This window comes from Rhizobium sp. SRI_017 (genome assembly GCF_057586295.1).
In genome coordinates this window covers 57,672-115,342 of the sequence record NZ_JBYCZP010000018.1, presented here as the reverse complement: position 1 = coordinate 115,342, position 57,671 = coordinate 57,672, and the positions used below count along the sequence as shown (strand labels likewise).

At 62.7% G+C, this 57,671-nt stretch carries 47 protein-coding genes (1 of these 47 only partly in view); 13 read left to right on the top strand and 34 right to left on the bottom strand.

The genetic code is table 11. The annotated features are described in order from the left end of the window. On the bottom strand, window positions 1-662 hold the 5' portion of the coding sequence (locus AC2YI2_RS28970; RefSeq protein ID WP_487390007.1) for a BMP family protein. It extends 325 nt beyond the left edge of the window; 662 of the gene's 987 nt are visible here — the first part of the coding sequence; its start codon is at window positions 660-662; the stop codon falls past the left edge of the window. Window positions 663-1,025: 363 nt separating this feature from the next. Here AC2YI2_RS28970 and AC2YI2_RS28965 point away from each other — a divergent pair, with 363 nt between their 5' ends. Then, window positions 1,026-2,033 carry an alpha/beta hydrolase gene (locus AC2YI2_RS28965; RefSeq protein WP_487390006.1) on the top strand — a complete coding sequence of 336 codons (1,008 nt, stop codon included), beginning with the start codon at window positions 1,026-1,028 and terminating at the stop codon, window positions 2,031-2,033. Here AC2YI2_RS28965 and AC2YI2_RS28960 read toward each other — a convergent pair. The 16 genes from AC2YI2_RS28960 to AC2YI2_RS28885 all read right to left on the bottom strand — a co-directional run bounded on the left by AC2YI2_RS28960 (window position 1,975) and on the right by AC2YI2_RS28885 (window position 19,387). Further along, window positions 1,975-2,814 (bottom strand): alkaline phosphatase family protein, encoded by an 840-nt coding sequence (locus AC2YI2_RS28960; RefSeq protein ID WP_487390005.1) that lies wholly within the window; start codon window positions 2,812-2,814, stop codon window positions 1,975-1,977. The two genes, AC2YI2_RS28965 and AC2YI2_RS28960, sit on opposite strands and share 59 nt — an antisense overlap. Before the next feature lie 247 nt (window positions 2,815-3,061). Then, entirely contained in the window at window positions 3,062-4,699 is a 1,638-nt protein-coding gene (locus AC2YI2_RS28955) for an ABC transporter ATP-binding protein (protein ID WP_487390004.1), read from the bottom strand. Beyond that, complete coding sequence (locus tag AC2YI2_RS28950; RefSeq protein ID WP_487390003.1) at window positions 4,692-5,516, bottom strand: ABC transporter permease; 825 nt, start codon at window positions 5,514-5,516, stop codon at window positions 4,692-4,694. Before AC2YI2_RS28950 ends, AC2YI2_RS28955 begins: the two co-directional genes overlap by 8 nt. Window positions 5,517-5,526: 10 nt before the next feature. Further along, entirely contained in the window at window positions 5,527-6,486 is a 960-nt protein-coding gene (locus AC2YI2_RS28945; RefSeq protein WP_487390002.1) for an ABC transporter permease, read from the bottom strand. Window positions 6,487-6,502: 16 nt separating this feature from the next. Next, on the bottom strand, window positions 6,503-8,089 hold the full coding sequence (locus AC2YI2_RS28940; protein WP_487390001.1) for an ABC transporter substrate-binding protein: 1,587 nt from the start codon (window positions 8,087-8,089) through the stop codon (window positions 6,503-6,505). A 170-nt stretch (window positions 8,090-8,259) separates the two neighbouring features. Further along, a complete protein-coding gene (locus tag AC2YI2_RS28935) occupies window positions 8,260-9,507 on the bottom strand; it encodes an ABC transporter permease (protein WP_487390000.1) in 1,248 nt (415 codons plus the stop codon). Continuing rightward, entirely contained in the window at window positions 9,504-10,193 is a 690-nt protein-coding gene (locus tag AC2YI2_RS28930) for an ABC transporter ATP-binding protein (RefSeq protein WP_487389999.1), read from the bottom strand. Before AC2YI2_RS28930 ends, AC2YI2_RS28935 begins: the two co-directional genes overlap by 4 nt. Before the next feature lie 5 nt (window positions 10,194-10,198). After that, window positions 10,199-10,669 (bottom strand): hypothetical protein, encoded by a 471-nt coding sequence (locus AC2YI2_RS28925; protein ID WP_487389998.1) that lies wholly within the window; start codon window positions 10,667-10,669, stop codon window positions 10,199-10,201. Between the two features lie 78 nt (window positions 10,670-10,747). After that, window positions 10,748-12,505, bottom strand: coding sequence for an alkaline phosphatase (locus tag AC2YI2_RS28920; RefSeq protein ID WP_487389997.1), 1,758 nt, complete (start codon window positions 12,503-12,505; stop codon window positions 10,748-10,750). 225 nt (window positions 12,506-12,730) lie between these two features. Next, on the bottom strand, window positions 12,731-14,011 hold the full coding sequence (locus AC2YI2_RS28915) for a TRAP transporter large permease (protein WP_487389996.1): 1,281 nt from the start codon (window positions 14,009-14,011) through the stop codon (window positions 12,731-12,733). Next, window positions 14,011-14,532: a TRAP transporter small permease gene (locus AC2YI2_RS28910; RefSeq protein WP_487389995.1), complete on the bottom strand. Its 522-nt coding sequence runs from the start codon at window positions 14,530-14,532 to the stop codon at window positions 14,011-14,013. Before AC2YI2_RS28910 ends, AC2YI2_RS28915 begins: the two co-directional genes overlap by 1 nt. Window positions 14,533-14,614: 82 nt before the next feature. Then, on the bottom strand, window positions 14,615-15,589 hold the full coding sequence (locus AC2YI2_RS28905; RefSeq protein ID WP_487389994.1) for a TRAP transporter substrate-binding protein: 975 nt from the start codon (window positions 15,587-15,589) through the stop codon (window positions 14,615-14,617). Window positions 15,590-15,644: 55 nt separating this feature from the next. Then, complete coding sequence (locus AC2YI2_RS28900; protein ID WP_487389993.1) at window positions 15,645-16,523, bottom strand: amidohydrolase family protein; 879 nt, start codon at window positions 16,521-16,523, stop codon at window positions 15,645-15,647. A 1-nt stretch (window position 16,524) separates the two neighbouring features. Continuing rightward, window positions 16,525-17,661: a mandelate racemase/muconate lactonizing enzyme family protein gene (locus AC2YI2_RS28895; protein ID WP_487389992.1), complete on the bottom strand. Its 1,137-nt coding sequence runs from the start codon at window positions 17,659-17,661 to the stop codon at window positions 16,525-16,527. A 1-nt stretch (window position 17,662) separates the two neighbouring features. After that, window positions 17,663-18,568, bottom strand: a complete 906-nt coding sequence (kdgD, locus tag AC2YI2_RS28890) for a 5-dehydro-4-deoxyglucarate dehydratase (protein WP_487389991.1) — start codon at window positions 18,566-18,568, stop codon at window positions 17,663-17,665. Between the two features lie 75 nt (window positions 18,569-18,643). Beyond that, the gene (locus AC2YI2_RS28885; protein ID WP_487390028.1) at window positions 18,644-19,387 is read right to left on the bottom strand and encodes a FadR/GntR family transcriptional regulator; all 744 of its coding nucleotides are present in this window, start codon (window positions 19,385-19,387) and stop codon (window positions 18,644-18,646) included. Window positions 19,388-19,532: 145 nt separating this feature from the next. Here AC2YI2_RS28885 and AC2YI2_RS28880 point away from each other — a divergent pair, with 145 nt between their 5' ends. Next, window positions 19,533-20,333, top strand: a complete 801-nt coding sequence (locus tag AC2YI2_RS28880; protein ID WP_487389990.1) for an NAD-dependent epimerase/dehydratase family protein — start codon at window positions 19,533-19,535, stop codon at window positions 20,331-20,333. A 6-nt stretch (window positions 20,334-20,339) separates the two neighbouring features. Here the strand turns inward: AC2YI2_RS28880 and AC2YI2_RS28875 are convergent, their stop codons facing one another. From AC2YI2_RS28875 to AC2YI2_RS28835, 9 genes are all read right to left on the bottom strand, one after another. Next, window positions 20,340-22,019, bottom strand: coding sequence for a response regulator (locus AC2YI2_RS28875; protein WP_487389989.1), 1,680 nt, complete (start codon window positions 22,017-22,019; stop codon window positions 20,340-20,342). Window positions 22,020-22,028: 9 nt separating this feature from the next. Further along, on the bottom strand, window positions 22,029-28,259 hold the full coding sequence (locus AC2YI2_RS28870; RefSeq protein WP_487389988.1) for a HAMP domain-containing protein: 6,231 nt from the start codon (window positions 28,257-28,259) through the stop codon (window positions 22,029-22,031). A gap of 335 nt (window positions 28,260-28,594) precedes the next feature. Beyond that, the gene (locus tag AC2YI2_RS28865; RefSeq protein ID WP_487389987.1) at window positions 28,595-28,792 is read right to left on the bottom strand and encodes a DUF2934 domain-containing protein; all 198 of its coding nucleotides are present in this window, start codon (window positions 28,790-28,792) and stop codon (window positions 28,595-28,597) included. A gap of 149 nt (window positions 28,793-28,941) precedes the next feature. Next, entirely contained in the window at window positions 28,942-29,172 is a 231-nt protein-coding gene (locus AC2YI2_RS28860; protein WP_487389986.1) for a hypothetical protein, read from the bottom strand. A 133-nt stretch (window positions 29,173-29,305) separates the two neighbouring features. After that, entirely contained in the window at window positions 29,306-31,993 is a 2,688-nt protein-coding gene (locus AC2YI2_RS28855; protein WP_487389985.1) for a bifunctional diguanylate cyclase/phosphodiesterase, read from the bottom strand. Between the two features lie 140 nt (window positions 31,994-32,133). Then, on the bottom strand, window positions 32,134-32,469 hold the full coding sequence (locus AC2YI2_RS28850; RefSeq protein ID WP_487389984.1) for an SH3 domain-containing protein: 336 nt from the start codon (window positions 32,467-32,469) through the stop codon (window positions 32,134-32,136). A 933-nt stretch (window positions 32,470-33,402) separates the two neighbouring features. Then, a complete protein-coding gene (locus tag AC2YI2_RS28845) occupies window positions 33,403-34,200 on the bottom strand; it encodes a TIGR02186 family protein (protein ID WP_487389983.1) in 798 nt (265 codons plus the stop codon). Then, window positions 34,197-35,123: a sulfite exporter TauE/SafE family protein gene (locus AC2YI2_RS28840; protein WP_487389982.1), complete on the bottom strand. Its 927-nt coding sequence runs from the start codon at window positions 35,121-35,123 to the stop codon at window positions 34,197-34,199. The genes AC2YI2_RS28845 and AC2YI2_RS28840 overlap by 4 nt, the downstream gene beginning before the upstream one ends. A 220-nt stretch (window positions 35,124-35,343) precedes the next feature. After that, entirely contained in the window at window positions 35,344-39,153 is a 3,810-nt protein-coding gene (locus AC2YI2_RS28835; RefSeq protein WP_487389981.1) for a peptidoglycan-binding protein, read from the bottom strand. A 480-nt stretch (window positions 39,154-39,633) separates the two neighbouring features. Here AC2YI2_RS28835 and AC2YI2_RS28830 point away from each other — a divergent pair, with 480 nt between their 5' ends. From AC2YI2_RS28830 to AC2YI2_RS28805, 6 genes are all read left to right on the top strand, one after another. Beyond that, window positions 39,634-41,427: an acyl-CoA dehydrogenase C-terminal domain-containing protein gene (locus AC2YI2_RS28830; protein WP_487389980.1), complete on the top strand. Its 1,794-nt coding sequence runs from the start codon at window positions 39,634-39,636 to the stop codon at window positions 41,425-41,427. 229 nt (window positions 41,428-41,656) lie between these two features. After that, complete coding sequence (locus AC2YI2_RS28825) at window positions 41,657-42,028, top strand: endonuclease domain-containing protein (RefSeq protein WP_487389979.1); 372 nt, start codon at window positions 41,657-41,659, stop codon at window positions 42,026-42,028. A 249-nt stretch (window positions 42,029-42,277) separates the two neighbouring features. After that, a complete protein-coding gene (locus AC2YI2_RS28820; RefSeq protein WP_487389978.1) occupies window positions 42,278-43,486 on the top strand; it encodes an acetyl-CoA C-acetyltransferase in 1,209 nt (402 codons plus the stop codon). A 62-nt stretch (window positions 43,487-43,548) separates the two neighbouring features. Further along, complete coding sequence (locus AC2YI2_RS28815) at window positions 43,549-43,683, top strand: hypothetical protein (protein WP_487389977.1); 135 nt, start codon at window positions 43,549-43,551, stop codon at window positions 43,681-43,683. Between the two features lie 33 nt (window positions 43,684-43,716). Beyond that, window positions 43,717-45,930 carry an FAD-dependent oxidoreductase gene (locus tag AC2YI2_RS28810; protein ID WP_487389976.1) on the top strand — a complete coding sequence of 738 codons (2,214 nt, stop codon included), beginning with the start codon at window positions 43,717-43,719 and terminating at the stop codon, window positions 45,928-45,930. Beyond that, entirely contained in the window at window positions 45,927-46,340 is a 414-nt protein-coding gene (locus AC2YI2_RS28805) for a hypothetical protein (protein ID WP_487389975.1), read from the top strand. Before AC2YI2_RS28810 ends, AC2YI2_RS28805 begins: the two co-directional genes overlap by 4 nt. Window positions 46,341-46,403: 63 nt before the next feature. On the opposite strand, the gene AC2YI2_RS28800 is transcribed toward AC2YI2_RS28805, so the two are convergent. Beyond that, window positions 46,404-47,384, bottom strand: coding sequence for an MBL fold metallo-hydrolase (locus AC2YI2_RS28800; RefSeq protein WP_487389974.1), 981 nt, complete (start codon window positions 47,382-47,384; stop codon window positions 46,404-46,406). A 428-nt stretch (window positions 47,385-47,812) separates the two neighbouring features. Between AC2YI2_RS28800 and AC2YI2_RS28795 the strand changes: the two genes are divergently transcribed. Next, entirely contained in the window at window positions 47,813-48,142 is a 330-nt protein-coding gene (locus tag AC2YI2_RS28795; RefSeq protein WP_487389973.1) for a hypothetical protein, read from the top strand. A gap of 3 nt (window positions 48,143-48,145) precedes the next feature. Here AC2YI2_RS28795 and AC2YI2_RS28790 read toward each other — a convergent pair whose 3' ends face one another. Both AC2YI2_RS28790 and AC2YI2_RS28785 read right to left on the bottom strand, forming a co-directional pair. Then, the gene (locus AC2YI2_RS28790; protein ID WP_487389972.1) at window positions 48,146-48,769 is read right to left on the bottom strand and encodes a class I SAM-dependent methyltransferase; all 624 of its coding nucleotides are present in this window, start codon (window positions 48,767-48,769) and stop codon (window positions 48,146-48,148) included. 17 nt (window positions 48,770-48,786) lie between these two features. Further along, window positions 48,787-48,978, bottom strand: a complete 192-nt coding sequence (locus tag AC2YI2_RS28785) for a hypothetical protein (RefSeq protein WP_487389971.1) — start codon at window positions 48,976-48,978, stop codon at window positions 48,787-48,789. A 140-nt stretch (window positions 48,979-49,118) separates the two neighbouring features. Here AC2YI2_RS28785 and AC2YI2_RS28780 point away from each other — a divergent pair, with 140 nt between their 5' ends. Beyond that, window positions 49,119-49,982: an alpha/beta fold hydrolase gene (locus AC2YI2_RS28780; protein ID WP_487389970.1), complete on the top strand. Its 864-nt coding sequence runs from the start codon at window positions 49,119-49,121 to the stop codon at window positions 49,980-49,982. 77 nt (window positions 49,983-50,059) lie between these two features. On the opposite strand, the gene AC2YI2_RS28775 is transcribed toward AC2YI2_RS28780, so the two are convergent. After that, window positions 50,060-50,566, bottom strand: coding sequence for a winged helix-turn-helix transcriptional regulator (locus tag AC2YI2_RS28775; protein WP_487389969.1), 507 nt, complete (start codon window positions 50,564-50,566; stop codon window positions 50,060-50,062). A gap of 93 nt (window positions 50,567-50,659) precedes the next feature. On the opposite strand from AC2YI2_RS28775, the gene AC2YI2_RS28770 reads away from it, so the two are divergent. Next, a complete protein-coding gene (locus AC2YI2_RS28770; protein ID WP_487389968.1) occupies window positions 50,660-51,214 on the top strand; it encodes a dihydrofolate reductase family protein in 555 nt (184 codons plus the stop codon). Window positions 51,215-51,220: 6 nt separating this feature from the next. On the opposite strand, the gene pdeM is transcribed toward AC2YI2_RS28770, so the two are convergent. Continuing rightward, the gene (gene pdeM, locus AC2YI2_RS28765; protein WP_487389967.1) at window positions 51,221-51,946 is read right to left on the bottom strand and encodes a ligase-associated DNA damage response endonuclease PdeM; all 726 of its coding nucleotides are present in this window, start codon (window positions 51,944-51,946) and stop codon (window positions 51,221-51,223) included. Between the two features lie 214 nt (window positions 51,947-52,160). Further along, window positions 52,161-54,680: a ligase-associated DNA damage response DEXH box helicase gene (locus tag AC2YI2_RS28760; RefSeq protein WP_487389966.1), complete on the bottom strand. Its 2,520-nt coding sequence runs from the start codon at window positions 54,678-54,680 to the stop codon at window positions 52,161-52,163. Window positions 54,681-54,819: 139 nt separating this feature from the next. Here AC2YI2_RS28760 and AC2YI2_RS28755 point away from each other — a divergent pair, with 139 nt between their 5' ends. After that, window positions 54,820-55,317, top strand: a complete 498-nt coding sequence (locus tag AC2YI2_RS28755) for an RrF2 family transcriptional regulator (RefSeq protein ID WP_487389965.1) — start codon at window positions 54,820-54,822, stop codon at window positions 55,315-55,317. A 27-nt stretch (window positions 55,318-55,344) separates the two neighbouring features. Then, window positions 55,345-55,806, top strand: a complete 462-nt coding sequence (locus AC2YI2_RS28750; protein WP_487389964.1) for a carboxymuconolactone decarboxylase family protein — start codon at window positions 55,345-55,347, stop codon at window positions 55,804-55,806. Window positions 55,807-55,809: 3 nt separating this feature from the next. Here AC2YI2_RS28750 and AC2YI2_RS28745 read toward each other — a convergent pair whose 3' ends face one another. Together AC2YI2_RS28745 and AC2YI2_RS28740 are read right to left on the bottom strand one after the other, a co-directional pair. After that, a complete protein-coding gene (locus AC2YI2_RS28745) occupies window positions 55,810-56,430 on the bottom strand; it encodes a YitT family protein (RefSeq protein WP_487389963.1) in 621 nt (206 codons plus the stop codon). A gap of 309 nt (window positions 56,431-56,739) precedes the next feature. Next, window positions 56,740-57,666, bottom strand: a complete 927-nt coding sequence (locus tag AC2YI2_RS28740; protein ID WP_487389962.1) for a methyltransferase — start codon at window positions 57,664-57,666, stop codon at window positions 56,740-56,742. Window positions 57,667-57,671 lie beyond the last annotated feature (5 nt).

The following is a 57,671-nucleotide window of genomic DNA, read 5'->3' as shown; positions in this document are numbered from 1 at the left end:
ATGCGTTCGCCGAACAGGATGTCCGCGCCGCCATCGATCTGGGCGAGGCCCGCTTCACGTGCCTTTGGCGGATCGAAGAAGGTGCCGATGAAGGACACGAGATGCTTGGCATCGGGATTGACCGCCTTCACGCCCGCGGCGAAGGCATTGATCAGCATGTTGACTTCAGGAATCGGGATCGCACCGACGGAGCCGACGACATTCGACTTGGTCATCTTGCCCGCCAGCATGCCGGCGAGATAGGCGCCGTCATGGTTCCAGGTGCCGAAGACACCGAAATTGGCGCCCTCCTCGTTGCCGCTCGACCCGAGCACGAAGGACGTGTCCGGATAATCGGCCGCGACCTGGCGTGCTTCCTTCTCGACGGCATAGGATTCGCCGATGATCAGCTTGTTGCCCTGCTCGGCATATTCGCGCATCGCGCGGGGATAGTCGGTGCCGGAGACACCTTCGGAGAACACGTACTCGATGACGCCTTCCTTGGCCGCGGCCTGCAGTGCGGCATGGAGACAGGAATTCCAGGCATTCTCGACCGGCGAGGCATGGATGCCGGCGACCTTGAGCGGGGTCGTGGCACGGGCCATCGGAGCGAGCGTGGAGACGCCGAGCGCGATGCCCGACGCGATGACGGCACGGCGGGAGATCAGTATGTCTTTGGTCATGATTGTTCCCCTTTTTTTACCATTTGGTTCAAAAACCATATGGAGGGGTAAAATGGGTGTCAAGCGATGTGCTGCGTCGCGAAAACCGCGCTTTCTAAACTAGACACTCGAGAGCCCGCAAGGCTGCACGCCGGGCGTGCCCAAAGGCGTGCTGCACGTTCGCGGGCCGCAGGTCGCCCGGATACCCAACAACCTGCCGGCCGACACATTATTCTGCTTGCAGGACGCGACTACCTCGTCTTGTCGCAGCCTGATCAGGCTCTTTCGGAAACGCTCGTTGCACCGCCAAGGTCATTCTGTATGGTTCGTTCAGGCAGGATTCCGATTTCGGTCTGAAGCCGTGCCCGCCGAGCGGAGTGAAGCATGACCGACTACAATATCCTGATCGACGAAGAGACCTGGGCCTTTATCGAGCGCACCAATTCCTTCTATCCGCCCGAGACGATCGACTACACGATCGACCAGCAGCGAGAAATCTACAATCGCATGTGCCGGGAATTCTTCACCGGTTATCCCGATGGCATCTCGGCCGAAACCAAGGCCATCGCCCTTCCCGACCACGAAATCCCGATCCGCCGCTACCGCGCCACGCACTACGATGCGCATGCGGTGGTTATCTATTATCACGGCGGCGGTTTCGTCGTGGGCGGGCTGGAGAGCCATGACGACATCTGCGCCGAGATCTGTAGCCGCACGGGATACGAGGTCGTGTCCGTGGACTATCGCCTGGCGCCGGAACACAAGCATCCCACCTCGTTCGACGACGCGCTGGCCGCCTTCGAATGGGTCGCCAGGGGCTACACGATCCCCATCGTCCTCTGCGGCGACAGTGCGGGCGGCAATCTGGCTGCGACCGTGGCGCATGCGACCCGGCAACATCCGAAGAAGCCGATCGGCCAGATGCTGATCTATCCCGGCCTCGGCGGCGACCATACGAAGGGCTCCTACGTGACCCATGCCGACGCGCCGATGCTGACCATGCGCGACCTGATCTTCTACAAGGACATCCGTACTGATGGCGGCGACTATTCGCGCGATCCGTCCTACGCGCCGCTGTCGGATCCCGACTTTGCCGGCCTGCCGCCGACGGTGATCATCTCCGCCGAATGCGATCCGCTGTCATCCGACGGCGAGGCCTATCGTGACCGCATGCTGGCCGCCGGCGGCAAGGCGTGGTGGCACGAGGAAGCCGGCCTGGTCCATGGCTATCTCCGGGCACGACACACCGTGGCCCGCGCCCGGGAAAGCTTCAGCCGCATCGTGGACTCGATCAAGATGCTCGGCCGCCAGGAATGGACCCATCCCCTGCCGGTTACGTCAGGAACGGCTCGACCTTCATCGTCTCCGGCCGCGATACACCCAATCGACTGAGGATGGTCGGCGCCAGGCTCAACTGATCGAGCAATGTGTCGTGCTCGGGGCCGATGCCCTCGCCGAAATAATACATCGCGAAATCCTGTTGCTCGTCGGCATGGCCGCCATGGTGGCCGCGTGGCGACTGGCCATGGTCGGCGCAGACCATCACCTCATAGCCGTTCTTCAGCCAGCGCGGCAGGAAAGCAGCAAGCTGAGCATCCATGACGAAGAGCGCATGGTCCATTTCATGCGTGTCATGACCGAAGCGGTGGCCCATGGAATCCAGCGTGCAGGTGTGCAGGATACCATAGTCGATGCCATGGCGTTCCGTCAGCATGGTCAACGTGGCGAACAGATCCGCATCGCTCGGCGTCATCTGGTTCCTGAGATTGTAGCCGGTCATGGTGTGAAAGCGGCCATGCGTAATCGGCCCGTCGGGTTCGTCATATTCCATGTCGTTGACCAGGTCGAACGGGTAGCTGCGGAAGAATTCCGACCAGTAGGAATGGGTGACCGCACCCGTCTTGCCTCCCGCCTTGGTCACTTCCGAAAAGACATCCGGCATGTCGACGCGGAAGCGCACCTCGTTGGACAGGATGCCGTGCACCTGCGGCGGCACGCCGGTGTGAATGGACGCATAGCAGCAGGCCGAGGTCGACGGCAGCACCGAGCGCATCCTCCAGACATGCGCGTCGCCATTCTTCACCCAGCCTTCGAGATTGCCCATATAGGTGCGGAAATTGCGATAGGGCACGCCATCGAGTATGATGAGCAGGAGTTTGGATTTGAGTGGCATGGTGTCCTCGTATTCAATTCTGATTTTTCGATGGGGTTTCACCCCTCACCAACTTCGGCCAAGGGTTCGCAATGCTCACCCGGCCTTCGTATCCTCTCCCACAAGGGGAGAGGTAGGGTGCCTCAAGCTCGGCCTCGCAAGCGGCGAGGCATCTCCGCGAGTCTACCTCTCCCCTTGTGGGAGAGGATAGTTCGTCCCCAAGAGGCGAAGCCGATTGGCTGGACGAACTTGGTGAGGGGTAAATTCCCTAATTCCCCGCACTCGCCATCTTCCGTCCCGCAATGGCCTTCTCCAGCCACCCGATCTCCATTTCCGGCACGGACGACAGCAACAGATCCGTATAATCATCAAACGGCGGCGTCAGCACCTGGCTCTTCGCCCCATAACGCACCACCTCGCCGCGATACATGACGGCAATGGAATCGGCGATTGACTTCACGGTCGCGAGATCGTGGGTGATGAAGAGATAGGCGACCTGCTCGATCTGCTGGAGATTGAGCAGCAGCTTCAGGATGCCATTGGCCACCAACGGGTCGAGCGCCGAGGTCACTTCATCGCAGATGATGAGCTTGGGCTTGGCGGCCAGCGCGCGGGCTATGCAGACGCGCTGTTTCTGTCCACCCGAGAGCTCAGCCGGATAGCGGTCGATGAAGCCCGTGCCCATCTCGATTTCCTCGAGCAGTTCCTTGACCCGCTTGTCGCGCTCGGCACCCCTGAGCCCGAAATAGAAGGTCAGCGGCCGGCCGATGATCGTGCCGACGGTATGGCGCGGATTCATCGCGACATCGGCCATCTGATAGATCATCTGCAATTGCCGAAGATCGTCCTTCGTGCGGTCGCCGAGCTTGTTGGAAAGCTTGCGGCCGTCGAAGATCACCTCGCCCTGTTGTGGTGGAAGGAGGCCGGTGATCGCCCGCGCCAGCGTCGACTTGCCGGACCCGGATTCGCCGACCACCGCCAGCGTCTGGCCGGGATGAATGTCAACCGAAACATTCTTCAGGACCTTGACGACGCCGTTGCCATAGGCGGCGGTGACGTTCTTCACCGACAGGATCGGCTTCGCCGTCGGTGTCTTCTCCTGATGCTCGATGTGGTGCACCGAGACCAGCGCCTGGGTATAGGCCTGCTGCGGCTCCTTGATGATCTGGTGCGCCGTGCCCTTTTCCACCATCTTGCCATGGCGCAACACCATGATGTCGTCGGCCACCTGGGCCACGACAGCAAGATCGTGGGTGATGTAGAGCGCCGCGACACCCGTTGCATGGATCGCTTCCTTGATCGCCGCCAGCACGTCGATCTGCGTCGTCACGTCGAGAGCGGTCGTCGGCTCGTCGAAGATGATGAGGTCCGGCTCCGGGCAGAGCGCCATCGCGGTCATCACGCGCTGCAACTGCCCGCCGGAGACTTGGTGCGGATAGCGCCGGCCGATATTCTCCGGATCGGGCAGGCTAAGCTTCTTGAACAGCGCGATGGCCCGCTTCTCGGCCTCGGCGCGGTTGACGATGCCATGCTTGAGGCAGGTCTCGACGACCTGGTCCATCAGCCTTTGCGCGGGATTGAAAGCCGCCGCCGCGGATTGCGCGACATAGCAGACTTCATGGCCGCGCAGCGTGCGGATGCCGTTCTTGCCCTGCTTGAGGATGTCACGACCGTTGAGGATCACCTCCCCGCCGGTGATGCGAACGCCGCCGCGGCCATAGCCCATCGGCGAGAGCCCGATCGTCGACTTGCCGGCACCGGATTCGCCGATCAGCCCCAGCACCTTGCCCTTTTCCAGTGTCAGCGACACGTCGTCGACGATCGTGACTTTCCGTGGCGCCTCGCCGGGTGGATAAGTGGTCGCCTCGATCCGGAGGTTGCGGATTTCAAGCAGCGTCTCAGCCATTGCCGCGCCCTCCCTTGAGATCGGTGGTACGGTTCAGGATCCAGTCAGCCACGAGGTTGACGGAGATCGCAAGCGCAGCAATCGCCGCGGCCGGGATAAGCGCCGCCGGGATGCCGAACACGATGCCATCCTTGTTTTCCTTGACCATGCCGCCCCAATCCGCGTCCGGCGGCTGAACACCGAGGCCGAGGAAGGAGAGCGCCGAGAGGAAGAGTACGGCATAGATGAAGCGCAGGCCGAATTCAGAAACCAGCGGCGAGAGTGCATTGGGCAGGATCTCCGCGAAGATCACCCACCACTTGCCCTCGCCGCGGAGCTTGGCCGCCTCGACGAAGTCCATGACGTTGAGGTCAACCGCCACCGCCCGCGACAGGCGGTAGACGCGCGTGGAATCGAGCACACCCATGACGATGATCAGCGTCGCCAGCGTCGACGGCAGCACCGAGAGCACCACCAGGCCGAAGATCAGCGTCGGGATCGCCATCAGCAAATCGACGAAGCGCGACATCAGCATGTCGAACCAGCCGCCGACCACTGCAGCGGTGAAGCCGAGGATCGCACCCATGGAGAAAGACAGGAGCGTCGCGAGAACCGCGATAAGGATCGTGGTCTGCGCGCCGTAGATCATCCGCGAGAGTAGGTCGCGGCCGAGATTGTCGGTGCCCAAGGGGAACGTCGCCGACATCGGCTCCCAGACACCTCCGGCAATCTCGCCGAGGCCGTAGGGCGCGATGACCTGGGCGAAAATCGCCACGAGGAAAAAGAGCGCTGTGATGACCAGGCCGATCAGCGCGCCAACGGGAATACGTCTCAACATGGCGCCGCCCTCACTTCGGATGCCGGAGGCGCGGATTGGCGAGAATGGACGCCACGTCGGCCACGACATTGAGGAAAATATAGACGGCGGCGAAGATCAGCCCGACAGCCTGCACCACGGGCACGTCGCGCTTGGCGACATGGTCGACGAGATATTGCCCCATGCCGGGATAGACGAAGATCACTTCGACGACCACGACGCCAACGACGAGAAAGGCGAGGTTGAGCATGACGACGTTGATGATCGGCGCGATCGCGTTGGGGAATGCATGCTTCCAGATGATCTCGAAGGCGGTGAGCCCCTTGAGTTCCGCCGTTTCGATATAGGCCGACTGCATGACATTGAGGATCGCCGCCCGCGTCATCCGCATCATATGCGCCAGCACGACCAGCGTCAGCGCCGTCGCGGGCAGCGCAATGGCCCTCATTTTCTCGAGAAAGGGCATGCCGTCATAGACGGTCGAAATGCCGGGGAAAATCTGGAATTTTACCGCGAAGAAATAAACCAGCACATAGCCGATGAAGAATTCCGGCACCGAGGTCGAGGCCAGCGCAAAGCCCGAAATCAGCTTGTCGATCGGGCCATTGCGATAGCGCACCGCAAGCAGGCCGAGAATGATCGCCAGCGGGATAGACACGACGGCGGCCCAGAAGGCGAGGAACAACGTGTTTCCCAGGCGCTCGCCGATCGAGTGAGCGATGTCGAGCTTGCTGGTGAGCGCGGTGCCGAGGTCGCCATGCAGGATGCCCCACAACCACGTGACGTATCTGACATAGGCGGGGTCGTTGAGCCCCATCTCCTCGCGGAGATTGGCGAGCGCGACCGGCGTCGCCGATTGCCCGAGAATGGATTGCGCGACGTCGCCGGGCAGGATCTGCGTGCCGGCGAAGATCAGGACCGAGACGGCAAACAACAGCAGGATGCCCAGCGCGACGCGCTGGGCAATGAGTCTTACGATGGGCGAGGACATGTCCGGTCCGCCCGGATCACGCCGCAAGCCAGCAACGCTGCAGGGCATAACCGCCCGACAGTTCGTAGTTCGGGTCTTCGACCCAGCCTTCCACGCCGGGGCCGGTCGCATCGATGTAATCGTTGAACATCGGCGCGATCAGGCCGCCCTCGGCCTGCAGGATGGTCGCCATGTCGCGATAGATGCCCTTGCGCTTGACATTGTCGAGTTCCGAACGTGCCGCGAGCAGCAACTGGTCGAACTTCTCGTTGAAGAAGCGCGTATCGTTCCAGTCGGCCTTGGAATAATAGGCGGTGGAATACATCTGGTCCTGGGTCGGGCGGCCGCCCCAGTAGGAGGTCGAGAAGGGTTGCTTGTTCCAGACTTCCGACCAGTAGCCGTCGCCGGGCTCGCGCTTGACCTCGATGGTGATGCCGGCCTTGGCGCAGGACTGCTGGTAGAGCTGGGCAGCGTCCACAGCACCGGGGAAGGCGACGTCTGAGGTGCGCAGCACGATCGAGCCGGAGTGACCGGACTTCTTGTAATGCTCGGCTGCCTTCTCCGGATCGAACGGGCGCTGTTCGAGATCGTCTGCGAACAGCGGATAGGCCTTGTTGATCGGGATATCGTTGCCGATCGAGCCATAGCCCATGAGAATGCGGTCGACCATTTCCTGGCGGTCCATCGCATATTTCAGTGCAAGGCGCAGGTCGACATTGTCGAACGGCGCGGTGTTGCAATGGTTGATGAAGACATAGTGACCACGGCCCGATGCGGTGCGGATGGTCACGCCGGGAACGCGCTTGATGAGTTCGACGATCTTCGGCTCGACGCGGTTGATCATGTTGACCTGGCCGCTCTGCAGTGCCGAAATGCGCGCCGTCGCGTCGTTGATGACGATGATCTCGATCGTCGAGGCATGGCCGAGATCGGCATTGTAGTAGCCGTCATATTTCTCCATCACGTGCCGCACGCCCGGCTCGTTGGAGACGATCTTGTAGGGACCGCAGGAAATGCCTTCCGTCGGGTTGTCCTTGCCGCCGTTCGGCTGGATCATCAGGTGGTAGTCACCCATCAGGTAGGGAAGGTCGGCATTGGCTTCCTTGAGGCCGATCACGACGGTGTCACCGTCCACCTTCATGGAGGCGATGCCGGTCATCAGGCCGAGCGCGCCGGACTTCGATTTCTCGTCGGAATGACGCTCGAGCGTCGCCAGCACGTCCGCGGGGGTCACGTCCTTGCCGTTGTGGAAGGTCACGCCCTTGCGGATCTTGAATGTCCAGGTCTTAGCATCCGGCGACGAACCAAACTCCTCGGCCACGCGCGGCACGAGTTCGCCGGTGGGCGACAGCGTCACCAGGCCATCGCCGAACTGCCAGCCGACCATGGCTGGAACCTGGCTCTGCCAGGTTGCGGGGTCGAGGCTGTCGGTCGAGGTGCCGCCTTGCATACCGGCCTTGAGTGTGCCGCCCTTTACCGGACCTGCGGCCTTGACGGCCGTGGCGATCAGGCCGTTCGCCATCGTGGCGCTGACGCCGAGTGCAGCCGCACGGCCAAGAAAATCACGCCGGCTCAATTTGCCCAAAGCCACGCGCTTGCTCAGGAAATCCAGTTCATTACTCATATTAGTTTCCCCTGTTTTTGACCCCGGTCCGCTCCGGCCGCGATCTCTCGACAATGACCACAATATCAAGTCGCGTCAATTTTTGACGCTGTGCAAAACACGCCATCTATCGTTTCAGGAGCGAAGCTTGCGAAAAAGATCGACGCGGCAATTGTGTGAAATGGCATCACTCATCCTCTGAGTGCGGAGGCGGGCGATTGGCGATAAGCAAGCATGGCCGGAACTGTGCTGATGACGGCCCCAAAACCCAGCAAGATCACCGCAAGGCCAATGTCCTCGCGAAGGAAGCCAACAGGCATCGCGACGCCGCTGCCATCGGCCACCAGGCCCGATATCGCCAGCGCCGCCGCATAGCCCAGCCCGAAGCCCGCAAAAGCACCGAGCGCAACCAGCACGAAGAGCTCGAACCAGACGATGGCGAACAAGGCACCGCGTGGCGCCCCGAAGGCGCGAAGCGCGCCGATCTGCCTGCGCCTCTGGCCGACATGCATCACAGTCACCAGCAGAAGCGATGCCGCCACCAGGATCTGCGATCCGATCGCGATCGCAAACAGCACGCGTTTTGCGTCTCCCAGCGTCGCGTAAAGCCGGGTCATAACCTCGGCGGGAAAGACTGCCAGCGTCGCGCCCTTGCGGTATTCCTGCCGCAGCTTGTAGGCATCGGCGATCGTCTTCGGCTTGACGAGAATGGCCGGCAGGCCGGGGACGTCGTCCTGCCAATGCTCGTCGACAGGCGCATCCGCGTGAGCCTCTGCGTCATGCTCCGCCTCTTCCGCCGCCTGATCATGCCCCTCTTCGTGACTCCCTTCATGCTTGCCCAGCCCGTGGATGTGCCAGACCGCCTGGATCGGCACGAGAATGGCACGGTCCCAGGCAGTCCCGGTCGGCTTCAGCCTTCCCACGACACGATAGGCGAGCTCGGTATGGGTATGCCCACCCTCCTCGACATTGCCATGCATCGGCTTGATCTCGTCGCCGATTGTGAGCTCGACACTCGCGCCGATCACGGCCTCGCCTTCCCGTGCGAAGACCTTGCCCTCGGCGAGTCCATCGCCGAAATTCACGACCAGCGCCGATGCCGTACCGACCACGGGATAGCCGACATAGCTGTCGCCGAAGCCGACCGGGGCGACCCAGGCGACGCGCGGATCGACCGACAGCTTGTGCAGCACCGAACCATCCACCAGCGGCAACGGCGACGGCTGGAGGAAGACGGAGGACAGCACGAGCTGGTTCTCGCTGCCGGCGGCGCCGATCACCAAATCGAACCTGTCGGCCGCCCGCGCGCTGCCGAGGCGGAGCGCCCGCTCCTGCAAGGTCACCGCGACCCCGAGCGCCACCGCGAGCGCGACGATCAGAACCAGGACGGCCGATCCGAGCCAGAATTTCTTGAGATCGGCAAGTATGAAGCCGATCATGCGGCCGACTCCAGTGCATCGACATCGCCGGTCACCCGGCCCATGCTGAGGACGATGTGGCGAGGCAAGCGCTCGATCATGCGGGCATCATGGGACACGACGATCAGCGTGCTGTTCTCCTGCTGGGCCAGCTCAATCAGTAGCTTGCCGACCGCTTCACCGCTCTCGATGTCGAGGCTCGCCGTCGGCTCGTCGGCGACGATCACGCCGGGCCGACGCAACAGGGCCCGCGCCACCGCAACGCGCTGCATCTCACCCCGAGACATGGTCTCGACCCTCTGGCCCGGGCGGGAAAGACCGGTGCGCTCCAGAAGTTCGTGGGCCCGAGATCGAAGCTCCGACATCATCGCCCCGGCGAGCCGCGCCGGCAGCAGAATGTTGTCGAGTGCCGTGAGGCCCGGGAAGAGGTGGAACTCCTGCATGACCAGGCCGACATTCGCCCCGCGCCAGCGATCGCGCCGGCTTTCGGACAGTTTGGCGATGTCGACTTCGCTCCAGCGGATCTCACCGCCGCTGGCGCGTTCCAGGCCGGTGATCAGATTGACGAAGGTGCTCTTGCCCGAACCGGATGCGCCGGTAATCGCCAGATGCTGGCCGGCTCGCACGGTGAGCTTGTCCACGGTCAGCACCGGCGCCGCCAGACCCGGATACGACATGCTGACCTCGGCGAGGCTGAGTGACAGCATTGCGGTCAGGCGACCCGGTAGCTTGCGCCGCGCAGGCGCAGGCGGCTGAGGAAACCAGTCTCGGGATCGGCCCATGAGCCCACTTCCAGCGTGCCGGCGACGTCGATGCGCGTGCCGGGCTGCACGAAGGTCTGCTTCTCGTCGAGATAGATCACGACGATATTGTCCGGCCAGTCGGAATCGGTCGAGCAGAAGGGGCAGATCGACATCGGGATTTCGGTCAGCACGAAGAACGCGGCCTCGGCCTTCAGCGGCGGCGCCATGAAGCCGCTCATCTCGACTTGCTGCCCCGCAAGCGTCTTGACCTTCTCGGAATATTCGAGCCCGAGTACGCTGATCTTGCCGTACAGATCGTCGAAACTGAGCGCAGTGACCGCTGCCGCGGACGGTCGCGCCAACGCAACGAGCGGGGAAAGGCCGATCATGCCGAGCAGGGACCGACGGCTGAATTTGGAGCGATCGAGGACTTTGGGCATGGGATCCGTTCTCCTTGGCTAAAGAAACAGACATTCCGGGCGACGCGCCGCCGCCCGGAATTCAAACCTCGAGCAAGCTTAGTTCGTCGGTGTGCCGAGTGCCATCACATCGACGAGCACGCGATAGACGTCGCTCTGCTCCATATAGCCCTTGAAGCCGTCGGCACCGGGGCCGGTTGCCTGCAGAACCACATCGTCAACGGTATGAACGGCCGAGTCGCTCTCCTTCGGCAGGTTGCCGACACGCAGGACGGCACCGGGGACGTCCTTGTAGGCCGGGTTGGCCTCATACTCGTCCTTGTCGTTCTTGATGGCCGGCTCGAACGGGCCGTCCATCTTCGGGCGGAAGGTCTCGTAATAGTCGGGGGAGTTCGATGCGAACACGGCGAGACGACGCGTTACGTCGACCTTGTCCGGGTAGCCGTCGCCATTCTTGTCCTCATAGTTCGGGAAGCCGGCACCGGCATAGACGCCGACCTTCGCGCGCATGTCGTCGCCCGGCTTTTCATCGTCGATCGTGCCGATGATGGAGAGGCCATGCGTGTGGTCGCCGGTGACGACGATCAGCGTGTCTGGATGGGTCTTGGCGAATTCGCGGGCCATTCCGATGACCTGGTCGAATTCGATGGTGTCATAAATGGCGCGATCCCAGTCCATCGGATGGGACATCTTGTCGACCGAGGCAGCCTCGACCATCAGGAAGAATCCATCAGGATTCTTCGAGAGTTCGTCGAGCGCGACCTTGGTCATGTCCTTCAGGCCCGGCTGGTTCGGGAACTTGTCGACGGAGCCCTTCTTGAGGAATTCGCGGTCGAGCGTCACGTCCATGTTGCCGGTGTGGAACAGGCCGAGGATCTTGCCGGTATTGGTCTTGGAAGCAGCTTCGAGCTCGGTCTTGTCGGTCGCCAGCGCATAGCCGGCATCCTTGAACAGCTTGATATAGTCCTTGTCGTCCTTGCGCTTGGAGCCTGGAATGTCCTTGCCGAGGAAGTAGGCCGAACCGCCGCCGAGGATCACGTCCGGCTTGGTGTCGAGGAACATGCCGACGATCTCGGCCTTGTCGCCGCGCTTGCGGGTGTGGGCGATCACGGCCGCGGGCGTCGCGTCTTCGATCTCGGCGTTGGAGACGACGCCGATCGACTTCTTCGAGCTGCGGCGGATGGCTTCCGCGATGGTCTCGACGCGCGGATCGTCGAGGGTGTTCGGGGTGCGGTCGGCATAGACGCCGAGCGAGTTGATCGCACTCTTGTGGCCGGTCATGTAGGCCGACATCGTATTGGCGGAGTCGGTGGCGATCGAGTCGGTTGCCGACGTGCCGATGAAGGCGCGCAGTTCGATGTCGTCTAGGTTGAGGCGGCCATTGGCCTTGCCTTCGGTCATGCCCTTGGACATGAGGCGGGCACCGGTGCGGTGGGCGACGGAGAGGCCGTCGGCGATCAGGAAGATCACATTCTTGGCCTTGGGCGTCGTTCCCGAGGTGGTGTAAACATCCCAGGTTACGGCTTTGGTCTGGCCGGCAGCGGTGACTTCGACCGTGTATTGGCCACCGCTCATGATCTTGGCGGCACGCAGGATGACCGCCGAGCCGAGGCTCTTGTCGTCCTTGCCCTTCTCGTCGGCAATGAATTCGTAATCGGCGCCGAGCACCGACTTGGCATCCTGGCCGTTGATTGTGACCTTGACGTCTTCAGGCTTGACGACGCCGTCGAGCTCGACCTTGAAATCGAAAGGCGAGCCGGCAAGGATCGTCGCACGATCCAGCGGGAAGACCGTCGTGGCCTGGGCAGCACCGGCCAACATGGTGGCGGCGGTGAGGGCGAAAATAAACTTACGCATGGGGGACCTCGCGCGATTAGGAATTCACGTTACGGCCCGTCCTTAGCGAGCCGCCATGACACATGCGTGACAGAGATACGACATTCGCAACGCAGGCTGGAAGCCTGCACGTCATTGCCGCAGCAATCCGGGATCGCCTTGCAAGCGCCCTTTCCCTATACACGCAAAACCCCGGAAATTCCGGGGTTCCGCAATAGGCAGAGCGGTCTCGTACGGCCGACGCGGCTACTTGAACACGCCAGGCAGCCAGAGCGAAAGCGCGGGAATATAGGTCACCAGGAGCAGCACCGCGATCGACGCCCCGAAAAACGGCCAGATCGTCTTCATCGCCTCTCGTATCGTGATCTTGCCCACCGCGCAGCCAACGAAAAGTACGGTTCCTACCGGCGGCGTGTTGAGCCCGATGCCGGCATTGAGGATCATGATCACGCCGAAATGAACGGGATCGATGCCGAAGGCCTTCACGACCGGCAGCAGTACAGGCGTGGCGATGATGACCAGCGGGGCCATGTCCATGAACGTGCCGAGCAGCAGCAGCACAATGTTGATCATCAGCAGCACAATGATCGGATTGTCGGACACTGCACCGATGGCGGCGACCATATAGGTCTGCACCTGGAGGAAGGCCATGAGCCAGCCGAAGGATGCGGCCGTGCCGATGACCAGAAGCACCATCGCCGTGGTCCGCACCGCGCCCAGCACGGCCTCGATGAATCCCTGCCAGTTGAGCTCTCGATAGACGAGCAGCGCCACAAGGAGTGCATAGAGCACCGCGATGCACGAACTCTCCGTTGCCGTGAACACACCCGAGCGCACGCCGCCGAAAATGATCCCGATCAGCAACAAGCCGGGAATCGAGGCGATCAAGTACCAGCCCAGCAGGCGGAAGCCGGGGAAAGGCTCGGACGGATATCCCTTGCGGCGGGCCACGACATAGGCCGTCACCATCAAGGCCACCGCAAGCAGCAGGCCCGGAATGATGCCGGCGGTGAAGAGATCGGCAACGCTGACCGTACCCCCGGCCGCGATCGAATAGAGGATCATGTTGTGCGACGGCGGAATCAATAGCGCGATGATGGCCGCATTAACGGTGACATTGACCGCATAGGACCGGTCATAGCCCCGCGCCGCCATCTGCGGGATCATCAGCCCGCCAACGGCCGAGGCATCGGCCACGGCCGAGCCGGAAATGCCGCCGAACAGCGTGGCGGCCACGACATTGACCTGGCCGAGACCACCGCGCAGATGCCCGACAAGCCCGGAAGCGAAGCGGATCAGCCGCTCGGCAATGCCGCCGCGCACCATCAGGTCGCCGGCGAAGATGAAGAACGGGATCGCCATCATGGCGAAGACATTCATGCCGGAATTCATCTGCTGGAAGACGACAACCGGCGGCAGTCCCATGTAAAGCACGGTCGCCACCGAGGCGATGCCGAGGCAGAAGGCGATCGGCATGCCGATCAGCATGAAGAAGGTGAAGGCGCCGAAGAGCACGACATAGGCCATCACGCGACCTCCTGGATGATGACATCGGCCGCGATGCGCCGGTCGAGCGCCACATCGATGAAGCGTTCGAGTGAAAAGAGCGTGATGAGGATGCCGCCGCCGATCATCGGGAAGAAATCTACGCCGCCTGGCCAGCCGAGCACGGGAATGGGTGCGCTCCATGTGCCGGCTGCAAGCAGGATCGAATACCAGGTCATGGCGATGCCGAAGAGCACGATGAAGCCGAGGCTGGTCAGATCCATGAGCTTCTGGACGGGTTCGGGCATTATGTAACGCACGATGTCGAGCCCGAGATGCACGCTTTCGCGCACGCCCACCGCGGCACCGAACAGGATGAACCACAGCATGAGATGCAGCGACAACGGCTCCGACCATGTCGGCGTGTCGTTGAGCACACGGCGGCCGAAGATTTGCCAGCCGATGATCACCGTCATCACGACCATGCCGAAGCCGGCGACATAGAGTGCCGCATTGCTGACCTGGTTGAGTACCGGCCGGACGCCCCGCATGAAGCCCAACATTTCTCGATTTCCTCCGGGTAATTTTTCCGAGCAAGCGGAAAATGACGGGAGCCGGCGGAAATCGCCGGCTCCCGGATCGCGCTTATTGAACGGCCTGGACTCGCTCGAGCAGGTCCTTCTGCTTGGGATCGGTGATGAACTTGTCGTAGACCGGCTTCATCGCGTCGGAGAATTCCTTCTTGTCGACAGTCATGATCTTGTTGCCGGCGGCGCGCACTTTCTCTTCGGACGCCTTTTCGCGGGCGACCCAGAGCTCGCGCATCTTGACCGTCGATTCCTTGGCCGCCTGCTTGAGGATCTTCTGGTCGTCGGGCGACAGCTTGTCCCAGGCGATCTTGGAGATGACCAGGATTTCCGGCGTCTGCGAATGCTGGGTCAGCGTATAGTTCTTGGCGACTTCGTAGTGGCGCGCCGATTCGTAGGACGGCCAGTTGTTCTCGGCTCCGTCGACCACGCCGGTTTCCAGCGACGAATAGACCTCGCCCATCGGCATCGGCGTCGGGTTGGCGCCGAAGGCGTCCATCATGGCAATCCAGAGGTCGGACTGCTGGACGCGGATCTTCATGCCCTTGAGGTCGGCGAGCTTCTCGATCGGCTTCTTGGTCGTGTAGAACGACCGGGCACCGGAGTCGTAGAAGGCAAGTCCAACAAGACCGTGCGGTTCGAAGGCTGCGAGCACTTCGTCGCCGATCGGGCCGTCCACAGTGTGGTGCATATGCTCGGTCGAGCGGAACAGGAACGGCAGTCCGAGCACGACGGTCTCGGGTACCAGATTGTTGAACGGCGCCGCGTTGACGCGGTTCATGTCGATGACGCCGAAGCGGGTCTGCTCGATCGTGTCCTTCTCATTGCCGAGAACGGCATTGTTCATGACCTCGATCTTGATGCGGCCATTGGTGCGCTCGGAAACGAGCTGGCCCATGTATTTCACCGCTTCGACGGTCGGGTAGCCATCCGGATGGATGTCGGCCGAACGTAGGGTGATTTCCTGGGCCGAAGCGAAGCCGGCCGCGAGCGTCAGGCCGAATGCGAGAGAAAATGCGGGTAGAATTCTCATAGTCTCCTCCTTGTTGTTATCGAACCGGAATCTCCTCATCCCGGCGCGTATGCGTTCAGTCCCTGGCTTCCCATGGGGCTAGTCCAAAGAGCTGTTCGGGATTTTCGACCAGTGCGAGATGCCTGCTATGGTCATCCGCCAGCCAGCCGAGAATGGTGTCTGTAAGGGCCGCGTCATCCGGATAGTCCGACTGCTGGCGCGCCAGATTGTGCGGCCAGTTCGAGCCCCACACGATGCGTTCGGGTGCATGGTTCGCGACGGTCTTCGAGACCGCCGCCACATCGGCGAAATCCGGTCCGCCGGTCTTCGAGGATTCGTAAGCGCCGGCGAACTTGAACCAGCAATTGCCGCGATCGATCAGCCGCTTGACGGCAGCGACCTCAGGCCCATCGGAGGCGACGCCACCGAAGAATTTCCCATGATGATCGAACACCCAGCGCGACTTGAGAGCAGCAAGGCGCTTCTCATGTTCGAGTATCTTGGTGCCATCAAACTGCACGGCGACCATCCAACCCCGCGCGGCTGCCTTGGCATCGATGGCTTCAAGTTCGCCAAGCCCGACAGCGCCGCCTGGCAGGTCCATGATGCGGGCGCCGACAATGCCGGCAGCCGAGAGGCGATTGAGCTCCGCCTCCGTCGTCGTGCTATCGATCACCGCCACACCGCGGGCGACATCGCCCATCGCGGCCAGGCAGGCGACGAGGTTGGAATTGTCGCGCTGGTGGGCATTGCCCTGGGTGATGATGACGCGGTCGATGCCGAGCCACTTCATCGCCGATCGATACTGCCCAGCATCCGGGAGCGCTCCCACCGGCAGGTCCGGGCCGCCGGGCATCGCGGGAAAGCCGGGCAGATACATATGCATCTGCGCATCGACTGCCCCGCGGGGAAGCGGCGTCCTGGGAGGGGGACCCTTCAGGGTGCGGACGAGCATGTCAGGCGTCCTTCATGCGGAATTCGCCGAGCGCATCGCGGTTGATCTCGATGCCGAGACCAGGCGCGTTCGGTATGGTGACCACGCCATCGACATGCTCGATCGGCGTCTTCACCACCGCCTGGCGGAACGGGTTCTCGGTGCGGTCGAATTCCAGGATCGGCTCGATCGGATTGACCCGCACCGGGTTCGGGATCATCGCCGCCATGAATTGCAGCGCCGCGGCAATCTGCACCGCCGTGCCCCAGACATGCGGCACGAGCCTTATGCCATGCAGCGCTGCCATGTCGGCCACGCGGCGGATCTCGGTAAAACCCCCGACGCCGCAAATATCCGGCTGTATGATATCGATCGCCCGTGTCTCGATCGGCTCGCGCATCCCCCAGCGGCTGTGCCAGGTCTCTCCACCCGCGATCGGGATCGGCTGCGAAGCCTTGATCTCGCGATAGGATCCGAGATGCTCAGGCACCGCGGGCTCCTCGAACCAGTCGATGCCAAGCTCCGCCGCCGCCCGGCCGAAGCGGATCGCCTCGAGTGGATCATAGCCATGATTGGCATCGACCATCAGCCGCATGTCCGGCCCGATCGCCTCGCGCACGGCCCGCGCCACGCGCAGGTCTTCATCCACACCGAAGCCGATCTTGATTTTGCAGGCGTGGAAACCTTCGGCGCGATAACGCGCCGTCTCGGCCGCATTGTCCTCGACGCGGTCGACACCGTCGCGCTTGAAGCTGCCGGTCGCATAGGCTTTCACGCTCTCGCGGAAACGCCCGCCGAGCAGCATCGAGATCGAGGCGCCGAAATGCTTGCCCTTGATGTCCCAGAGCGCGATGTCGATTCCCGACAGCGCTGTCAGCGTAAGCCCCCGCTGACCTTGATCGCGCAGTGCATTATAAAGCCGTGCCCAGATCTTCTCGGTCTCCAGCGGGTCGGCGCCGATCAGCCAGGGCTCGTAGGCAGCGACCACCGCCGCATTCGGCCGCGCCGGGCCCAGGCACTCGCCCCACCCAACAGTGCCGTCATCACATTCAATCTCGACCAGCACATGGGCGCGGCGGTCGAAGCGCATCGACGCGCTTTCGAAGGCCACACCGAGCCGGTATTCGAGCAGATGCGTTCTAATGGCAGCGATCTTCATCTCAGCGCTTCCAGGGTTCGATCAGCTTGGCAAGAATGCCTTCTTCTTCCGTCGTCAGGTCGTCGAGCGGCGGCCGCACCTTGCCGGCTGCAAACCCCTGCAGCCGCACGCCGGCCTTGATCGCCGAAACGGCATAGCCCTTGCGGCGGCTGCGCAGCGCCATGAAGGGATAGAAGAATTCCTTGAGGATGGTCTCGCAGCGGGCACGGTCGCCGCCGCGCAGCGCCGCGTAGAATTCGACGGCAAGCTGCGGCACGAAATTGAACACGGCGGAGGAATAGGTGGTGAAGCCGGCGCCGAGATAGGCCTCGGCAAACAGCTCCGCCGTCGGCATGCCGCCGAGATAGACCAAGCGGTCACCCATCGTCGCCGTAACCTGGCGGACGAGGCCGATATCGCCGGTGCCGTCCTTGAAGCCGATCAGGTTGGGGCAGGCGTCGCACAGCCGCTTCAGAGTATCGACCCCGATCACCGAATTGTCGCGGTTATAGACCATGACGCCGATGCCCACCGACTGGCAGACACGCTTGACGTGCTGATAGAGGCCTTCCTGCGGACCATCGATGAGATAGTGCGGCAGCAACAGGATGCCATCGGCCCCAGCCTTCTCCGCCGAGCGCGCAATCTCGATCGCCATTTCGGTGCCATAGCCGCAGCCCGAAACGATCGCCGTCTTGCCGGCCGCTTCCTTGGCGGCACGGACGATCGTGGGAATTTCACCGGGAGTCAGGGAGAAGAACTCGCCGGTGCCGCCTGCCGCAAACAGCACGGGCGCCGGAAAACCCGCAAGCCATTCGACATGGCGGCGATAGCTCTCGGCGTTGAACCTGCCTTCGTCGTCGAAATGGGTGACGGGAAACGACAGAAGGCCGGCGCCGAGCGCCACCTTGATTTCTTGCGGTGTCATGATGCGGGACTTCCTCTCCTTGCCTCCTCCGGCAAGCTTGTCCTACAGCTTCACGCTATATCTGTCAATAACTTGTCATACAGGTTTGCGCTGTTCGCGCAAAAGCGCCCGATAGCGCGCCTGGCTGCCGCGCAGGTGACGACGCATCGCCTCGCGCGCGCCCTCTTCATCGCCGTTGCAGATCGCATAAACGATGGCGCTGTGTTCGGCATCGATCATCTCGATATAGGCGGCCTGATCCTGCTCTCGATCGTCGGAATGCAGTGCCGCGCGCGGAATGACATTCTTGCCGATCATCGCGAGAAAGTCGCGGAAGCGTGGATTGTTGGTCGCCTCGGCGATGGCGAGATGGAGCGCAAAGTCCGCCTCGGCGCTCGACACGCCCTCATTGAGGCAGTCACGGACCGCGTCGTGCCGCCCGAGAATCGCCTCTTCTTGCGCCGGTGAACGGCGAAGTGCGGCAAGCCCTGCGGCCTCGACCTCGACCGCCGTGCGCAGCTCCAGCACCTCGATCATCGAGGAAACGCGTTCCGGATCAACATTTTGCAGCGAAAGCAGCGGCGATTGCGGAGTGATCTGCGGCTCCAGCACAAAGACCCCTGCCCCCTGTCGCGCCTCGACCAGACGGTCGGCCCTGAGACTGGCAAGCGCCTCGCGCACCACCGTCCGGCTGACCCCGTGCGCCTCGCTCAGCTGAGATTCACTCGGCAGCTTGCTGCCCGGCGGAAACTGGCCGCCGACAATCGCACGGCGTAGGCTATCGCCGAGACGCGCCGATAGCGTCCCGCCGGTCTGCTCGTTGCGTGTCGCGCTGTCCATGCCTGCCTCCCATCCCGTCGCATCGTCATAGCGGATGCGACGCTGGATCACTGTCCTATAGCCGACTTGTTGACGCAAATCCAGCAACCTGTATGATAAGTTCCAATTTCGCGCGGTGAGCGCACAGCATATTCGAGGAGACCTCATGCTCAACAGACTGCTGATCACAGGTGCCGCCGGCGGCCTCGGAAAGGCCATGCGGCCGCGCATGGCCAGGCATGCCCGTTCCGTCCGCATCTCCGATATCGTCGAGATTTCCGACGTCGCCGCGCATGAGGAGCAGATGACTTGCGATCTCGGCGATGCAGCCGCCGTGATGAAGCTGGTCGAAGGCTGCGACGGCATCATCCATCTCGGCGGCATTTCGGTCGAGGACAAGTTCTCCAAGATCCTGAATGCCAATATTGCCGGCCTGTTCAACCTCTATGAGGCTGCCCGCGCCCATGGCCGCCCGCGCATCCTTTTCGCCAGCTCCAATCACACGATCGGCTATTACCGCCAGGACGAGCATATCGATGCGTCGGCGCCGATGCGCCCGGACAGCCTCTACGGCGTGTCAAAATGCTTCGGGGAAGCACTAGCCAGAATGTACTTCGAGAAGTTCGAGCAGGAGACAGCCATCGTCCGCATCGGCAGTTGCTTCGAGAAACCGAAGAACCACCGCATGCTCGCGACCTGGATGTCCTTCGACGATTTCGAGGCGCTGATAGACCGCGTCTTCACCGCGCCGCTGCTCGGCTGCCCGATCATCTACGGCGCCTCCGACAACGATCGCGGCCTCTGGGACAATTCGGCCGCCGCCTTCCTCGGCTGGCGCCCGAAGGACAATGCCGAGGCCTACCGCGCCGAGATCGATGCCGCCATGCCGGTCCCGCCCCGCGACGATGCGGCCTCGCTCTATCACGGCGGCCATTTCATTCGCGAACCCATCTTTCCAGAGGACTGAGGCGGATCACGCCACCGATGCGATCGAAGGCCCGACCGAGGAAAGCGACTGCTGCAGTTGCTCCTGCGAGAAGGGCTTGTGCAGCCGCATCAATCCCTTTGCCAGCTTGCCCTCATTCGGAATTTCGGCATAGCCGGATGCAAGGATGATTGCCATGTCGGGATGGCTCTCGGAGATCTTCTCGGCAAGTTCCAGCCCCGTCATCGACGGCATCGCGTGATCGGTGACGACAACGTCGAACTGTTCGCCCGAGGCAAGGAGATCGAGGGCTTCCCTCGCCGAATTTGCTTCCACGGTCCGGTGTCCGAGGTCCTCCAGCATCGCGACGGTTCCCATTGCCACGAGGAAGTCGTCATCCACGACAAGGACGCGGAGATTGGTGCTGAAGGCCTGAGGCACGGCAGGCATGGGAACTGGCTGCTGATGCGGCTGCCCTTCCGCGACAGGCAACCACAGACAGATCTCGGTCCCCTGCCCGGCCTGGCTGTCAATTTCCAGCGCCCCGCCGGACTGTGCCGCGAGGCCCTGCACCATCGATAGGCCGAGACCCGTACCCTTGCCCACGCCTTTGGTCGTGAAGAAAGGCTCGGTCGCCCGCGCAAGCGTATCCCCGTCCATGCCGGTCCCGGTATCGGAGATGCGCAGCCGGATGTACCGCCCCGGTTTCAGGTTCGCGGGGCCGATGCCGGCTTGGGCGGTCGCCTCGCTGATATCGGTGGTGATCACACCGCCCGTGGGCATGGCATCCCGCGAATTCACATAAAGGTTGAGCAGCGCGAGTTCGAGCTGGTTGGAATCGGCGAGCACGGGTGAAAGGTCCGGCGCGGCGCCGATCTCGAGCTTGATCGCGGGGCCGACCGCGCGTTGCAGCAGATCCTTGAGATCAGTCATCAGCTTGACGATATCGATCGCCTCCGGCTTCAAGGTCTGACGCCGCGCAAAGGCCAGCAGTCTCTGGGTCAGCGCAGAGCCGCGCTCTGCCGCGTGGATCGCGTTGTCGAGCAGCGGCATATTGCGATCATCCGGCCCGAGCCGCTTCTTCAGCAGGTTGAGACTCCCCAAGGCCGCCATCAGCAGATTGTTGAAGTCATGCGCCACGCCGCCTGTCAGCTGGCCGATCGTGTCGAGTTTCTGGGATTCGAAGAGTTGGGCCAGCGCCTCCTCCCGCTCCCGCGTCCGCTCTTCGATGCGCTGTTCAAGCTGCTCGTTGAGAGCGACGAGCTGTGCCGCGGATGCTTCAAGCTCCGCCGTACGCTCCGACACGCGCTGCTCGAGCTGCGCGTTGAGGCGCTCAAGCTCCCGGGTCTTGCGGTGTAGCTCGACGAAGACCCGAACCTTCGCGCGCAGCACCTCCGGCACTATCGGAACGGAGATATAGTCGACAGCGCCCGCCTGATAACCGCGAAGCCGATCAGGCTCGGCCATCATGACGGCCGAGATGAAGATGATGGCCGTCTTCTGGAAACGCGGATGTTCCCGGATCATGGCGACGAGTTCGAAGCCGTCTTGCTCGGGCATGTGGACATCCACGAGAATGACGGCGATTTCAGTCTTGAGCAGTTGTTCGAGCGCCTCGCGGCCGGACCTGGCCTTGATGAGGTTCTCGCCCAACTCTTGCAGAATGACTTCGTAACTCAGAAGCTTTGCCGGCTGGTCGTCTACAAGCAGAATATTGACCGGATCCATCGTTTCCCCTTAGCGATGCAGCCACATGCGCAATGCGGTCAGCAATTGCTCGGTATTCACCGGCTTCGCCAGGTAGTCCGATGCACCCGCCTCAAGGCACTTCTCCCGGTCGCCCTTCATGGCCTTCGCGGTCAGGGCGATGATCGGAAGCCGCCTGAATGCCGGATCGGACCGGATCGCCTGCATTGTTTCATAGCCGTCCATTCCGGGCATCATGATATCCATGAGAACGATGGCGACCTTCGGCTCCTTCTCGATGATGGAGATCGCGTCGCTGCCGTTGGTGGCGGTCAGCACATTCATCCCGCGCCGCTCCAGCACGCTGCTCAGCGCGAAGATGTTGCGGGCATCGTCGTCGACCAGGAGCACGGTGCGGCCAATGAGATCCTCGTCAGACCCGTGCAGCTTCTCCAGCATCTTCTGCTTGGCAGGCGGCATGTCCGCCACGATCCGGTGGAGGAAAAGCGCTGTTTCGTCGAGCAGACGCTCGGGGGATTCGACGCCCTTGACGACGACGCTTCGCGCCATCGTGTGAAGCTGCGCGTCTTCCTCGGGCGACAATTCGCGGCCGGTGAAAATGATGACGGGGACATCTCCTATGCTCGCATCGTCGCGGATCTGATCGAGCACATCGAAGCCCGACATGTCGGGCAGCTTGAGGTCGAGCACCATGCAATCCGGCGGATCTTCGCGCAGCTGCTTCAGCGCGTCGGCGCCGGTATCCACACTCATGAGGTCGATATCCTCGTGGCCGAGCAATTCGGCGACGCCGATCCGCTCGCGCTCATCATCCTCGACGAGCAGGAGGCGCTTGCGCCGCGGCTTGGCGAAATCCTTGAGCTTGGCGAGCGCCTTGTCGAGCCCACCCAATGTCGTCGGCTTGGTCATGAAGCCATAGGCGCCGCGCGCAAGCCCATGCTGCCGGTCCTCGTCAAGCGTCACGATCTGCACCGGGATATGCCGCGTCAGCGGGTTCTGCTTGAGTTGACTGAGAACAGTCCAACCGAGCATATCAGGCAGGAAAATATCGAGCGTGACAGCCGTCGGCTGGAACTCGCGCGCCAGATCGAGCGCCTCCGCACCACGATGCGCGATCAGCACCTTGAAGCCGTTGTCGCGCGCCAGGTCCGCCATGACCGATGCATAATGCTGGTCGTCCTCGACGACGAGCAGGATCGCATCACCCGGCTGGATTGCATTGCGATCATCGGCCAGTTGCTCGAAGGCGGCCTCGGTCAGCAAGCCCGACGGCCGCGCCTGCAGCGTGGGCTTCGCGTCCTGCGGGGCGATTCTCACCGGCGCGGACGCCGTCCCGACATAGGTTTGCGGCAGATAGAGCGTAAACGTGCTGCCGACACCCGGCGTGCTCCGGAGCTGGATTTCACCGCCGAGCAGGTTTGCCAGCTCGCGGCTGATGGCAAGCCCGAGGCCCGTGCCGCCATATTGGCGGCTGGTCGAGGCATCCGCCTGCTGGAAGGCCTCGAAGATGATCCTCTGCTTTTCCGGCGGAATGCCGATGCCGGTGTCGGAGACCTCGAAGGAAACCACCGACGGCGCATGGTTGAGGGAGGAATTGTCGGGGCTCCAGCCGCCCTTGACCGGCATCACGCGCAGGCGGACGCTACCCTCCAGGGTGAACTTGAAGGCGTTGGAAAGCAGGTTCTTCAGCACCTGCTGCAGACGCTTGGAGTCGGTGATGATGCTGCGGTCGAGCTCCGGCGAGAGCTCCGCCTCGAAGGCAAGCCGGCGATTGTCGGCCTCGTGCCGGAACGGCCGCGTCAGCATGTCGACGAGGCTCGAGAAGAAGATTTCCTCCGCCTCGACCGAAACCGTGCCCGACTCGATCTTCGAAAGGTCGAGGATGTCGCTGATCAGGTTGAGCAGATCGGTGCCGGCGCCGTGGATGGTGCGGGCGAACTCGACCTGCTTTCCGGTCAGGTTGCCTTCCGGATTGTCGGTCAGCTGCTGGCCGAGGATCAGGATCGAGTTGAGCGGCGTGCGCAGCTCATGCGACATGTTGGCCAGGAACTCGGACTTGTATTTCGAGGTCAGCGCCAGCTCGGTCGCCTTTTCCTCGAGCGCGCGGCGGGCCTGTTCGATTTCCTGGTTCTTGGCTTCGACTTCGACATTTCGTTCGGCGAGCTGCTGCGCCTTCTGCTCCAGCTGGTCGTTGGTCTGCTGCAATTCGCGCTGCTGCGACTGAAGCTCGGTCGCCAGCTGCTGCGACTGCGTTAGCAGGCCCTCGGTCTGCATGGTCGCTTCGATCGAGTTGAGCACAATGCCGATCGACGTCGTCAGCTGGTCGAGGAACGAGAGCTGCAGCTCGGTGAAGCTGCCGGTGGAGGCGAGCTCGATGACCGCCTTGACCTGCCCTTCGAAATGCACCGGAAGCACGATCGCGCTCCTAGGCTTGGTCTTGAACACACCCGAGCCGATCGGCGTGATCTCGCGCGGCATTTCGGTGAGGAGAATGCGCCGCGCATCCAGCGCGCATTGACCGATGAGGCCCTGACCCATCTTCAGGCGCTCCGGATGGCCGCGGACACCATCGCTGGCATAGGCGGACAGAAGCCGGAGTTGTCCGGATTCGCCATCGCCGGCGACCGAGTAGATCACGCCATGCTGAGCGCCGACGAGCGGAGCGAGTTCCGACAGCAGCATGCGGCCGACCGTCGAAAGGTCGCGCTGGCCCTGCAGCATGTTGGTGAAGCGCGCGAGGTTGGTCTTCAGCCAGTCTTGCTCGGTATTGCGCTCCGTCGTGAGACGGAGGTTGTCGATCATCGTGTTGATATTGTCCTTGAGTTCGGCGACTTCGCCGCGGGCCTCGACCTGGATGGAGCGCGTCAGGTCGCCCTTGGTGACGGCGGTCGCGACTTCCGCGATGGCGCGCACCTGGGTGGTGAGGTTCGCCGCCAGCAGGTTGACGTTGCCGGTCAGGTCTTCCCAGGTGCCGGCGGTGCCCGGCACATGCGCCTGGCCGCCGAGACGCCCTTCCACCCCCACTTCGCGCGCCACCGTCGTCACCTGATCGGCGAAGGTGGCGAGCGTGTTGGTCATGTTGTTGATGGTCTCGGCGAGCGCCGCGACCTCGCCCTTGGAGGCGACCGTCAGGTTCTGCTTCAGGTCGCCGTTCGCCACCGCGGTCACGACCTTGACGATGCCGCGCACCTGTTCGGTCAGGTTCGCCGCCATGACGTTGACGGTGTCGGTCAGGTCCTTCCAGGTGCCGGCAACACCGGGCACCTGCGCCTGGCCGCCGAGCTTGCCCTCGGTGCCGACTTCGCGGGCCACGCGCGTCACTTCGCCGGCAAAGGCGTTGAGCTGGTCCACCATCGTGTTGATGGTGTTCTTCAGTTCGAGGATTTCGCCCTTCACGTCCACGGTGATCTTGCGGCTAAGGTCGCCGCGCGCCACGGCCGTGGTGACTTCCGCAATGTTACGGACCTGCGTGGTGAGGTTCGCCGCGAGCAGGTTGACGTTGTCGGTCAGGTCCTTCCAGGTGCCGGCCACGCCGGGCACCACGGCCTGACCACCGAGGCGTCCATCCGTACCCACTTCGCGAGCCACGCGCGTCACTTCACCCGCAAAGGAGCGGAGCTGGTCGACCATGGTATTGAGCGTATCCTTGAGCAGCAGAATTTCGCCACGCACGTCGACCGTGATCTTGCGCGACAGGTCGCCGTTGGCGATCGCCGTCGCGACCTCGGCGATGTTGCGCACCTGCGCGGTCAGATTGCCGGCCATCGAATTGACCGAGTCTGTCAGGTCCTTCCACGTACCGGCGACGCCCGACACCTGGGCCTGACCGCCGAGCTTGCCTTCCGTACCCACTTCGCGCGCCACGCGCGTCACTTCGCCGGCGAAAGCATTCAGCTGGTCCACCATCGTGTTGATGGTGTTTTTCAGCTCGAGGATTTCGCCCTTCACGTCCACGGTGATCTTGCGGCTGAGGTCGCCGCGCGCCACCGCCGTGGTGACTTCCGCGATGTTGCGCACCTGGCCCGTCAGGTTCGAGGCCATCGAGTTGACGTTTTCGGTCAAGTCCTTCCATGTCCCGGCCACGCCCGGTACCTGCGCCTGGCCACCGAGCTTGCCCTCCGTACCGACTTCGCGGGCGACGCGCGTCACTTCCGAGGCGAACCGGTTGAGCTGGTCCACCATCGTGTTCAACGTCTCCTTGAGCTGGAGAATTTCGCCGCGCACATCGACCGTGATTTTGCGCGACAAGTCGCCGTTGGCGATGGCGGTCGACACTTCCGCGATATTTCGCACCTGCGCCGTGAGGTTGCCGGCCATGGAATTGACGGAGTCCGTCAGGTCTTTCCACGTGCCGGCAACGCCGAGCACATTTGCCTGGCCACCGAGTCGACCCTCGGTGCCCACTTCGCGGGCGACGCGGGTGACCTCGCCGGCGAAGCCGTTCAGCTGATCCACCATCGTGTTGATGGTTTCCTTGAGCTCCAGGATTTCGCCGGAGACCGTCACAGTGATCTTCTTCGACAGGTCGCCCTGCGCGACGGCGGTCGCCACTTCGGCGATATTGCGCACCTGCGCGGTCAGGTTCGACGCCATCGAATTGACCGAGTCCGTCAAGTCCTTCCACGTACCCGCAACGCCGCGCACCTTGGCCTGGCCTCCGAGCCGGCCTTCGGTGCCGACTTCTCGCGCGACGCGCGTCACTTCGCCGGCAAAGCCGTTCAGCTGGTCGACCATCGTGTTGATGGTCTCCTTGAGTTCCAGGATTTCGCCCGACACCGTAACCGTGATCTTCTTCGACAGGTCGCCGCTGGCGATGGCGGTCGAGACTTCAGCGATGTTGCGCACCTGCGCCGTAAGGTTCGACGCCATGGAGTTGACGTTGTCGGTCAGGTCTTTCCAGGTACCGGCAACGCCGGGCACGAGCGCCTGGCCACCGAGCCGGCCATCGGTGCCGACCTCGCGCGCCACGCGGGTGACTTCACCGGCAAAACCATTGAGCTGGTCCACCATCGTGTTGATGGTTTCCTTAAGTTCAAGGATTTCACCGGACACGGTCACCGTGATCTTCTTCGACAGGTCGCCATTGGCGATGGCGGTCGAGACTTCGGCAATATTGCGCACCTGCGCCGTAAGGTTCGATGCCATGGAGTTGACGTTGTCGGTCAAGTCTTTCCACGTGCCTGCGACTCCCGGCACCTGCGCCTGGCCACCCAGGCGGCCTTCGGTGCCCACTTCACGGGCCACGCGCGTCACTTCGCCGGCAAAGCCGTTGAGCTGGTCCACCATCGTATTGATGGTTTCCTTGAGTTCCAGGATTTCGCCGGAGACGTTGACCGTGATCTTGCGCGAAAGGTCGCCGCGCGCCACGGCCGTGGTCACCTGCGCGATGTTGCGCACCTGGGCGGTCAGGTTGCCGCACATGGCGTTGACGGAGTCCGTCAGGTCCTTCCAAGTGCCGGCGACGCCGGGCACCAGCGCCTGGCCACCAAGCTTGCCTTCGGTGCCCACTTCACGAGCCACGCGCGTCACTTCCGAGGCGAAGGAGCGCAGCTGGTCGACCATCGTGTTGATGGCTTCCTTGAGCTGCAGGATCTCGCCGCGTACGTCGACCGTGATCTTCTTCGAGAGGTCGCCGTTGGCCACCGCGATCGTCACTTCGGCGATGTTGCGCACTTGCGCGGTCAGGTTCGACGCCATGGAATTGACGCTCTCGGTGAGGTCCTTCCACACGCCGGTCACTTCGCTGACCTGCGCCTGGCCGCCGAGCTTGCCGTCGGTGCCGACTTCGCGGGCGACGCGCGTCACTTCCGAGGTGAAGATGTTGAGCTGCTTGATCATCGTGTTGACGATCGATGCCGAGCGCAGGAACTCGCCTTGCAGTGGGCGCCCGTCGACGTCGAGCGGGACAGTCTGCAGCAGATCGCCCTTGGCGACGGCCGTGATCGAGCGCGTCACCTGCGTCGTCGGCCAGCTCAGGTCGTCGACCAGCGTGTTGACCGAGCGCTCGATATCCGCCCATGCGCCACTCGAACGCTCGAAGCGGACGCGGGTATTGATCTTGCCTTCGCGGCCGACCATCTGGCCGATATATTCGAGCTGTTGGGCTATGTTCTCATTGGCTTCGACGATTTCGTTGAAGGTATCGGCGATCTTGCCCTCGATGCCGGTCTGGTTTCCCGGCAGCCGGACCGAAAAGTCCCCGCGGCGCATGGCCTGAAGAGCGGCAAGCAGTGCGAGCGCCGCAGGCTCGGGCCCCTGCATAACTTCGCCCGACTGATTCTTGGAACTTTCCCGCCGCCTGGCGGGTTTTGCAGCTGCGTCCATCGATCCCCCTGACGCCTCTCGGCGGAATTTCCCGCTGGTGAACGCGCCAGACTCGGTTCGGTTCCCAGACAAGATCGCATTTTCATGGGGAAGCGTCTGTGACCGGAAGAGGGCTGCTTGGGATGAGCTGGGCCAGAAAAATGCCCGCCAATCACCCCTCGAAATCGAGACGTGGCGGCGCAGCGCTGCGCGCTAGGGATCGGCGCGAATCCCGACAACAGGCATTGGTCGCCACGCGCTCACGGCGCAGGACGCCTCGGGCGAGCCGCTCGCTATTCGGCGGCCATCGCGGTCTTCTTGCGAGGCCTGGCTTTCTTGTTGTCGTTCTGCAGTTCGACAGGGTCCATCAGAGCCAATTCGGCCAGAGCCTGCCTCCAATGATTTTCATGCTGACCGTCCGGCCTGCCTTCGCGCTCCCAGATTTCGTAGGCGCGCTCGCGTACTGCATCATAGTCGGAATTCTCGATCATCCTAAGCTCCCTGACGTAGGCCTGAGTCGAATCACACCCCATTGTATCGTATCGCCGCCGGCTTCCTAACCGGGAATTGCAGGCGCACACAGGGTAGTGACCGGGTTTGTCATGGACTGACGAAGTCGGGAGGCTATGTGATCGCCTGACTATGCGAGTCTTGCCCGGGGTTCCGTGCTGTCGACCAGCATCCGATCGCGATAGTGTCGGCGCGCCTGCAGCGTGTCTCGCAGCCGTAGCAGGAACTTCTCGGCCAGTTGCGTCGGCTCACCCAGCCGCCTGAGTTCTGAGATAATTCTCTCCTGCTGCCGGATGCCGCGCTCCATCAGAGCGATGCCGTTATCGACCGCTGTCATGTCGTCTTCGTCGAGAAACATCATGTTACCCTGCTCTCCCAAAACCTGGTCAAAACGCCGACCCGACGACTTGGTTCCCGCTGCCCGAGCGGCTTTCTCGATTCCATGAAATATTCCATGGCACGCGGGTCGTCACCGCCGAGCTGCCGAAATAGGGTCAGGCCTTGCGGATCATGCTCTCGCGACCATCCATCCAACGGCGCTCGCTGACAAAGCCGAGGAGGTCGCCCGGCGACATCGGCCTGGCAAGCGCGTAGCCCTGCAGGGTGTCGCAGCCGAGGTCGCGCAGGATCTCGGCATGGGCCATGGTCTCGACGCCTTCGGCGACGATCTCGATGCCACGCGACCGGCCGATCTCGATGATCGAGGCGACGAGTTGCTGCTGCGCCTTGGATTCGAGCAGCGGGATCACCAGCTGGCGATCGATCTTCAGCCGGCGCGGATGGAGTTTCAGAAGGGTCACGATCGAAGCGTGGCCGGAGCCGAAATCGTCGATCTCGATATCGGCGCCCAGCGATTTCAACCGCTCGATCTGGTGGATCAGTTCGCTGTCCTCGCCGTCGAAGGAAATCGACTCCAAGAGTTCGAAGGATAGCGAGCCTGGACGGAACGACAGGCTCCCAAGCCGCTCGAACAGCGTCTCGTCCATCAGGCGCTGGGCGGAGACGTTCACCGAGACCTTGGGGATTGGATAGCCGCTGGCATTGAGCCGGAACTGCTGGAGCAACGCATGGTTCAGCACGATGGCATCGATCTGGGCGACGACCTTGAGGTTCTCGGCAATCCGGAGGAACGCGGCGGGTGGAAGAATGCCCTTGGTCGGGTGATCCCAGCGCGCCAGTGCTTCCAACCCGACGATCTCCAGCGTGTGCGCATCGAACTGCGGTTGGAAATAGGCGATGAATTCGTTTTGTTCGAGACCGCGCAGGATCTCATCCGCGGTCCGCTTGGTGTTGACCACCTCGAGCCTCAGCGAGTCGGTAAAGCTCTCGACCCGGTTCCGGCCGCGACGCTTGGCTTCGTAAAGCGCGATATCCGCGTTGACGAGGACCTGTTCGATCTTCGAATCCGCGCCGCTGCGCGTGGCAATGCCGATCGACGATCCGACACGACATTCGTGGCCTTCATGGATGAGCGGCCGCGAGATCGCCTCGATCAGCCGCCCCGCAAGCTCGCCGTAGTCCTTGTCGGCATTCTGCGGTGCCGAGATCACCACAAACTCATCACCGCCGATGCGGGCGAGGAAATCGCCTTCGAAGACGGACTCGGCCAGCGTCGTGGCAGCATATCGGAGAATGCGGTCGCCGGCCGCATGGCCCAGCGTGTCGTTGATGTCCTTGAAACGATCGAGGTCGATATGCATCACGGTGAGCGCGGCTGCGTCGGTTGAGCGCGCCTCATGCTCTGCGACGATCCTGTCGAGATAGCGACGGTTGGGCAGGCCGGTCAGCGCGTCGTGGAGTGCCGCACTCTCCATGACGAGACGCGCTTCCTCGAGCTGCTCATTCTGGATATCGGATACCTGCTTGGCTCGGCGGAGATCCTCCTGCAGACGGATGTCATCGGTAACGTCCCAGTTAACGCCGACGATCTTCTTGTGGCCGAGAGAACCCTTCACGGTCGTGCCGATCGCCCTGATATGACGGATGTCGCCATTGCGCCAGATCACTCGGAACTGCGTATGGTATTGCTCGCCCGTCTCGATCGCGCGGGCGAATTCTGCCTCTGAGCGCGACAGATCCGCAGGATGAAGCCCGCCCTTCCAGTCTGCATAGCTCGCCCTTCCGTCGGGGAGCTTGACGTCATAGAGGGCCTGCATGCGTTCGTCCCAGATCAGCGATCCGGTGATCGCATCGTAATCCCAGATACCGATCTTCGAACTGTCGAGCGCGATCTGCAGACGCTGAGACATCGTTCGCATCTCGTCTTCATGCTCGCGCAGCTTTCCGAGATGGCGCTCGCGCTCCTGGGTGAGCCGTGCCGTCCAGACCATCGGCGCAATGACGATGAAGGCGATCAATGCCAAAAGACCGCGGATGCCCCAGAGCTGCAGCTTTGGCATGGCCCAGCCGCCCTTGGGTATGGCTGAGAACCGCCAGTCCTCGTGACCGAGGGGCATGGTCATCTCCACGGGACTCTGCGTCAGGATCGACGCCTGCCCGAAGAAGGGCGCTGGATCGACCTTGCCGCTCTTCTCGGTTTCGATGGCCACTTCAATCGCCAGATCGTCCGAGAGAAGTCCGCTGCTTTGGTAAAGCTTCTGCAGATCGAAAACCGCCGAGACGATGCCCCAGAAATGCCCGCTGCCGTCGGGCCGCGCGTCGATCACCGGGAAGCGGGCGATCACAGCCTCTCCGCCCTGCACCAGCTTGACGGGGCCGGTCAGCAGCAATTGTTTGGTATCGCGGACCTTGAGCGCTGCCGCGCGCTGGGTGTCATTCTTCGTGTAGTCGAGGCCGACGACCCGTTCGTTACCCTTGATGGGATAGACGAGCGATACGACGAAGCCGGGCGCGGCGGCGACATTACGGATCGGCGTGTCGCCGGTGACGATACGCGCACCGAGTTCGGAATAGCGCGCCTGGTCCATGTCCGGCTCGGTTTCGAGCACGGCGACATAGCCCTGGACCAGTTTCACATTGCCGTGGATATCGTTTTCGAGCCGGGTGCGGATCTTGCCGAGCGTCTCGGAAACCTGCTGGCGCATATCCCGCTCGCTCGAATAGCGCACCTGCCAGTCGGCGAAAAAGAAGATGAAGACCATGGTAACAAGCGCGACGACAGCCGGCAGGTAATGCAGCTGAGAACTGCGGCTCAAGGCGAGCGGGTGGTTTCTATCCGACATCGATTGCCCGGTTCGAGGTGCAGGAACGCGCCAACGCCCACAAATACTTACCTGTTTCGTATTTCACGTTTCCCTTAATTTTCCCTTCATCCGGCAGGGCGGTTTGCTGCCGGAAGGGCTGAAAACACCGTGGTTTGCGCTCAGAGCGTGATGCGCAGCGGGCTGATGCGCTTGCGCATGACCTTGCGCTGGCCGTCAGTGGCCCAAGTAAGCTTCGACGACTGGACCCAGCCGCGCTGGCCATCGGCCTCGACTTCGCACCAGGTGGCGGTCGGCTCGCAGGCAAGGACCGACAGCCCCTGGCCCCAGGTAATGATGCCGATGCGGGGATAATCCTTCGACGGGCCGCCGAAAAGCAGCATCGAATTGCGGGCGAGTGCGATATCCTCACGGGCGGCATTCTCGTCGGCCGCAATGGCCGGACCGGTCGCAAGCGCCATCGCCAGGACGGCAGCAGATAGGAAGCGGACAAACATGACTAATCTCCAACGGAGCGCGGAACATCGAGAGTTCCAGCGGCTTCAAGTTCATGCAGATTGAATTCCCAGAGCTGCAAACCGGTTCCATCTTTTTTATCTCCAGGCAGTTGACTCTCGTGAATGTGATGGTCTCGGCAAGGATCCGCTGGTGCAAAGATTGCCGGCTCTGGCGCCTTCGGCGTAACGGCCGGGCCGCAAGCACACCTCCGCGTTCACGCGGGCGGTTCCGCTCCGTGGTTTGACCATGCTACGCTTCCGATCCCCCGCTTGCGCATGAGAGATCGGCCGGGGCACGAAATCGTGCCACGTTAGTAATGACTGCCTCTCGGCAGCCGATAAGGCCCGTTTCGGTGCCCCGTTCGGTGGTTTTTCCCGCGCAACTCCGGTCCCTCTGCGTCACCGAATGCCTTGGGAACGGGTGCGCCTGTTCAGCCTACCCGCCCGCGATGTGAAGCCCGCCATCCATCGCTGGCATGTCGGGCCCGCGGGACCATCACCTCCCGCTTGGCATCCGATGCCTCCTATGCCTCACAGGCACGCCAGGCCCTTTTTCAGGCCTGAGGAGGACCATTTTCTGCACGGGCCCTGACATGGAGCTTTGCGTCGTCTCCCCACGCCAGCAACACCGACCCCGCCTCGACGCATCGCCATGCGTGGTAGCCGATGCGGGACGGGAGTGATTATCGCATGGCCCGAGGGGGCGGGGAAAAATTGGGTTAGTGGATTGTATTCAATCAATAATACCCCAAATTTTTTTGGAAGGGTTTCTTCACCCCTCTCCAAGCGCGTCCGGCATTCGCCTACGTCTCATGCGGACTTGCTATCCTCTGCCGCAAGGGGAGAGGTAGACTCGCGGCCTCGCCACGTGCGAACCTGTGGTCGATTGTTGCGAGGCGTGGACGCTCAGGTGAACAAGGTCGGCGTACCCCGTCAATCCCTTCTAAACATAAGACTCGCGGCCCATCCGGTCAGCACTGCAAGCAGCACCGCAAACACGCCATACATCAGCGGCTGATCAAACGCCGCAGCCGTGATCGACTCTTCCAGCCCGGTCTTGACGACCTCCATCTCCAACTGCTTTTCGTCGAACATCCGCCCATCCTTGAAGAGATAGGCGCGGATGATGTGGCGGCCGTTCGGGACGTCGGCGGGAATGTGGATGGTCGCCGCGAAGAGCGACGAAGACACGAATTTCACGCCGCCAGGATTTTCCTGATAGAGCCGCGACTCGGTCTTGAGCTTGAGGAAAGCGTCGCGATAGAGCGCCACTTCTTCGGCACGCCCTGAAAAGGAACTTGGTACAATCCGCGCCCGCGGCAGGCCGACGGCATGGGTCACAAGCTCGAGGTCGCTCGCGATGAGGGACAGATCGCGGGTCGAGGTCATCGAATAGGATTCGGGCATGGCCTCGAAGACGACGGAATGCCGGTTGATCCAGATGCCGGCAACGCGTTCCTTGCGGCGCATGGTGATGCGGTCCCGCGGTCCCTCGAGCGCCACGACGATGTCATAGCCGTGTCTGGCGAGGAGACCTGGATCGACATTTTCGATCGCCCCGAAGATCGTAACGTCCGTCCCGGCGAAATCCGGAACAATGGCGATCTTTGTCGAGGAAATGCCGATGTTCAGCGCCTCACGTGTCGGCGGCAGGTCTTCGGGCGCAGCCACCTGCGCGGCGGCGTTACCCGCCGCCAGGAGCAGCAGCGCGATGACCGCCCGCCACCTCACCGCGTTGCTCCCGAGCGAACGATGGAATAGATGTCGCCAGGCGCGCTGAAGAGGTCGATCGCCAGTCGTGCACCGACGGCGAGGATGAGAAGGGCCAGCAGCGCCCTCAACTGCTCCGCCTTGAGCTTCTGACCGGCGCGCACGCCATATTGCGCGGCCACCACGCCTGCCAGCATCAGGATGAAGGCGAGCACGATATCGACTGTGTGGTTCACCACAGCCTGCACGATGGTCGAATAGGTCGAGACGAAGATGATCTGGAAGAGCGATGTTCCGACCACGACGCTGGTCGGGATGCGCAGCAGATAGATCATCGCCGGCACCATGATGAAGCCGCCGCCGACGCCCATGATCGACGTCAGGATGCCGACGCCAAAGCCGAGCGCTGCTATCGGAACGACCGAGAGATAGATCTTCGATTTCTTGAAGCGCATCTTGAACGGCAGACGGTGCACCCAGTTGTGCTGGCCGGTGCGCTTGAGGGTGACCGGCTCGTTGAGCCGCGCACGCCGGATGGCATTGACGCTTTCCCACATCATCAAGCCACCGACGGAGGTGAGCAACACGACATAGAGGATGGAGATGACGAGATCCAATTGTCCGAGCCGTCGGAGCGCCTGGAATATCCAGATGCCGACCGTGGCGCCGAGCAGGCCGCCGACCAGCAGCACCGTGCCGAGCTTGAGATCGAGCGAACCACGGCGGAAATGGGTGATGGCGCCCGAGATCGACGAAGCGATGACCTGGTTGGCACCCGTCGCCACCGCGATCGCCGGCGGGACATTGTAGAAAATCAAGAGCGGCGTGATCAGAAAGCCACCGCCGACACCGAACATGCCCGACAGGAATCCGACGGCCGCCCCCATCCCGAGGATAATGAAGATGTTCACCGAAAGCTCGGCGATGGGCAGGTAAATCGTCACCGGCGGGCCCTTGCCACAATAGATCGATGACGGGCGAGAAGTTTTCCGGCCCGTTCCCGTCGTTAGATATTGATTTTTATGAAGTCTTGCGCCCGGTGGCGGTGACTGTCAACCGCAGGGCCGCGGCTATCGCGAAGTTTAATTAATTTCCATTTCACTGCAAAATCGACAGGTTAAGTCGTGATTGCAGCTCGACGGGCACCGGCGGGATTCCTCCCGCTCAGCTCTTCTTGTTGCGCTTGAGCAGTTCCTTGACCAGCGCGTCATTGATCTGGCCTGATGGCTCCTGGCCGACGGATTTCTGGAAGGCCTTGATCGCGGCGACGGTCTTCTTGCCCATCTCGCCATCGGCCTTGCCGGCGTCGAAGCCGTTCATGTTGAGAATCGCCTGGATGTTGCGGATCGCCCGCTTCATGTCGACGGTCGCGGTGGTGTTGCCCTTGGCGAGCCAGGCATCCGGCACCATCGGCGTGTTGGCGGCATCGTTGATCGGGGCAGGCTTCCAGAGATCGAGCTTGGCCTTGGCGCTCTTGAGTTGTTCAGGGGTGAGCGCGTTGGCGACTTCGTCGCGCTTCTGCGCCGCATCCTGGTCACCCTCGCGGGCCGCAACCGCGAACCACTTGTAGGTCTCTTCGAGATCCTGCGGAACGCCGTTGCCGCGGGCATAGAGGATCGCGAGGTTGAACTGGCTGTCGCGAACGTTGAAATTCGCCGCATCCTTGAACCAGCGTGCCGCCTCGGCAAAGTCAGGCGTGCCCCCGACGCCGGTGGCATAGAGCACTGCGAGATTGTGCATGGCGCTGGCATTGCCCTTTTCGGCAGCCGACTTGTAGAGCGCCTTGGCCTTCTCGACGTCACGGGTGACACCGTTGCCCTTTTCATAGAAATTCGCCAGCCGGTATTCGGCCGGAGCCGAGCCGCGATCTGCCGCGAGCTGGTACCACTTGGCCGCTTCTGCCAGATCGGTCTTGACGCCGCGGCCATCGGTATAGCGGGCGCCGATTTCGAACAGGGCGAGAGGATCGGCTTTCTTTGCGGCCTCCACGAGCGCTGCGGGCTGCAGGCCGGCCGGTAGCGCAATCTCGTCCGCTGCCGGCTTTTCCGGGGTCGCGAACGCCTGGTCGGTCGTCTTCTCGTCTGCTTTGGTCGTGTCGAGCGTCGCAGCCGGAGCCTCCTCCGTCACATCCGCATCGGTCGTCGCGGTCGCATCCACTTGGGTGTCGGCCGGCTTCTCGAACGTGGTCGCCTGGTCTGTGCTCTCCGCCGGCTCCATGATTGTGTCGGCAGCGGTCTGGTCCGATGGCACTGAGTCGGTCGTGCTCGCGGTATCGGTCGGCTCTTTGGCCAATACCGGTGCGGTGGCATCCGCCGCCGAGGCATCCTTCTGCGCGGGGTCGGCGACCGCTGTGTTGTCCTCTTCCGGCAATGTCACGGAACGTTCCTGCAGCACCTCCGGTGCCGGCGTGTCAGCCGTGCGGCCGCCGATCAGATTGGAGACCAGCGGGTAGGACATGACCACGAGCAGGATGGCGGCGGCGGCGAGCAGGATCGGACGGCGCACCGAGCTCTCGCCGGAACCGGCGAGCTTGGCAGGCCTCTTTTCCTTTTCCTTCTTGAAGGCGGTCGGCTGGCCCAGCTTTTGTGCACCGGCTTCGGCGGCAGCGGCCTGGGCAGCGCGGCGGGCGGCGGCGATCACGTCGCTGGTGCCGGTTGTCGAATCGTTGCGTGCGCCGGGCGCCTGGCCATTGCGGACGCGCTCCAGGATCTTCTTGACGTCGGGTACGCCAGCGCCCGGTTCGAGCAGCATATTGGACTCGGTGCCGACGACGGCGTCACCCGGATCGAGTGCGGGTGTGGGGTCGACCGCCATGCGTTTGGTATTGTCCGCAGGCGGGCTCTTCTTGCTGGGCTTCAGCTTTGCCGCGAGGCTGGCAATCAGACTCTTGGACATTTTTGGCGCGGTGGCGGGCGCCATCGGGGTCGCATCGGCACCGACGGCGTCGACGGGTGCCTCGATCGCGGGCATGAGTTCGGCTTCGTCGAACACGTCGACCTTGGAATTCTCCGGCGCACGCCGCGGCGGGGGATCACCTGCAAGCATGTCGATGGCGGAGAATTCCGGCTGTGCCGCCTTCGGCATCGCGACGGATTCCCTGAGGCGCTCGCTGGTCTCGCGGACGGGCTCGACCGGGGCGGCGCGTTCCGGAGCGAGCGCTGCGGCGGCCGGTGCCGCCTGGCCAAGTTCGTTCAGCCGCCCGGCGATCTGCACCAGCGTCTCGTGCAGGGCTTCAAAGGTCGATTGCGTGCGTTCCTCGCTCGACCGCGTATAGGCTTCGAGCGCGCGGAGATCATCGGCCAGTCCAGTCAGCGCAGTGATTTCGGAAGCACTTGCACCGTGAGAGACGAAGCCGCCGCGCGAATAGGCCTCGACCACCGTCTCGGCCGCCTGGCGCGCTGCTTCGACGATGAATTCGTCGCTGGACGCCATGTAGTCTTCGATCGCATTCAGCCGCTCGCCGAGCGCTTCCGGAAAACCTCCTCCGGCGACGTTCACCGGGCCGGACTGGTTGAGCAGACCCGAGAGATTGGCAATCTGCCGTTCGAGATTCTTGAGGGCTGCGGTATCTGCGGCCGGTGCAGCGGCGCTCTCGTCGAGCCGCGCGGCAATGTCGACGAGCCGGTTCTCCAGTCGCGACATGGCGACCGTATCGGCCGGTGCGGCGACAGGAGCATCCCGCGGGACATCGATGTCGTCCATCTTGCGCGACAGCAAGTCGAGCCGCGCGATCAGGTCGGACGCCGACGCGCCGCCGAGACCGTCAATCTTGCGCGAGATGTCTTCGAGATGATCTGTGAAGGCCGACGGTGCAGCCGTCTCGCGGAAATTCCGTTCGATCAGGCCGGAGAGCTGGGCGATGCGGTCTTCGAGCTTGCGGGCCGCCTCTTCGCTGGCCAGTTCTTCGATCCGCGCGGCAAGCTGCTCTATCCGGTCGTTGATGGCGACAGCCGGGTCGGTCTGCGGCATGGCGGCGATATGATCGACCAGTTCGTCGATGCGGCCCTCGAGCCGCTGCAGCGTCGAGCCGTCGAAAACCGAACCCGACGGCTGGCGTGCGGAAGCGGCGATGGCGCGGGTGATCTCGTCGAGCCGTTGGTCGAGGCTCTCGAAATGCGCAACGAGCCCGGTCTGGCTCTGCATGTTTCGGCCGACCGCCTCGACGGCGCTGGCCACGGCGAGCAGCTTTTCTTCGAGCGCCCGCACCGCCGGGCCGGCGCTCATCTCGCCGAGGCCGGACTTGATGCCGTCGATGCGCCAGGCGAGCTGGACGAGTTCTTCGCGCATCGCTTCGGGGTCGAAGGCCGCCACGGCCCGTTCGGTGCCGGCGACGCGCACTTCGAGACTGCGCACGCTTTCCTCGCGGGCGACATGGCTGAGCATCGCGCGGAGTTCGTCGAGATCGGCGCGCAGATGGCTCGTGTCGGCACCGCGATTGTTATTTTCCAGGCGGTCGATCGAGGCGCCGAGATAGGCAAGGTCGGTGCGGAGCGATTCAACGCCTTCGTTCGGAGCCGTCGTCTTGAGGCTGCGCATCTCGCTGCGGATTTCGCCGAGGCCGTCGCGGAGGTCGCCGCTCAGGCCTTCGCGCAGCTCCTGCCGAAGTGCAGCGAGGGTCGCGGCAATCTCGCTGAGCGCGGGATCGGGTGCGGCGACGCGCGGTGCCGGGCGTTCCCAGGCCGGCTCGGGGGAAGCCATTGGCGGGACATCATAACGCGGTTCGGACCGGTAGGCGTCTGCGCGAGGCATCTCCTGGCGCGGCCGTTCCATCACCGATGCGACACGTTCGCGGGTCGAGCCCAGCGTGCGCTGGCGTTCGAGGATGGCATCGACGGGACCGCCGGCCGGCATTGCAGGCCGCTGGCGATCGCCCATCAATCCATGGATGCGGGCTTCGAGGCCCTCGATGGTACGATTGAGCTGATCCAGCGAAGGCTTGCCGCCATTGGGGGTATTTGATCGCGATCCGTTCATATCAGCCGCTCGATTCCCTGCCGGATACTTCCGGCGTTCGTGCCACCGGCGCCAATGCCAGCCGGTTCTCCATGCTGACCCTGATCCTTGGGACGGTAGCCGGGCGGTCTTTCGCCGGGCTGGCGCGAAGGGCAGGTTACTGCGGAGAACGGGCCAAATCGAACATTCGCGCCGCGTTTCATTAACGAGATTTAAAAAATCGTGGTAAATAAGCCGTTAACCGGTCTGAAAATTCTTTAACCAGTCGTTTGCGTCTTCCGGCCGGACCTCTGTTTTTCCGGTCGTCAAGAACAGTTTTCCCAACCAATCCATCCTCGCTTAAGCGTTTCGCGTTAGATTTCCGCTCAACCGTGGGATGGGAGGGCCGCGATTTTTCAGCACCAACCTGTTCCAAAGTGATTTTTGACGTTTACGCAAACGTCAATATTTTGTAGTAGAGCTTGAAATCGAAAGCCAATCGCCTGGGGTGAGGAGACCGCAATGCCCGTTTACAGAGCGCCCGTCGAAGACACGTTGTTCGTTCTCAACGATGTTCTCGGCCTGGAGAAGTACAATAACCTGCCGGGCTTTGCCGACGCCACGCCTGACATGATCGAGGCCATAACGGGCGAAGCGGCCAAGCTCTCCGAAGAGGTGCTCTTTCCGCTCAATCGCGTCGGAGACCAGGAAGGTTGCAAGCGCAACGACGATGGTTCGGTCACCCCGCCCAAGGGCTTCAAGCAGGCATACGACCAATATTGCGAAGGCGGCTGGTCCGGTCTGTCGGTGCCGGAAGAATTCGGCGGCCAGGGCCTGCCCTATACGCTGCACAGCGCCGTCGGCGAATATATGTCCTCCGCCAACATGGCGCTGATGATGTATCCTGGTCTCACCAACGGCGCGGTCGCAGCGATCCTCGTCCATGGATCGGACGCGCAGAAGACCACCTATGTGCCCAACATGGTCTCCGGCAAGTGGTCCGGCACCATGAACCTCACCGAACCGCATTGCGGCACAGATCTGGGCATGCTGCGCACCAAGGCGGTGCCGCAGCCCGACGGCACCTACCGCATATCAGGCCAGAAGATTTTCATCTCGGCCGGCGAACACGACATGACCGACAATATCATCCATCTGGTTCTCGCCCGCATTGAGGGCGCGCCGGAGGGAACCAAGGGCATCTCGCTCTTCATCGTGCCCAAATTCCTCGTCAATGCCGATGGCTCCGTGGGCGCCCGCAACGGCGTCACCTGCGGCGCGATCGAGCACAAGATGGGCATCCACGGCAACGCGACCTGCGTGCTCAACCACGACGATGCCGTCGGCTATCTCATCGGCGCCGAGAACAGGGGCCTCGCGGCGATGTTCGTGATGATGAACGAGGCCCGCCTGGGCGTCGGCCTGCAGGGTCTTGCCATCTCCGAAGCCGCCTATCAGGGCGCTGCAAGCTATGCCCGCGAGCGCATCCAGGGCCGCTCGCTCACCGGCCCCAAGGCGCCGGACAAGAAGGCCGACCCGATCATCGTCCATGCCGATGTTCGCCGCACGCTGATGCAGATCCGCTCAATCAACGAGGCCGGCCGCGCCTTCCTGCTTTACACCGCGCTGCAGTCCGATATTGCCCACCGCTCGCCGGATGAAGCCGAACGCCAGAAGGCGGACGACATCCTCTCGATCATGACGCCGATCCTCAAGGGCGTGATGACCGACCGCGGCTTCGACAACGCCGTTCAGGCCCAGCAGATGTTCGGCGGCCATGGCTATATCGAAGAACACGGCATGAGCCAGTATGTCCGCGACGCCCGCATCGCCATGCTCTACGAAGGTGCCAATGGCGTACAGGCGATGGACCTCGTCGGCCGCAAGCTCGCGGCCAATGGCGGCCGCGCCGTCATGGCGGTGTTCAAGGAAATCGGTGACTTCTGCGAGGAAAACCGCGGCGACGAGCGCCTTGCGCCCTTCACCAAAGCGATCAAGAAAGGTCTCAACGACCTGCAGGCATCGACCATGTGGTTCATGAGCAATGCCATGGCCAAGCCCGACAATGCCGGCGCAGGTGCGACCGATTACATGCACCTCTTCGGCCTGGTCATCCTCGGCTTCATGTGGGGCAAGTCGGCCAAGGCGGCCTTGGAGAAGCTCGATGCAGGCGACAGCCGCACCGATTTCCTCAACAACAAGCTGATCACCGCCCGCTTCTTCATGGAACGGCTGATGCCGGAGACGGCATTGCGCAAGGCCCGCATCGAGACGGGTTCGGACAGCGTGATGGCGCTGGACGCGGCGGCGTTTTGATCGATGGTCGGCGGGTTTAGCTCACCCCCCTCTATCCTGCCGGACATCTCCCCCACAAGGGGGGAGAGCGACTCGCGGCGTCCGTCTCGCTCACAATTAACGTCGAGTACTGAGCAACCATCACCAGATCGAGGCGGTAAGCGCACTCCATCCACTCTCCCCCCTTGTGGGGGAGATGTCCGGCAGGACAGAGGGGGGTACCCCACCCATAACCTAGCGGAGGCCCAAGTTGCCACACGCTAAGGTCCCCGAACGCGCCCGCTCGAACGCCCGCCGCCTGCGCCACGAAATGACCGACGCCGAGCGCGCCCTCTGGAACGAAATCCGCGCCCACCGCCTGATGGGCCTCAGTTTCCGCCGCCAGATGCCGATTGCCGGCTACATCGTTGACTTCGCCTGCCCGGATCACAAACTAATCATCGAGGTCGATGGGTCGCAGCATGGCAATGACGCGGATGTCCGCTACGATGCGGTTAGGACGGCGCGGCTTGAGTCGGACGGCTGGAAAGTTCTCCGCCTCTGGAACGACGAGCCGCTGAAGAACATCGATGCTGTCTGTGATGCGATCATCAGGACGATCGGGGTGGAGAAATTCGAATGACAGGTAGCGCCGGGATATACCCCCCTCTGTCCTGCCGGACATCTCCCCCACAAGGGGGGAGAGCGAGCCGGGGCAGCCGTCTCGCCCAAAATGAAAGTCGCATGCTGAGCAACGACCGCTCAATGAGTGCGATGCGCACGCGCCATCCACTCTCCCCACCTGTGGGGGAGACGCCCGGCAGGGCAAAGGGGGGTAAACCCCAATGAAAAACCTACAAGAATCCTCGGATCGCCCAGGGAGAAAAACACAATGACCGAAGCCTACATCTACGACCATGTCCGCACCCCCCGGGGTCGCGGCAAGAAGGACGGGTCCTTGCACGAAGTGCCGCCTGTGCGCCTCGCGGCGCATACGCTCGAATGGCTACGCGATCGCAACTCCATCGACACCAGCACCGTCGATGACATCATCTTCGGCTGCGTCGATCCCGTTATGGAAGCCGGCTCCGTCATCCCCCGCGCCGCGGCCTTCGAAGCCGGCTATTCCAATCGCGCGCCGGGCCTGCAGATCTCGCGCTTCTGCGCCTCGGGCCTCGATGCCATCAACCTGGCTGCCGCCAAGGTGGCGCAGGGTGCGGATGATCTGATCATCGCCGGCGGCGTCGAGAGCATGAGCCGCGTCGGCATGGGCATGTCGGGCGGTGCCTGGCCGGTCGACCCCTCGGTTGCCGTGCCGGCCTATTTCATGCCGCAGGGTGTCTCGGCCGATCTCATCGCCACAAAATACGGCTTCTCCCGCGACGATGTCGACGCCTATGCCGTCGAGAGCCAGAAGCGCGCGGGCCATGCCTGGGCCAATGGCTATTTCAAGCATTCCGTCGTGCCGGTCACCGACGTCAACGGCATGGTCATCCTCGACCGTGACGAGCACATGCGCCCGACCACCGACATGCAGGCGCTGGCTGCACTCCAGGCTTCCTTCACCATGATGGGCGAGATGGGCGGCTTCGATGCGGTCGCGTTCCAGGCCCATCCTGATGTCGAGAAGATCAATTACGTCCATCATGCCGGCAATTCGTCGGGCATCGTCGATGGCGCGGCGGCCGTGCTGGTCGGTTCCAGGGCCGGCGGCGAGACGATCGGCAAGCGCCCACGCGCCCGCATCAAGGCGATCGCCAATATCGGATCGGAACCAGCGCTGATGCTGACCGGCCCTGTCGACGTGACCGAAAAGCTGTTGAAGCGCGCCGGCATGTCCATCTCCGATATCGACCTGTTCGAGCTCAACGAGGCCTTCGCAGCCGTCGTGCTGCGCTACATGCAGGCTTTCGACATCCCGCATGACCAGATCAACGTCAATGGCGGCGCTATCGCCATGGGCCATCCGCTCGGCGCGACCGGCGCGATGATCCTCGGGACGGTGCTGGACGAGCTGGAACGGCGCGACCTCAACACCGCGCTGGTCACGCTCTGCATCGGCGCCGGCATGGGCACCGCAACGATCATCGAGCGCGTTTGAGGATGTCGCACGACACCGACGAAACGAGACAGCACTTCGAGGCTCGCAACTTGGATCAGCAGATGAAGAACGCCTACGCGGAATTCAGCGCTGACCCCAACGCACCGTCTCGCCGCTTGATGGCCGAAGCCTATGGAAGCCTCGGTGCACTCGTTCTGGTGTTCGTCATCTTTGGTGTGTTTTTTCTCGTCTTCTGACGACGACCAATTCTGGGAAGAGGAAATCCCGTAATGAGCAATTACAAGAATTTCACCGTCGAAACCGACGCCGATGGCATCGCGCTCGTCACCTGGGACATGCCGGGCAAGTCGATGAATGTCTTCACCCAGGAGGTGATGGACGAGATCGAGGCGATCGTCGATGCGACGGTTGCCGATGCCGCCGTCAAGGGCGTGCTCTTCGCGTCAGGCAAGTCGCAATTCTCCGGCGGTGCCGACATCACCATGCTGAACGCCATTTCACGGGCAATGGATGAGGGTCGCGCGACCGATCCGGCCGGCGCCACCAAGCGGCTCTTCGATGCCGCCGGCCGCATGAGCTGGCTGTGGCGGAAGATCGAGACCAATGGCAAGCCCTGGGTCGCCGCGATCAACGGCACCTGCATGGGCGGCGCGACCGAGCTCGCCATGTCCTGCCATGCCCGCGTGGCCTCCAATTCGAAGTCGGTCAAGATCGCACTGCCCGAAGTCAAGATCGGCATTTTCCCGGGCGCCGGCGGCACCCAGCGCATGCCGCGCCTGATCAACACGCAGGATGCGCTGCAGATCATGACGACGGGCCAGGATCTCTCCGCCTCGCGTGCCAAGGCGCTCGGCCTGCTGACCGAGGTCGTCGAGCCGGACAACCTGATTTCTGCGGCCAAGGAGCTGCTCAAGAAGGGCGTCGATCCCGTCGCGCCCTGGGACAAGAAGGGCTTCAAGGCCCCAGGCGGCACGATCTGGTCGCCGCAGGGCGTACAGCTGTTCTCGGCCGCGAACGCAATCCTGCGCCGCGAGACCAACATGAACTATCCCGGCGCGCACGCGATCCTGAAATGCGTCTATGAGGGTCTGCAGCTGCCCTTCGACACCGCGCTCAAGGTCGAGCAGCGCTATTTCACCCAGATCCTGCAGACGACCGAGGCCCAGATGATGGTGCGCTCGCTGTTCGTCTCGATGCAGGAACTCGGCAAGGGCGCCCGCCGTCCCGCCGGTGTCGAACCGACGAAATTCAAGAAGATCGGCGTCATCGGCGCGGGTTTCATGGGTGCCAGCATCGCCTATGTCACGGCCCGCGCCGGCATTCCGGTCGTGCTGATCGATCGAGACCAGGAAGCGGCCGACAAGGGCAAGGCGCATTCGGAAGAGCTGGTGAAGGGTGGGATTGCCAAGGGCAAGACAACCAAGGAAGACGGCGAGAAGCTGTTGTCGCTGATCACCGCCACACCTGACTACAGCCAGCTCGCCGATGCCGATCTCGTCATCGAGGCCGTGTTCGAAGATCGCAATGTCAAGAAGACGGTGACCGAAGCCGTCGAAGCCGTGCTGCCCGAAGGCTCGATCTTCGCCTCCAACACTTCTACGCTGCCGATTACCGGTCTCGCCGAGAATTCCAAGCGCCCGGGGCAGTTCATCGGCGTGCACTTCTTCTCGCCGGTCGACAAGATGATGCTGGTGGAAGTGATCCTCGGCGAAAAGACCGAAGACAAGGCGATTGCCGTGGCCCTCGACTATGTCGCCGCGATCAAGAAGACCCCCATTGTCGTCAACGACACCCGCGGCTTCTATGTCAACCGCTGCGTCTTCCGCTACATCAACGAGGCCTATGACATGCTCGCCGAAGGCGTGCCGGCCATCATGATCGAGAATGCCGCCAAGTTCGCCGGTATGCCGGTCGGCCCGCTTTCACTCAACGACGAAGTGGCGATCGACCTCAGCTACAAGATCATGAAGGCGTCCATCGCCGATCTCGGCGAGGCCTCTGTCAAGAAGCATCACATGGCGCTGGTCGACAAGCTGGTGACTGATCTCGGCCGCCTCGGCCGCAAGAACACCAAGGGTTTTTACGACTATCCGCCGAAACCCGCCAAGAAGTCGCTCTGGGCCGGCCTGAAAGATCTCTATCCGCAGAAGAAGGCCGAGGAGGTCGACTTCGCCGAGCTCAAGCAGCGACTGCTGGTCACCATTGCGCTCGAGGCTGCGCGTACCGTCGAGGAGGGCATCGTCACCGATCCGCGCGAAGCCGATGTCGGTTCGATCCTCGGCTTCGGCTTCGCGCCCTATACCGGGGGCACGCTGAGCTATATCGACGGCATGGGCGTGAAGACCTTCGTGGCGCTCTGCGAAAAGCTCGCCGGCAAGTATGGCGACCATTTCGCCCCGACACCGCTGCTCAAGGACATGGCCGCCAAGGGCGAGACTTTCTACACACGCTTCGACCCCTACCGCCAGAAGAAGGCGGCATGATCGCGCGGCTAGCGCTATCTTCGGCAGCTTCAGTCAGGCCGGCATTTGCCGGCCTGCTTTTCCTTCTGGCGCCCGGCACCGTGCAGGCTTTCGAGCTGCCACCAACACACCAGCTCCGCCCGGTCCTCATTCCCGGTTACTACGCCTGCCTCGACGGCACGACGCCAACCAGCGAGTTCGACATTCTCGACGGCACGGCCTACTTCCTGCGCGGCGCGACCCTCCGCGTCGGCGAGTTTGCCTATGACAAGGCGACCAGCATCATAGACTGGAAGTCCGGCCCCTTCGCGGATAACAACATCACCGGCTACAACACGACCCGGCTCTCGGACAAGAAGCCGGTCATCGTGCTGAAGTTTGAACCGTCGGGCGAGGAACCAAGCACGGAATACTGCACGATCGTTGAGTAGGAGGTTTGAAGACCCCTCCCAAGACCTCCCGCTTTTGGGGAATGGAGAGGGGTCTTATCCCTCTCAAAGCTCGAACTGATAGGTCTCCGGCACAAACCGATATCCGTCGCCGCTCTTCTCGACATAACCAACCGCCGGATAGGGCATGTGGTAACCGACGAATGGCAGCTTCTCCGCCGCCACCATGTCGAACACCTTCCGGCGCGTCGCAGCGGCGGCGGCCTTGTCGGCGTCGAAGCGTACTTCCCAGTCCGGATGCTGAAGCGACAGAATGTAGTGGTTGGCGGTGTCGCCGGTGATGAACAGGCCCCTGCCCTCGGACTCGAGCTGGAAGATCAGGTGTCCCGGCGAATGGCCGAAGGCCTCGTGCGCCACGATGCCGGGCACCACCTCCGAGCCTTCCTTGATGAAGGTCATTTTCTCGGCCAGCGGCACGACATTTTTGAGCACGCCCTTATGGCCGTTCTCGGCCGGGGTTCCTGATCGAGCCGGATCCTTCCAGAAATCATATTCGACCTGGCCGGCAAAATAGCGGGCGTTCTCGAAGGCCGGCTTGCCGCCCTCCATCAGGCCATTGATATGGTCGCCATGCATGTGGGTCAGCACGACAGCCGTCACCTGCCTCGGCTCATAGCCGAGCGACTGCAGGCCAGCGATCAGCTGGCCGTTGCCATTGGCGCGGCCGCCCTCACCGAAGCCGGTGTCGAAGAGGATGACTTCGCTGCCGGTATCGACCAGCGTCGGCGCGAAGGAATTGATCAACCTGTCCGACGGAAGCATGTTGGCTTCGAGCGCGGCTGCGACGTCCTCCGGTTTCTGGTTGGTGCCGAAGATCTCGTTCGGCTTGTCGGCGACGACCTTGCCATCGCGGATGGTGCTGATGGCAAACTTGCCGATCTTGAAGCTCTTGGTCTGGGGTTGGACGGCCATGGTATTTTCGCTTGCATCCTGGGCGAAGCTCGCCCGGGTGAGAATGGCGGGCGCGGCGAGCGCCGCCGCGGTAGATACGAAGAGAGTTCGACGGGAAATGCTCAGGTCTCGCATGACGTTCCTCCTGTCAAGGCAACTGCGCGGCGAAAGTGCCGAGAGAAAGCCGACCGGAGAAGTCACGTTCAGGTGAGCGGGATCACGTTCGGGTGAGAGAGGTCAGCCGTGCTAGAACATCCCTGAAGCGTGCAGTTCCGAAACCAGTCTGATGATCAGGCCGCCCAGCGCGCCAGCGCCGCACAGCCAGAGTACGATTGCCTCTGCCGCCATTCGTCCCTCCTTTGTTGCACTGCGGAAACGAGCTTACCGCCGCCGGGTTGCCATGGTGAGCGGAAGCTTTCGGGAGAGGGTTAATATCCTCTTTCCTGTGAGCCCCGGCATCGCATCAAGCCGTCTGTTCGCGCCGCCAGTGAGCGGGTATAGTTGCCCGGCTTGGGGAGGAGCGGCGCCATCTGCGTTATGGTGCTGGGCAGGATGGATTGAACATGCGGATCGTCATGCGGCTGGTCCTTCCACTGATTGCCTTCGGCGCCTTGGCCGGCGGCGGGCTCGCCCATGTCGATCCGGTCACCGGCCAGGACTACAAGCTGTTCCAGCGCCGCGACGGCGGCGGCGATTGCTGCGAATGGTACGATTGCCGCCCAGCCACGGCGCCCTTTTCGGAAGCCGAGGGCGAAATGATCATGGACCGCGCCGGCAACAAATACCGCTTCGATCCATCCAAGGTGGTCAATCGTCCCTCCGATGACGGCAACTGGCACATCTGCGGCGACGCCAAGCGGCTCAAATGCATCATCGCGCCGGTGGAAGGGTAGACGTCAGGCCAAGCGCCGGAAGGTCGAGAACTGGAATTTCTGCACGCTGCCCCAGGGCGTCGCATGCTCGTGGGGCCTGGTGTCGACACGCTCAAAGCTGGTGCCAAGAAGCGCGGCCAGGCTTTCGGCACTGTGCCGCGCCACCGGCAGACCGCTGCACTTTTCAGGCCCGTCGACGGCAAAGGTGCCGATAATCGCGTGGCCGCCGATTTTCAGCCCGCGCGCGAGCCGGTCGATGTAAGCGTGCTGATCGGCCTCGTCTGTGAGGAAGTGGAAGGCCGCCCGGTCATGCCAGACGTCATAGCGCTTCGGCGGCGGTTCCCAAGTCGTCGCATCGGCCGCGATCCACTGGACCCGATCCGCTGCCTTTCCAAGCCGTTGCCGGGCGGTTGCCAGTGCGGCGGCCGAGAGATCAAGGACAGTGAGATCCGTGTAGCCCTCCTCCAGGAGCGCATCCACCAGCCGTGATGCGCCTCCGCCAACGTCGACGATCGCGCTGTTCGATCCCGCACCGACGAGGGCCAGAAGCGCCAGCGACGGCTCGGGCGTTTCCTGGAACCAGCTCACATCGGTCTCCGACTTGGTCGAATAGACCGTCTCCCAATGGCTCTGCCGATCATCCGTCATTCCACTTCCTCCGCCCGTCAATCCAGCGCCAACATGAAATAGGTGGATGTCTTCGGATTTCCAAACGGGTCCACGAAATGGTTGGGCACGGCGCCGATCTCGCGCCAGCCCAGCCGGCGATAGAGCCGTTCGCCGGCGCCGCCTGCAACCGTGTCGAGCAGGAGCAGCGTGCGTCCCCGGCGCCGCGCTTCGGATTCGACTGCGCGCATCAGCGCCTCGCCTATGCCCCTCGTTAACAGGATTTCGCGCGTCAGCGAAAAATTTCATATGCCTTGTCGGATCGGCGAAGCCACCCTCGTCGTGATGTCGAAGCCGGCTGCCGCCGTGTGCTTGAAGAGGAGAAAGTCTGATGTTCCGCCGCAGTTTGATTGCCCTGTCCATGCTGTTCGCCAGCGCCTTTGCCGCCCAGTCCGCGCCCGAAGGCAAGCGGGTCGAGGTCAATGGCATGCAGATGTATTACGAAGTGTCCGGTGAAGGCGAACCGCTGGTCGTGCTTCACGGCGCCTATATGAACATCCCCACCATGGGGGCGATCGTCGGTAAGCTCGCCGAGACGCACAAGGTCTATGCTATCGAGTTCCAGGGCCATGGCCGCACCACCGATATCGATCGGCCGATCACCTATCCGAACCTTGCCGATGATGTCGCCGTGTTCATGGACAAGGTCGGGCTCGAGAAGGCCGATGTCTTCGGCTATTCGATGGGTGCCGCCGCCGGCCTGCAATTGGCCATCCGCCATCCGGAGAAAGTCGGCAAGCTTGTCGCGGCCTCGGTCGCCTATGACGAAAGAGGCTGGCAGCCGGAATTCCGCGCCTTCATCCCGCAGATGAATGTCGAGATGTTCGTCAACATGCCGATGGCCGCCGAATACAAGAAGCTCGCCGCCAATCCCGACGGCTTCCGCGACCTGGTGACGAAGCTGATCGCGCTCGAACATGAGCCGATGGCCTGGGAAGCCGACGTCAGGACGCTCAAGACGCCGATCCTGATCATATCAGGCGACGCCGATGTCGCCACGCTCGAACATTCCGTCGCGCTCTTCCGCCTGCTTGGCGGCGGAGCGATGGGCGACATGGGTAAGCCCTTGGCCGCCTCCCGCCTGGCCATCCTGCCAGCGACGTCGCATACGGCGGTGATCGACCAGACCGACCTGCTGATGGGCTTCATCGGACCCTTCCTGAAGGGCGAGACGCCCAAGGGCTTCTTTGAGTGAACGGTTTGGGGTGGCGCGAGGCCAGAGACCCCCTATATCCCAGGTCGTTTGAGCCGGGATACAGGGGGTTGATCCCCCTAAGCCGCCACTTCCCTGGCCTTCCGTGCGACCGTCTCCAGATACGCCGCTTGCAGTTCGCCAAACACCGAGCGCTTCGGCGCGGGCATACCGAGATGCAGGTGCCTGAGTTCTTCCATGAAGGCGTCCCACATCGGCTGGCCGCCGAGTTCCAGCAGTTCCGCCCGGATCGACAATTCTTCCGACACCGCGAGGAACTTCCGCCCCCAGGCGCCCATGGCGGCGAAGACCGGCACCAGCGCGATTCCCATCTCGGTCAGGCTGTAGATGGCCTTCTGCTTGTGGCTGGGATCGTCGGCCTTGCTGATCAGGCCCTCCTCGACCAGGCGCTTGAGGCGGTCGGCGAGGATGTTGGAGGCGATGCCCTCCTCGGATTTCGTGAGCAGTTCGCGGAAATGGTGGCGGTTGCCGAACATCATGTCGCGCAACACGATCAGGCTCCAGCGGTCGCCGAGGATTTCCAGCGTGAGGTTGATCGGGCAGCCTGATCGATGCGAATCTTTCATCTTCTTCTCCAATACCGCTTGCAAAGTAAAACCAGTTTCGCTACACGTCAACCGCTTGCAATTCGCAACTAGTTATCAACGGAGGATATGCACATGGCCAAGCTCATCGTCTGGAACATCCTGTCGCTCGACGGTTATTTCGAGGGCGAGACGAAGTGGGATCTATCTATGCACGAATTCGTCTGGGGTCCGGAGCTCGAAGCGATGAGCAACGAGTTCGGCGAGAAGGCTGCCACGCTGGTCTTCGGCCGGGTCACCTATGAAGGCATGCGCGACTACTGGACTGCGGCCACGGCCGAACCGTCCACTGTCACGACTTACATGAACGCGCTGCCCAAGCTCGTGGCGTCGCGCACACAGACCACATCCGAATGGAACAACACGCGGCTGACCGACGACATCGAGGGCGAGATCACTCGCCTGCGCAAGGAGTCGATCAAGGACCTCTACATCTTCGGCAGTGCCGATCTCACCCATTCGCTGCTCAAGGCCGGACTGGTGGACGAGCTGATGTTCTGTTACGCGCCACTCGCCATCGGCAAGGGCAATCCGTTCTTCAAGGACAAGATCAAGGTCGACCTGATCGAAGCGCGCGGGCTGTCGAATGGCGGCGTCATCGTCCGCTATCGGCCCGAGACTGTGAAGTGAGGACGATCAGCCGGCGAGCCGGCTGTAGGAAATGGAGTGGACGCGGCCCTGGCCCAGCATATGGGCGACGAGCTGCGTCTTCTCGAACAGGCCGGCAAAAGCCTTGTGCCTGATATCGAGCCCACCTGTCATGACGCCGAAGGAGGGCATGACCAACCGCCGACCGTCTGTTGCGAAGCACGGGCGGCGTATGCCGCGCTCACGGCGAACGAGCAAAGCCGCAGGATGAAGATGCCCGGCGACTTCGCCGGCTCCGGCATTCTTCAACGGATCGTGACGGAAATTGAGGCCGCCATAGGTGAGTGTATCCAGCGACATTCCCGGTAGATCGACGACGCCATCGGGGTCGTGATTGCCTGAAATCCAGATCCATTCGCGGCCCACGGCCATGTCGCGGATCATCATCCGGCCGAGCTCCGGCATTTCGGCCGAGCCTCGGCGGTCATGGAAATTGTCGCCGAGCGAGACGACGATGCGCGGATTGTGGCGGGCGATGACGGTGCCGAGGATCTTCAGCGTCGCGAATGTATCCCAAGGCGGCAGCATTTGGCCGCGGCGCGCATAGGCGGCACCCTTTTCGAGATGGAGATCGGAAACGCAGAGCAGTCCGTGATCGGGCAGATAGACCGCGCCGGCGGGGTCGAGGATGACGGCCTGGCCATTGATTTCGGTTTCCGCGTGGGCCGACGGCAGTGCCAAGTCGGTGGATTTCAGGCGGGCAAGTCCGTGCATCAGAGGGTACCCCCCTCTGCCCTGCCGGGCATCTCCCCCTCAAGGGGGGAGATTCGATGGGACATGGCCAAGCGACCACCAAACACCGAATGCGCAGTAGGCGACGGCAACTTGGGGCGGCGAATGAACCACTGGCGAATCTCCCCCCTTGAGGGGGAGATGTCCGGCAGGGCAGAGGGGGGTATTTCCGCGCCTGATATCATGCCGTCGAATTTCACGTATCTCTGCCCATTGCGTCCGCGATCAGATCCTCGGCTGCCTCGGCGAGCAGTTCCTCGTCGGCGGCGCCGCTGACCGATTCACGGCCGATTTCAAGCATGATCGGGACTGCGAGCGGTGAAATCTGGTCGAGCCGCTTGAGCCGGATATGCCCCTTGATTCGCTTCAGCATATCGCCAAGCCGGCCAATATCCAAAAGGCCTTGTGCCGCATCGTTGCGCGTCGCCTCGAGCAGGATGTGGTCGGGCTCGTGAACGCGCAGCACGTCGTAGATCAGGTCGGCGGAGACGGTGAGCTGGCGGCCGCTCTTCTCCTTGCCCGGATGGCGGCGCTCGATCAGGCCCGCGATCATGGCGCAGGCGCGGAAGGTGCGTTTCAGCAGGTAGGTCTCGTTGAGCCAGGCCTCCAGATCATCGCCCAGCATGTCCTCGTCGAACAGTGAGGCCATGGAGAGGCGCTTGGCCCCGATCATCGCGCCGATATCCTCCAATCCCCAGATGGCGATCGAATAATCGGTGGCGACGAAGCCCGTCGGCTTGGCTCCGGCGCGGTCGAGACGGCGGGTGAGCAGCATGCCGAGCGTCTGGTGTGCGAGCCGTCCCTCGAAGGGATAGGCGACCATGTAGAAGCGGGCGCCGCGCGGAAAGGTCTCGATCAGCAGTTCGTCGCGCTTCGGCAACACCGACTTTTCCGCCTGGATGGCGAGCCAGTCGCGGACCTGATCGGGCAGGCCAGCGCGCTTTTCGGGATCGGCAAGCATGGCGCGCACGCCGTCGGCGAGATAGGTCGAGAGCGGGAACTTGCCGCCGGCATAGGCCGGGATACGCGGATCCTCAGACTTCGCTTCGGAGGCATGGCACTCGTTCTCATGGATGCCTTCAAAGCGGAGCACGCGGCCGCCGAACATGAAGGTGTCGCCCTGCTTCATGGTTTCAAGGAAATATTCCTCGACCTGGCCCAGCACCGGTCCGCCGCGGCCGACAGCGCCCCTGCCCTTGCGCACCAGCCGGACATTGAGCACCGGCGACTCGATGATCGTGCCGATATTGAGCCGGTATTGCGTGGCATATTGCGGATTGGAGACGCGCCACAACCCGTCTTTGTTTTTCCTGATCTTGGCATAGCGCTCGTAGGTGCGCAGCGCATAACCGCCGGTGGCAACAAAATCGAGCGCGCGCTCGAATGTCTCCCAGGAGAGATCGGCATAGGGCGAAGCCGAAATGATCTCGTCATAGAGCAGGAGCGCATCGAACGGGTCGGCGCAGGCCATGCCCATGATGTGCTGGCAGAGCACGTCGAGCGCGCCGCGACCAACCGGCGGCGTGTCCTGTGCGCCGAGATAGTTGGCGTCGAGTGCGGCCTGGCATTCCATCACCTCGAAGCGATTGGCGGGCACCAGGATCGCCTTCGACGGTTCATCCATGCGGTGGTTGGAGCGGCCGATGCGCTGGGCGAGCCGCGAAGCACCCTTGGGAGCCCCGACATGGATGACGAGATCGACATCGCCCCAGTCGAGGCCGAGGTCGAGCGTGGAGGTGGCGACGACGGCGCGCAGCTTGTTGTCAGACATCGCGGCCTCGACGCGTCGGCGCTGGCCGACATCGAGCGAGCCGTGATGCAGCGCGATCGGCAGCGAGTCGTCATTGATGCTCCAGAGCGCCTGGAACAGCATCTCGGCCTGCGAGCGCGTGTTGACGAAGAGGATCGTCGTCTTGTGCTGGCCGATCGCCTTCATGACCTCGCCCATCGCATAGCGCGCGGAATGGCCCGACCAGGGGATCCGCTCCTCGGCGCCGAGAATGGTGATGATGGGCTTGGCGCCGCCCGCGACAGTAACGAGGCTGGAGAGCCGGATCTCGCCGGGGGCCTGCTGCACCAGCCACTTGCGAAGGTCGTCGGGTTCGGCGACCGTGGCGGAAAGGCCGATTGTGCGGAGACTGGGTGCGAGCTTTCGCAATCGCGCCACCCCCAGAGAGAGCAGATGGCCGCGCTTGGATGTGACGAGCGAATGGAGCTCGTCGAAGATCACGAATTCGAGGTCTTTGAAGAACCGCTCGGCCTCATTGGAGGCGATCAGCAGCGCCAGTTGCTCCGGCGTGGTCAGCAGGATATCCGGCGGATCCAGGCGCTGGCGGGTGCGCTTGGACTGCGGCGTGTCGCCGGTGCGGGTCTCGACACTAATCTTCAAACCCATTTCGCTGACGGGACGATCGAGATTGCGCTCGATGTCGACCGCCAGCGCCTTGAGCGGCGAGATGTAGAGCGTGTGGATTCCGCGGAAGGCTGATCCGGGCGGCTTCTTGCCACGGCGCGTGAGGGCGATCAGCGACGGCAGGAAACCGGCCAGCGTCTTGCCGGCACCGGTCGGGGCGATCAGCAGAGCGGACTGGCCCTTGGCCGTCTCGTCGATCAGAGCAAGCTGATGCGGCCGCGGGCGCCAGCCGCGCGCAGCGAACCAGCCGGCGAAGGGCTCGGGTAGTCGCGCTGCCGTCTCCTCACTCGCCCGTTGGTCCATCCGAAATCCTTTGTCCTCGAATGAGGAAAATAATCCTTTTGTTCCGCGAGGCAAGACATCGACGCCGCGTTCACGAAAATGGAATTGACGAATGGCAGAATCACGGATAAATATTATCCACGATTAAGGAGCAAGAGCCATGAAGCTCAGCGACGGCGTGGAACAGGCGATACACAGCGTGACGATGCTGGCGCATCTGACGTCCGAGGGCGTGCTCTCGGCCGCAGCGCTGGCGGAATTCCACGGCGTATCGCCGAGCTATCTGCTCAAGCACCTGCAGGCGCTCTCGGGCGCAAAGATCGTCGAGACCATTCCCGGCCCACGCGGCGGCTATCGGCTGGCGCGACCTGCGGCCGAAATCTCGCTCCTCGATATCGTGCTCGCAGTGGACGGCCATGAACCGGCCTTCCGCTGCAACGAAATCCGCCAGCGGGGTCCAAACCCGCTGCCGAACAAACCAACCAAGCCCTGCGGCATCGCCTCGGCGATGTTGCGCGCGGAACGCGCTTACCGCGCGGAACTCCGCCGCACCTCGATCGCTGAGATCATCACGGATCTTACCGAGACCGACACGACGGGGGAGATCGCCGCGCGAAGCTGCGCCTTCCTCGACATCAACGAACGCAAATCCACCTGAACCCGAAGACCAGAAAGGAAAAGTGCCATGCAACCCCGTTTCAATTTCTACAAAGCCGCCCCCGAAGCCTACAAGGCCGTCGCAACGCTCGAGGACTATGTCCAGAACTCCGGCATCGAAAAGCGTCACATCCACCTCATCAAGCTGCGTGCCTCTGTTATCAATGGCTGCGCCTACTGCGTCGACATGCACTCGAAGGAGGCGCTTCACGGCGGTCTGTCGCAGCAGTGGATCAACCTGATCTCCGTCTGGAAAGAATCGCCGATCTATGACGCCAAGGAACGCGCCCTGCTCGGCTGGGTCGATGCCGTCACCAACCTCGCCCAGACCGGCGCGCCTGATGATGCCTATGAGGCGCTCAAGGCGCATTTCAGCGAGGAAGAGATGACCAAGCTGACGGTGGCGATCGGCGCGATCAATGTCTGGAACCGGCTTGCTGTCGGCTTTCGTTCGGCGCACCCGATCGACAAGCCAGCCCAGGCGGCGTGAGCGTCAGATCGCGATATAGCGATCGGTGCGATGATTGACGGCGATGAAGAAATTCATCGCCAGCGCACCGATCACCGAGCACAGCACCATGAACGGGCTCGCGACCAGGAAGGCCAGCATCAGGATGACGAGATCGATGGCAAGCTGGATCAACCCGGCCCGCCAGCCGAAGCGTTCCTGCAGATAGATCGCCAGGATGCCGACTCCGCCGAGGCTGGCGCGATGGCGGAACAGCGCCAGCATGCCCATGCCGATCAGCAGCCCGCCGAGCACTGCGGCCCAGACCGGATTGATGTGGCCGATTTCAAGCAACTTGGGCTGATATTCCGAGAGCAGTGCCAGCAGTCCGATGGCGCAGAAGGTCTTGACCGTGAAGGCGAGCCCGATCCGCTTGTAAGCCAGCCAGTAGAACGGCAGGTTGATCACGAAGAAGCCGAGCCCGAAGCTCCAGCCGAAGGCGTAGTGCACCAGGAACGCCATGCCGGCGACGCCGCCGGTGAGCAAACCAGCCTTGGAAAGCAACAGAACGCCTAGCGAAGCGAGCACCGTGCCGGTGAAAAGCCCCTGCGCATCCTCGAACAGCGAATGCCGCGCGGGTTCCGTGTTCCAGATGCCAAGGTTCATTGCCGCTCCGATAGTGTCTATCGGTATCTATCGCAGGTTTTTGTGCGGCGCAACATAGGCTTTGGTTGGAGGGCAATGCTTCGTTTGAAGGCGTCCTGACCCCTCACCAAGCGCGCCCATACATTCACCTTCGGCTCATGTGGGCTTGCTATCCTCTCCCACAAGGGGAGAGGTAGACGCGCGTCACCGTCTTGCTCCAATCGCGGCCGAGCTTGAGGCACCCTACCTCTCCCCTTGTGGCAGAGGATACGAAGGCCGGGTGAACGCAGTGAACCCTTGGCCGAAGTTGGTGAGGGGTAGGACGGGGCCTCAGACCTTCCTTGCCAGGAACAACAGCCCTGTGATCGGCTCGCCGCCATCGTTGCGGATCACGGTTTCCTCGGTCGCCAGGCTCTCGAAGCCGCTTGCATAGAGCTGGCTGACGACATGCGTCTCGGAATGGGCGTAACGGAGCGAGGTGCGGAGTTCGAATCCGGCTTCATCAGCGGCCTTCTCGACCGAGAAGGCGAAGATGCCGTCGGGTTTGATCAGCGCAGCGACATTGGCGAAGGCGGCCTTGAGGTCGCCGAGATACATCATCACGTCAGCGGCCGAGACGAGGTCGGCGCGGCGAGGGGAACCGAAGAGACCGGAGAGTTCCGGCGGCAGCGAAATGTCGGCCCGGCCGAGGTGGTTGTAGATCTTCTTGGCGGCCGCCTTGGCCAGCATCGAATCGGCGATGTCGTAGCCTTCGAGGCGGTAACAGTTGCTGGCGATCTCGGCGCCGAACAGGCCGGTGCCGCAACCGAGATCGACGGCGGCGAAGAACTTGTGGCCCGGTCCGACATGGCCGCCAATAAGTGCCGCAAGCTTGGCCGGCACCGTGTAGTTCAGCTTTTCGACCAGCGCCTCGTCGAAACGATGCGCGTAATCGTTGAAGAGCTGGGCGACATAGGCGCTCGGCGGCAGCGGCGGTGTCTTGCCCTCGATCCGTGCGATCTTGAGGCCCGCGCCGAAAATATCGTTGCGGTCGAGCTCCATGGTCCGGTGCAGCGCCTGCACCGCCCGCTCCTTCTCGTTGGCCTTTTCCGCCATTTCGGCGAGCTGGAACCAGCCGGCCGCCCAGTTGGGCACGAGGTCGAGCGCCTGGGCCATGAGGTCGGCGGCAGCGACATTGTCGCCGTTATCAGCCAGCATCCTGGCATATTCGGCGCGGCGGTCGGCGGTGATATCACCGGAAGTCAGGTTTCGGGTCATGGGAA

Coding starts and splice junctions, on each gene's coding strand:
- AC2YI2_RS28855 (WP_487389985.1), bottom strand. CDS start 31,993: ATGTCGGATAGAAACCACCCGCTCGCCTTGAGCCGCAGTTCTCAGCTG.
- AC2YI2_RS28830 (WP_487389980.1), top strand. CDS start 39,634: ATGCCCGTTTACAGAGCGCCCGTCGAAGACACGTTGTTCGTTCTCAAC.
- AC2YI2_RS28745 (WP_487389963.1), bottom strand. CDS start 56,430: ATGAACCTTGGCATCTGGAACACGGAACCCGCGCGGCATTCGCTGTTC.
- AC2YI2_RS28905 (WP_487389994.1), bottom strand. CDS start 15,589: ATGAGAATTCTACCCGCATTTTCTCTCGCATTCGGCCTGACGCTCGCG.
- kdgD (WP_487389991.1), bottom strand. CDS start 18,568: ATGACACCGCAAGAAATCAAGGTGGCGCTCGGCGCCGGCCTTCTGTCG.
- AC2YI2_RS28810 (WP_487389976.1), top strand. CDS start 43,717: ATGAGCAATTACAAGAATTTCACCGTCGAAACCGACGCCGATGGCATC.
- AC2YI2_RS28885 (WP_487390028.1), bottom strand. CDS start 19,387: ATGGACAGCGCGACACGCAACGAGCAGACCGGCGGGACGCTATCGGCG.
- AC2YI2_RS28790 (WP_487389972.1), bottom strand. CDS start 48,769: ATGACGGATGATCGGCAGAGCCATTGGGAGACGGTCTATTCGACCAAG.
- AC2YI2_RS28900 (WP_487389993.1), bottom strand. CDS start 16,523: ATGCTCGTCCGCACCCTGAAGGGTCCCCCTCCCAGGACGCCGCTTCCC.
- AC2YI2_RS28945 (WP_487390002.1), bottom strand. CDS start 6,486: ATGTCCTCGCCCATCGTAAGACTCATTGCCCAGCGCGTCGCGCTGGGC.
- pdeM (WP_487389967.1), bottom strand. CDS start 51,946: ATGCACGGACTTGCCCGCCTGAAATCCACCGACTTGGCACTGCCGTCG.
- AC2YI2_RS28750 (WP_487389964.1), top strand. CDS start 55,345: ATGCAACCCCGTTTCAATTTCTACAAAGCCGCCCCCGAAGCCTACAAG.
- AC2YI2_RS28925 (WP_487389998.1), bottom strand. CDS start 10,669: ATGCCCAAAGTCCTCGATCGCTCCAAATTCAGCCGTCGGTCCCTGCTC.
- AC2YI2_RS28850 (WP_487389984.1), bottom strand. CDS start 32,469: ATGTTTGTCCGCTTCCTATCTGCTGCCGTCCTGGCGATGGCGCTTGCG.
- AC2YI2_RS28800 (WP_487389974.1), bottom strand. CDS start 47,384: ATGCGAGACCTGAGCATTTCCCGTCGAACTCTCTTCGTATCTACCGCG.
- AC2YI2_RS28755 (WP_487389965.1), top strand. CDS start 54,820: ATGAAGCTCAGCGACGGCGTGGAACAGGCGATACACAGCGTGACGATG.
- AC2YI2_RS28860 (WP_487389986.1), bottom strand. CDS start 29,172: ATGATGTTTCTCGACGAAGACGACATGACAGCGGTCGATAACGGCATC.
- AC2YI2_RS28930 (WP_487389999.1), bottom strand. CDS start 10,193: ATGCTGTCACTCAGCCTCGCCGAGGTCAGCATGTCGTATCCGGGTCTG.
- AC2YI2_RS28835 (WP_487389981.1), bottom strand. CDS start 39,153: ATGAACGGATCGCGATCAAATACCCCCAATGGCGGCAAGCCTTCGCTG.
- AC2YI2_RS28875 (WP_487389989.1), bottom strand. CDS start 22,019: ATGGATCCGGTCAATATTCTGCTTGTAGACGACCAGCCGGCAAAGCTT.
- AC2YI2_RS28920 (WP_487389997.1), bottom strand. CDS start 12,505: ATGCGTAAGTTTATTTTCGCCCTCACCGCCGCCACCATGTTGGCCGGT.
- AC2YI2_RS28740 (WP_487389962.1), bottom strand. CDS start 57,666: ATGACCCGAAACCTGACTTCCGGTGATATCACCGCCGACCGCCGCGCC.
- AC2YI2_RS28935 (WP_487390000.1), bottom strand. CDS start 9,507: ATGATCGGCTTCATACTTGCCGATCTCAAGAAATTCTGGCTCGGATCG.
- AC2YI2_RS28895 (WP_487389992.1), bottom strand. CDS start 17,661: ATGAAGATCGCTGCCATTAGAACGCATCTGCTCGAATACCGGCTCGGT.
- AC2YI2_RS28780 (WP_487389970.1), top strand. CDS start 49,119: ATGTTCCGCCGCAGTTTGATTGCCCTGTCCATGCTGTTCGCCAGCGCC.
- AC2YI2_RS28770 (WP_487389968.1), top strand. CDS start 50,660: ATGGCCAAGCTCATCGTCTGGAACATCCTGTCGCTCGACGGTTATTTC.
- AC2YI2_RS28880 (WP_487389990.1), top strand. CDS start 19,533: ATGCTCAACAGACTGCTGATCACAGGTGCCGCCGGCGGCCTCGGAAAG.
- AC2YI2_RS28965 (WP_487390006.1), top strand. CDS start 1,026: ATGACCGACTACAATATCCTGATCGACGAAGAGACCTGGGCCTTTATC.
- AC2YI2_RS28820 (WP_487389978.1), top strand. CDS start 42,278: ATGACCGAAGCCTACATCTACGACCATGTCCGCACCCCCCGGGGTCGC.
- AC2YI2_RS28955 (WP_487390004.1), bottom strand. CDS start 4,699: ATGGCTGAGACGCTGCTTGAAATCCGCAACCTCCGGATCGAGGCGACC.
- AC2YI2_RS28785 (WP_487389971.1), bottom strand. CDS start 48,978: ATGCGCGCAGTCGAATCCGAAGCGCGGCGCCGGGGACGCACGCTGCTC.
- AC2YI2_RS28915 (WP_487389996.1), bottom strand. CDS start 14,011: ATGGCCTATGTCGTGCTCTTCGGCGCCTTCACCTTCTTCATGCTGATC.
- AC2YI2_RS28805 (WP_487389975.1), top strand. CDS start 45,927: ATGATCGCGCGGCTAGCGCTATCTTCGGCAGCTTCAGTCAGGCCGGCA.
- AC2YI2_RS28865 (WP_487389987.1), bottom strand. CDS start 28,792: ATGATCGAGAATTCCGACTATGATGCAGTACGCGAGCGCGCCTACGAA.
- AC2YI2_RS28940 (WP_487390001.1), bottom strand. CDS start 8,089: ATGAGTAATGAACTGGATTTCCTGAGCAAGCGCGTGGCTTTGGGCAAA.
- AC2YI2_RS28910 (WP_487389995.1), bottom strand. CDS start 14,532: ATGTTGGGCTTCATGCGGGGCGTCCGGCCGGTACTCAACCAGGTCAGC.
- AC2YI2_RS28760 (WP_487389966.1), bottom strand. CDS start 54,680: ATGGACCAACGGGCGAGTGAGGAGACGGCAGCGCGACTACCCGAGCCC.
- AC2YI2_RS28775 (WP_487389969.1), bottom strand. CDS start 50,566: ATGAAAGATTCGCATCGATCAGGCTGCCCGATCAACCTCACGCTGGAA.
- AC2YI2_RS28960 (WP_487390005.1), bottom strand. CDS start 2,814: ATGCCACTCAAATCCAAACTCCTGCTCATCATACTCGATGGCGTGCCC.
- AC2YI2_RS28950 (WP_487390003.1), bottom strand. CDS start 5,516: ATGTTGAGACGTATTCCCGTTGGCGCGCTGATCGGCCTGGTCATCACA.
- AC2YI2_RS28815 (WP_487389977.1), top strand. CDS start 43,549: ATGAAGAACGCCTACGCGGAATTCAGCGCTGACCCCAACGCACCGTCT.
- AC2YI2_RS28795 (WP_487389973.1), top strand. CDS start 47,813: ATGCGGATCGTCATGCGGCTGGTCCTTCCACTGATTGCCTTCGGCGCC.
- AC2YI2_RS28870 (WP_487389988.1), bottom strand. CDS start 28,259: ATGCAGGGGCCCGAGCCTGCGGCGCTCGCACTGCTTGCCGCTCTTCAG.